The following is a 54584-nucleotide window of genomic DNA, read 5'->3' as shown; positions in this document are numbered from 1 at the left end:
GCCCATTTCCTCGACGTAGCGGCGTTCACAGGCGTCCAGCCAGACCACCTGATCGCAGCCCTTGGCCGTCGCCTCGGCCTGCGCCAGCAGCGAGGCCGCGTAGTTCCCGGCGACCTTCGCCTCGCCGGTACCGCCGGGCGCCGCCCGCACGTAGTCGGTGGACAGCCACACCCGCACCGGCTTCACCCCGCGCGGGAAGTACGCCCCGGCCGGGGAACCCAGCAGCAGATACTTGTAGGAGGACGCGGGTTTCACGCCCAGGCCCGATTCGGTGGCGAACATGAAGGGCCGCAGGTACAGCGATTCCTCGCCACCGGCTTCGGGCACCCAGGCGCCGTCCACCTCGAGCAGCTGGCGCACCGATTCGATGAACAGTTCGTCGGGGAGCTCGGCCATCGCCATCCGCCGCGCCGACCGGCGGAACCGGGCGGCATTGGCGTCGATCCGGAAGCACGCGACCTGCCCGTCCGGCTGCCGGTAGGCCTTGAGTCCCTCGAAGATGGCCTGGCCGTAGTGGAACACCATGGTGGCGGGGTCCAGGGTGAGCGCGCCGTAGGGTTCCACGACCGCGTTCGTCCAGCCGTCGGCCTCGGTGTAGTCGATGGTGACCATATGGTCGGTGAAAAACCGGCCGAAGCCGGGGGCCGCCAGAATCTCCTGTACCCGCTGCGCCGGGGTCGGCGCAGGATGAGGGATACGGGCGAACTGTGCAGCAGCGGTCATGACCAGCAGTCTAGGTCCTGCGTCCGGGCGCGACCGCTGGTGGTCCGGTGTGACGGCCGGTGACCTGGCGCGCGAGGTCAGGCGGTGCGCGTGGGAACGAACGGCGGCTTGACGACCGTGCACCGCAGCGACCGGCCGCGGACATCGACCACGACCTCGGTGCCGGGGGTCAGCGCGGGGTCCAGCAGGGCCAGCGCGATCCCGATCTGCCGGGTCGGCGAGAAGGTGCCCGAGGTGGTCACCCCGGCCTCGTTCCCGTCGTGGCGGACCACCTGGTTCTCCCGCGGGATCCCCCGGTCCAGCGCCTCCAGCCCCAGCAGGACGCGTTTCGCGCCGGCCGCCCGCTCCGCCTCCAGTGCCGCCTTGCCCCAGAAATTGTCCTTGGCCCAGCCCACGGCCCAGGAGGCCCGTGCCTGCACCGGCGTGATCTCGGCGGACAGTTCGTGGCCGTGCAGCGGATAGCCCATCTCGGTACGCAGGGTGTCGCGGGCGCCCAGCCCGGCCACCGTGCCCCCGGCCGCGCGCACCTGGGCCACCAGCGCCCGGAACAACACTTCGGAGTCCTCCCAGCGCGGCAGCAGCTCGTAGCCGTGCTCACCGGTGTACCCGGTACGGCACACCCGCACCGGGTGGCCCGCCCACACGGTGTCGGCGAACGCCATGTACGACAGGTCGGCGGGCAGGCCCATCGCGGCCAGCACCTGCGCCGACTGCGGTCCCTGCACGGCGAACACCCCGTAGTTGCGATGCTCGTCGGTCACCGTGATCGCCGGCGGGGCGGCCGCGGCGAGCCGCTCGACCACCGCGGCCGTATTGGCGGCGTTGGGCACCAGGAAGAGTTCGTCGTCGCCGACGTAGTAGGCGATCAGATCGTCGACGACACCGCCGTCGGATGCGCAGCACAGGGTGTACTGGGCCTTGCCCGGACCGATCCGGCCCAGATCGTTGGTCAGCGTGGCGTTCACGAACTCCGCCGCACCCGCGCCGCGCACGGTCGCCTTGCCGAGATGACTCACATCGAACAGGCCCACCGATTCCCGGACCGCGGTGTGCTCGGCCACGGTGCCCGCGTACGAGACGGGCATCTGCCAGCCGCCGAACGGCGCGAACTTCGCACCGAGTTCGACATGCACGTCATGGACAGGGCCCTGCTGCAGTTCGGCGTCGCTCACCCGGCGAGCTTATCCCGGCCCGAGTGGACGCCGGGGCGCCCGCGCCGGACGCGTACGGCGGCCGCGAGGCTCAGGCCTCGAACCACATCGGTATCAGGGTGGGCCCGTCCTCGGGCAGCGTCAGGGTGTGCCCGATCCGCACGAAACCCTGCCGGGCGTACAGGCGCGACGACCGTTCGGTACTGGCCTCCAGATAGGCCGGCATCCCCGCGGCCGCCAGCGCCCGGGTCCGGTCGCCGAGGATCGCCGCACCGGCGCCCTGCCCTCGATACCGGGGAACGGTGGCGATCATCTCCAGATAGCGATGCGGAAAGCGCCGGGGGTGTTCCCGGGCCAGCAATTCGGTGGCCTGGGCCGAACGCTGCAGCGGGCGGATATCGGGCGCCTGTCCGGCCCGCTCCCGGGCGGTTGCCGCATCGTCGTGCAGCCGGTCGGCAGAGGTGACGGCCTGCCAGACCGATACCGCCCAGATCTCGTCCGCGGCGCCCGCGATCCAGATCTCGTCCGTGCCGAGTCCGCGTTCGACGAGCTCGGGCAGATAGACGTCGAGGAACTCGCCCACCGGATATCCGCGCATCATCCATTCCGTCACCGCCTCGTCCGGGGCCGCCTCCCGCAGCGCCGCCACCAGAGGATCGAAATCGTCTCGTTCCGCCCGCCGCACACTCAGTTCCGCACCCACCGCGCCGCCTCTCTGTGAACAGTGTTCCCACCAGCGAACCTATGCCTGTCACCATGGCTTGCCCACCATTTCGTCACGGCATTTCGTGTGATGAAATCAAGGTCGTGACACCCTGCTCGGTCTGCGGCGACACCCTGCGCCAACCGGCGCGCGGCCGCCGCCGGCATTACTGCTCCCGCTCTTGTCAGGCACGTGCCTACCGCGCCCGGCGCACGACCGTCCCCGGTCGCGTCCGGCCCGTCCCCCGCCGCCTCTCCACGGTCGTGATCACCCGTACCGCGGTGACCCTCGCCGATCATGCGGGCCTCGAGGGCCTGACCATGCGGCGACTCGCCGCGGAACTGGGCGTGACCACCGCCGCGCTCTACCGGCACATCGGCGACCGCGACCGGCTGCTCGCGTCGATGACCGATCTGGTGCTCACCGAAACCCCACCGTCACCGCCGGATCAGGCCGGCTGGCGGGCCCGGATGCGATACGAGGCGCAGCAGGAATGGCAGCTCTACCGCAGGCATCCCTGGCTGCTGGCGGTACTCGCGCGAATCCGGCCGCCGTTGGGCCAGGGGCTGTTCGACGCCCTGGAACGCGCCTTCGCCGCCCTCGACGAGCTGGAATTACCCCGTACCCGGCTGATGTCGGCGTACCTCGGTTACTCGGCCCTCGTCCAGGGACTCGCGCTGCTGTGGAGTTCGGAGCGCCTCGATCGGATCGGTGGTGCGGAGGCCGCGGCCGGAATACCCGCCGAACTGGCCGAACTCCTCGATCCCCGGATCCGCCCCAGCCTGCACAAGGTGTTCGATCCGGCCGCGCCGCCGCCGGAACTCGATTTCGACGAACTACTGGCCGACGCGGTGGACATGCTGCTGGACGGCCTCGCGGTGCGCCGGACCGCGGCCGGCGAATAGCCTGTGGCCATGACCGCAGTCGCAGATCGTCCCCTCGGACCGGAATTGGCACGTACCCAGACCATCGAGCCGGGCACCGACGTCCTCGTCGTCGGTGTGGCCACCACCGATACGGGACCCGTCCTCGTCCCCGAGGACCTGTTCGGCGATGTTCTCGATGCCGACCTGCGCACCCGGCTCCTCGACCAGGTGACCGCCGTCGGCGGTACGGGCAAGGCCGAACAGCTGATCCGGGTCCCCGCGCCCACCGGTCTCGACGGTGTCACCAGTGTGCTCGCCGTTGGCCTGGGCAGCGCCGCCGAGTTCGACGCCGAGCAGATCCGCCGCAGCGCGGGAGTCGCCGCCCGCTCGCTCACCGGGGTGGCGCGCGCCGTGACCACACTGTCGGGTCTGGATATCGGTGCCGCCGCGGAGGGTTTCTACCTCGGCGCGTACTCGTTCACGCCGTTCCGATCGGCGAAATCCGCACCGAAACCCGAGGCCGCGCCGCTGGCCCGGGTCGAACTGCTGGTACCCGAACCGGAATTCGGCGGTGACGCGCTGCTGCGCGCCCAGCTCACCGCCGAAGCGGTGGCCACCGCCCGCGATTTCGTGAACACCCCGCCCAGTCACCTCTTCCCGGCCGAGTTCGCGCGCCGCGCCGAACTACTCGCCGAGGGTGCCGGATTGGAGGTCGAGGTCCTCGACGAGTTGGCGCTCGAGGCCGGGGGTTACGGCGGGGTGCTCGGGGTGGGCAAGGGTTCCTCGCGACCGCCGCGGCTGGTCCGGATCACCTATCGCGGCGGTGACAAGAGGGTGGCGCTGGTGGGCAAGGGGATCACCTTCGACACCGGCGGTATCTCCATCAAACCCGCCGCGAACATGGAGAACATGACCTCGGATATGGCCGGGGCGGCGGCGGTCGTGGCGACCACGCTGCTCGCGGCCCGGCTCAGCCTGCCGATCACCGTGAGCGCGACCGTCCCGATGGCCGAGAACATGCCGTCGAGCACGGCGCAACGTCCCGGCGATGTGCTCACCCAGTACGGCGGTACCACCATCGAGGTCACCAATACCGATGCCGAGGGCCGTCTCGTCCTGGCCGATGCGATGGTCCGCGCCTGTGAGGACGACCCGGCCTACCTGATCGATGTGGCGACGCTGACCGGCGCGCAGATGGTCGCGCTCGGCACCCGCACCCCGGGCGTGATGGGCACCGAGGAGTTCCGCGACCGGGTCGCCCGGATCTCCCGCGAGGTGGGCGAGCACGGCTGGCCGATGCCGCTGCCCAAGGAATTGCGCGCCGACCTGGATTCGAAGGTCGCCGATATGGTCAACGCGACCTCCCATCGCTGGGGCGGCATGCTCGTCGCCGGGACGTATCTGCGGGAGTTCGTCGCCGACGGTGTGCAGTGGGCGCATATCGATATCGCCGGGCCGGCGTACAACACCGGCGGGCCGTTCGGCTATATCGGCAAGGGCGGGACCGGGGTACCGGTACGCACCCTCATCGCGGTGCTCGAGGATATCGCCGCCGAATAACTCACCATCCGACGATCGGGTCGCCCGCCGGCGTGCGGGCGGCCCGGGCCGTCCGTGCCGAGGACTCAGTCCTCGTTCAGCTCGCGGTCGAGGTCGCGCCGGCGCTCCACGCGGCGGCGCGCATCGTGATCGCGCATCCGCTGCGGGTATCCCGTGCGCTCGACGTCGTATACCGGGATCCCCAGATCATGGGCCAGGCGCCGGGCCCCACGTTCGCCGACCACCCGCCGGGTCCATTCGCCGTCGGAGGCCACCAGCACAACGGTGACATCGGTCACAGTGGTCTTCGGTTCGACGAAACCCTCGACTCCGGTGTGCGTTCGCACCCACTCCGCCAGATACCGGGTCTCGGCGGCGCGGCCACGCGAAACGCCGCTGCGCCCGACCCTGGCGCGACGGAATCGGTCCAGCAAACCCACCGTCGCCGACCTCCTGCTCGACCTCCGAATACCACCGAATCCGGCGGTGATTCCATGGTGCCAGGCGACGGAATGGGAAGCCCTCCGGAAACCGCGCGCGGCGGCGAATGCAAGGATGGTTACCGGAACAACAACCACACGGATCTCCGGCGCCGCGCAGAATGAAGCCGGCTGGAACACCGTCGCGACCCGCGGCAGGATCCTCCGGAACGAACTGTTGTAGACCCGTCGAGCAGTTAGAGGAGTCAACGGACATGGCCTTCTCCGTCCAGATGCCCGCTCTTGGTGAGAGCGTCACCGAGGGAACGGTGACACGGTGGCTGAAGCAGGAAGGAGACACGGTCGAGGTCGACGAGCCGCTGCTCGAGGTCTCCACCGACAAGGTCGACACCGAGATCCCGTCCCCCGCGGCGGGTGTGTTGACGAAGATCGTCGCCCAGGAAGACGACGTCGTCGAGGTCGGCGGCGAACTGGGTGTCATCGGTGACGCGGGTGAATCCCCCGCGCCCGCCCCGGCCCCCGAACCGGCCGCCGCCGAACCGGAAGCAGCTCCCGCGCCCGCGCAGGAGAGCGCTCCGGCTCCCGAGCCCGCCCCGGCGCCCGCAGCCTCCGCCGCCCCCTCCGACGCCTCCGGCACTTCGGTGAAGATGCCGGAACTGGGCGAATCCGTCACCGAGGGCACCGTGACCCGGTGGCTCAAGGCGATCGGCGACGAGGTCGCGGTCGACGAACCGCTGCTCGAGGTCTCCACCGACAAGGTCGACACCGAGATCCCGTCCCCCGTCGCGGGGACCCTGCTGGAGATCACCGCGAACGAAGACGACGTGGTCGAGGTCGGCGGACAGCTCGGCGTGATCGGTTCCGGTAGTCCCGCGCAGAGTTCCGCGCCCGCACCGGCCCCGGCACCCGAGCCGGCCGCCGCCGCGCCCGCTCCCGAACCGGCGCCGAAACCGGCTCCCGCCCCGGCCCCGCAGCCCGCGCCCGCTCCGCAGCCGGCTCCGGCCCCTGCGCCCGCCGCGGCCGCACCGGCACCCGCCGCCCAGGCTCCCGCGCCCGCCGCTTCCACCAACGGCGCCACCCCCTACGTCACTCCGCTGGTCCGGAAGCTGGCCGAGGAGAACGGCGTCGACCTGACCTCGGTCACCGGGTCCGGTGTCGGTGGACGCATCCGCAAACAGGATGTGCTGGCCGCCGCGGAAGCCAAGAAGGCGCCCGCTGCCCCGGCCGCGGCGCCCGCCCGGTCCACCGGCGCTCCCGCCGCCGCGGCTCCGGCCGCTCCCGCGCCCAGCCCCGCACTCGCGGCGCTGCGTGGAACCACCCAGAAGGCCAGCCGGATCCGGCAGATCACCGCCACCAAGACCCTGGAATCGCTGCAGACCACCGCGCAGCTCACCCAGGTGCACGAGGCCGATGTCACCAAGATCGCCGCGCTGCGCAAGAAGGCCAAGGCCGACTTCGCCAAACGCGAAGGCGTGAACCTGACCTTCCTGCCGTTCTTCGCCAAGGCCGTGGTGGAGGCGCTCGGGGTGCACCCGAACGTCAACGCCAGCTACGACGCGAACAGCAAGGAGATCACCTACCACGCGTCGGTGCATCTGGGTATCGCGGTCGATACCGAGCAGGGCCTGCTCTCGCCGGTGATCCACAACGCCAGCGACCTGTCGCTGGCGGGTCTGGCCCGGGCCATCGCCGATATCGCCAACCGGGCCCGCACCGGTGGGCTCAAACCCGACGAATTGGCCGGTGGCACCTTCACCATCACCAATATCGGCAGCCAGGGCGCGCTGTTCGACACTCCGATCCTGCTGCCGCAGCAGGCGGGGATGCTCGGCACGGGTGCGATCGTCAAACGCCCGACCGTGGTCACCGACGAGTCGGGCAGCGAATTCATCGGCGTCCGGTCGATGTGCTTCCTGCCACTGACCTACGATCACCGCCTCATCGACGGCGCGGATGCCGGCCGGTTCCTCACCACCATCCGGCACCGCCTGGAAGAGGCGGCGTTCGAGGCCGACCTGGGCCTGTAAATGGTTGTCGTGGTCGCCGGCTCGTCCGGACTGATCGGAACCGCTCTCGTCGCGGCGTTGCGCCGCGACGGGACCCAGGTGGTCCGCTTGGTCCGGCGGCCGGCCGCCGCCCCCGACGAACGCCGCTGGGATCCGGCCCGGGCCGACCTCGACCCGGGGATCTTCGACGGCGTGGACGCGGTGGTGAACCTGTGCGGCGCCGGTATCGGTGACAAACGCTGGACCGGCGCCTACAAACAGGAACTCCGGGACAGCCGGATCACCCCCACCGACGTCCTGTCGGCCGCGGTCGCCCGGGCCGGTGTGCCGACGCTGGTGAACGCCAGCGGTGTGCACTATTACGGCGATACCGGATCCCGGGCGGTCGACGAATCCGGCCCGCCGGGAACCGGTTTCCTGCCCACGCTGTGCGACGACTGGGAGAAGGCGACCCATACCGCCCGGGACGCGGGCGCCCGGGTGGTGCTGCTGCGCAGCGCGGTGGTGCTCGCCGGGGCCGGCGGAATGCTGCCGCAGCTGAAAGCCCTGTTCCTGCTGGGCCTGGGTGGCCGGCTCGGCAACGGCCGGCAGTATCAGCCGTGGATCTCGCTCGACGACGAGGTCGGCGCGATCCGGCACGCACTCACCCACCCCGACGTCCGGGGCCCGCTCAACGCGGTGGGTCCGGCGCCGGTCACCAACGCCGAATTCACCCGCGCGCTGGGCCGGGCGCTGCGCCGGCCGACGCCGCTGTTCGTCCCGGGTATCGCGCTGCGCCTGGCGATCGGCGAGTTCGCCGAGGAGGCGATCCTGCACAGCCCGCGGGCGCTGCCGGGTGTGCTCGAGGAGACCGGGTACGAATTCCGCCACCCCACCGTCGGCGCGGCGCTGACCGCCGCGGTGGGCCGATGACCGGCACCGCCGCCGCCCTGATCCGTGACGCGCGGACCGGGGACCTGCCCGCGATCCTGGAGATCCACAACCGGGCGATCGCCGAGACCACCGCCATCTGGGACGACGAACCCGTCGGCCTCGACGAGCGGGTGGCCTGGTTCTCGAACCGCACCGATCACGGCCGTCCCGTCCTGGTGGCCGAGATGGACGGCGAAGTAGCGGGATACGCCAGCTACGGTCCGTGGCGACCGAAATCGGGCTACCGGCACACCGTCGAGAACTCCGTCTATATCGCCGACCGTTTCCAGCGCCGCGGCATCGGCGCCGCCCTGCTCGCCGAACTGATCGCGCGCGCCGGACGCGCGGGCGATATCCACGCGATGATCGCGGCCGTCGAATCGCGCAATACCGGGTCCATCGCCCTGCACGAGCGGTTCGGCTTCCGGACCGTCGGCGTACTGCCCGAAGTCGGGCACAAATTCGGCGGCTGGATGGATCTGACACTGATGCAGCTCACACTGGAGATGAGCGTAACGTCGTGATCGTGAACAACACCCGCACCGCGACCCGGTCCGCGCGTTACGACACCACCCCCGTCGACGTGCGTGAGCTGGGCCTGATCGACTACCAGCAGGCCTGGGATCTGCAACGCGAACTCGCCGCCACCCGCGCCGGCGGCGCCGGTCACGACACCCTGCTGCTGCTGGAGCATCCGCCCGTCTACACCGCCGGCCGCCGCACCGAGCAGGCCGACCGGCCCACCGACGGCAGCCCGGTCATCGATGTGGACCGCGGCGGCAAGATCACCTGGCACGGGCCCGGCCAGCTGGTCGGGTATCCGATCATCCGGCTCGCCGAACCGCTCGATGTGGTGGATTATGTGCGCCGGCTGGAACAGGCGCTCATCCAGGCCGTCACCGATCTCGGCGTGCCCTGCGGGCGCGTGCCCGGACGGTCGGGCGTCTGGCTGGCGGCCAGCGGCCTGCTGCCGGAACGCAAGATCGCCTCGATCGGTATCCGGGTGCAGCGCGGGGTCACCCTGCACGGTATCTCGCTGAACTGCAATCCCGACCTGGGCGCGTTCGGCGCCATCATCCCGTGCGGTATCCGCGATGTCGGTTCCACCAGCCTGAGCCAGGAACTCGGCCGCGAGGTCACCGTCGCGCAGGCCCGGCCGCGGATCGCCGAACTCGTCCCGGCCGCGCTCAACGGGGAGCTCCCGGTCACCGAACACGATATTCCGCAGGCCGGCACCCCGGCTGTCGCGGATCACGCCGCCGCCACCCCGGCACGCGACCCGAAAGGTCCCCACTCATGACCTCCGCCCAGGCCCCCGCCGGCCGTAAACTCCTGCGCATCGAGGCCCGTAACGCCGAGACCCCGATCGAACGCAAACCCGGCTGGATCCGTACCCGCGCCACCATGGGTCCCGAGTACACCGAGCTCAAGGGCCTGGTGAAACGCGAAGGGCTGCATACGGTCTGCGAAGAGGCGGGCTGCCCCAACATCTTCGAATGCTGGGAGGACCGCGAGGCCACCTTCCTCATCGGCGGCGAACAGTGCACCCGCCGCTGCGATTTCTGCCAGATCGATACCGGCAAACCATCCCCGCTGGACCGCGACGAACCGCGCCGGGTGGCCGAAAGCGTGCAGGCGATGGGTCTGCGCTACTCGACCATCACCGGTGTCGCCCGTGACGATCTTGAGGACGGCGGCGCCTGGCTGTACGCCGAAACCGTGCGCGCCATCAAGAAACTCAACCCGAACACCGGCGTCGAACTGCTCATCCCCGATTTCAACGCCAAACCCGATCAGCTCGCCGAGGTCTTCTCTTCCCGCCCCGAGGTGCTGGCCCACAACCTGGAGACGGTCCCCCGGGTGTTCAAGCGGATCCGCCCCGCGTTCCGCTACGAACGTTCCCTCGAGGTGCTCACCGCGGCCCGCGCCGACGGCCTGGTCACCAAATCGAACCTGATCCTCGGGATGGGCGAAACCCCCGACGAGGTCACCCAGGCCATGCGCGACCTGCACGAAGCCGGTTGCGATATCCTCACCATCACCCAGTACCTGCGGCCCTCGCCGCGCCACCATCCGGTGGATCGCTGGGTGAAACCCGAAGAGTTCGTCGAGCATTCGAAGGCCGCCGAGGAGATCGGTTTCGCCGGAGTGATGGCCGGGCCGCTGGTCCGCTCCTCCTACCGCGCCGGCCGCCTCTACGCCCAGGCCATGGCCCATCACGGGCGGGCGATCCCGGAAACCATGTCCCATCTGGCCGAGGGGGGCACCGCCAGCCAGGAGGCCAGTGCCGTGCTGGAACGGTTCGGGTCGCGGGCCTGAGTCCCACACCCCTCGAAACCTCGGTGGACCGAGCGAGGCGGGTACGGCGGCAGACCCACAATCACGACTACGGCAGATCCACAACGACCGGTAGATGAGTTCGAGAATGCCGCTACCTCGACGACGCGCAGACCCGCTGATACCCGCATGGTCGGCGAATGCGACCTATCGTGCCGTTTCCACTCCCAAACTGGTTTTCACCGCCTCCGGACTCGCGACGTACCTGCTGACCGGAGTCGGCAACGATGTCACCACCGGCGGTCTGATCGAGACTTTCGTTCTCGGCGACCGTGACGGCCACGAAGTCGACGCGGTTCTGGAGAACAATGCGGGCCGGGTGATCGGCATCGAGGTCAAGGCAGCGGAAACCGTCCGTGCCGAAGACTTTCGGGGGCTGCGCCACCTCGAAAGCCGTCTGGGCGACCGATTCGCCGCAGGCTACGTTCTCTATTGCGGTGACCAGCAGCTACCGTTCGGCGAGAAATTCTCCTGCCTCCCGATCAGTGCACTGTGGACGACGCCGCCCGGCTGATCCCGGCTCTGCGGATAGCACGATGACCGTCCGGGCCGGGCGTGGGCGAATGCTACGGTGTCCGGGCGCTCGGTTACCGCCTGTCCTGGACAGATGGTTCGTAAGAGGGAATCCGGTGTGAATCCGGAGCTGCCCCGCAGCGGTATGTGGAAACGACCGCGGTCATCAGCACTGGGCCCGCGCCCGGGAAGCGACCGCCAGTAGGTGGCGCCGGAGTCTCCGGCGCCGGGTCCGCGAGTCCGAAGACCTGCCGGCGTGACCACGCCGACGGTGTGGTCTTCGGTCGACTCCGAGGGAACGGTTGACGAGGTCATGGGTCGCGGTACTCGCATGTCTGCACAGCACGACGTCCGGACGGAGCGGGTGGATACGGCCCGATGAGGGCGCTCGAATCGCACCGGCCGCCCCCGGCCGCGCTGATCGCCGGGCTGGCCCTCGCCTTCGCGGTGGTCTCGGTGCTCGCGCTGGCGCTGGCGCTGGGGACCGCGCATATCCCGTGGCGTGCCACAGTCGGCTTCCTGTGGGCCGAACTCACCGGCGGAACGGTCGCCGCCGCCGATACCGCGAACTACCGGATCGTGATCGAGTCGCGGCTGCCCCGGGTGCTGCTGGCGGCACTCGTCGGCGCCGGGCTCAGCGGCGTGGGCCTGCTCGTACAGGCCATGGTCCGCAACGCCCTCGCCGACCCGTACGTGCTGGGGATCTCCTCGGGCGCCTCGGTCGGCGCCACTGCCGTGGTTCTCTTCGGTGTCTTCGGGGCGCTGGGCATCTACGCCCTGTCCACCGCCGCGTTCGCCGGGGCGCTCGGCGCCACGGTACTCGTCTATCTGATGGCCCGATCGGCGGCCGGGCTGGTGCCGCTGCGACTGGTGCTCACCGGTACAGCCGTCGGCTACGGTTTCTCCGCCGCGACCACCGTGCTGGTTTTCCTGGCACCGCACGGCGACGCCGCACGGTCGGTGATGTTCTGGCTGCTGGGCAGCCTGGCGGGCGCCACCTGGCAGATGGTGCCCCTGGTCGCCGTGGTGGCGGTGCTCGGTCTGGCGGTGCTCGCGGTATGCGCCCGGCAATTGAATGCCCTCGCGATGGGTGACGAGGTCAGTGCCGCGCTGGGTCTTTCCGCCTCCCGGTTCCGGCTGCTGCTCTTCGTGGTCTCCGCCGCGATGACGGGGTGTTTCGTCGCGGTCTGCGGAGCGGTCGGATTCGTCGGGCTGGTGGTGCCCCATGTGGCGCGGCTGCTGGTGGGCGCCGATCACCGGCGGCTCATCGCCGTCACCCCGCTGCTGGGCGCCGTGTTCCTGGTATCCGCAGATCTGCTGGCGCGCACGCTGATCCCGCCGCAGGAGCTACCGCTGGGCGCGATCACGGCCGCGGTCGGAGTGCCGGTGTTCGTACTGCTGATGCGCCGGCGCGGCGCGCTGATGGGACAGGACTGATGCGAGTCGTCTACGAGGACGTCACGGTCGAGATCGACGGCACGCCGATCGTCGAGGCGGTCACGCTGGCCGCCGGATCCGGGCAGTTCGTGGGGATCGTGGGCCCCAACGGCAGCGGTAAGTCCACGCTGCTGCGCTGCCTGTACCGTGCGCTGTCACCGGCCGCCGGGCGGGTCCTGGTGGACGGGACCGATATCGCCGCGGTCGGTATGCGCGAGAACGCCCGGCAGGTGGCGGCACTGACCCAGGATGCGACCACACCCTTCGATTTCACCGCCGCCGAGATCGTCGCGACCGGCCGCCTGCCGCATACCGCCCTGCTGCGCGGTACGCGCCGGCGGGACCGCGAGATCTGCGCGGCGGCGATGGCGACCGCGGATATCGCCCATCTCGCCGACCGCGGTTTTTTGTCCCTGTCCGGCGGCGAGCGTCAGCGGGTGCTGATCGCGCGGGCACTGGCGCAGCAGCCGCGAGTGCTGGTCCTCGACGAACCGACCAATCACCTGGATGTCCAGCACCAGTACAGTGTCCTGTCCGCGGCCCGGAGCCTGGGTATCACCGTGATCGCGGCTCTGCACGATCTCAATCTGGCCGCGCAGCACTGTGATCGGCTCTTCGTCCTGCACCGAGGCCGGCTCGTCTGCTCCGGTACTCCGCACGAGGTGATCACCGCGGAGGTGATCGGCCGCTGGTTCTCGATCGGCGGCCATATCGTCACCCATCCCCGGCTGGGTGTCCCGCAGGTCATCTTCGACGAAAAGGACTGCTAGATGCGTATTTCCCGGCCGATCGGCACCATGGTTCTGGCGGCCGCCGCCTTCTTCTCGGCGGCATGCGGCGCCGAACTCCAGGAACCGGCCGCCGCGGCGTCCGGCGATCCGGTGACGGTGACCAACTGCGGCGCCCCGCTCACCGTCGACGGTGTTCCCGAGCGGGTGGTCACCAACGACACCGGTATCACCGAGATGATGTTCGCCCTCGGTCTCGCCGACCGGCTGGTGGGCTACGGCAGTTATCCCGGCAAGGACCGCGATATCGCCACCTCCCCATGGAAGGACGAATTCGAACGCACGCCGTCGCTGGGTGACGCGTTCACCCGCGAGGTGGTCCAGGCAGCCGAACCCGATTTCGTCTTCGCCGGGTGGAACTACGGTTTCAAGGAGTCGACCGGCCTCACTCCCGACTGGGTGCGCTCGATCGGTGCGGTCCCCTATCAGCTGACCGAAGCCTGCCGGCAACCCGGAACAGACCGCCGCGGTGTGATGGAACCGCTCGACGCGCTGTACACCGACCTCACCAACCTCGGCGAGATCTTCGGTGTCCGGGCGAGAGCCGACGAACTCGTCGCCGGGTACCGGGATCAGGTTGCGCAGGCGGCGGCGGGCGCCTCCGCAGGGCGGGATCCGGCGCGGGTCTTCCTGTTCGACAGCGCCACTCCCGAACCGTTCACCTCGGGCCGCACCGCCGCCCCCTCCCAGATCATCCGGGAAGCGGGCGGCAGCAATATCTTCGACGATCTGAACAACTCCTGGACCACCACATCCTGGGAGGCGGCCGCGCAGCGGGATCCGCAGGTGATCGTGATCGTCGATTACGGCGCGGGTCCGCAGAATTCGGTGCGCGGCAAGATCGACCAGCTACGCCGGCAGCCGCTGATGGCCGGGACCACCGCGGTCCGCGAGGACAACATCATCGCGCTGCCCTACGCCGCGCTGGTGGAGAGCCCCCGCAATCCGCAGGCAGTGGTCACCGTGGCGGAATTCTTACGATCCAAGGGGTACTAGCCGTGGTCGCCCACCGCGGCCGTGGCGCCGGACGCCGGAGCGGCGACACCGGCCAGGTGCCGTAGCGAGTTGGGGAGGTGTTCGGGGCCGAAGGGCGGGAAGTGCAGGTACTCCCGGATGTGGGCCGGCACCGCCGTCCAGTCGTAGGTCAGCGTGACCTCGCTCGTGGACGGCCCGACGGGCACCAGGTCGTAACGCCAGAACCAGCCGCCGAACTCCAGGCTGCCGTCGGCCTGGATCTCCCCGGTGAACCAGCCGATGGCATGCGGCGGGTCGAAGACGTGGACCTTGTTGCCCACCCGGTACATACCGTCGGGATGGTTGGGGTGGTACATGTCCATATGGAAGATCTGCCCCACTCCGGCCAGCGGTGCCCGGTCGGCGGCGTCCTGGACCCAGCCGGTGCCGTCGATCGCGGCGTGGGTCGCGGGGTCCGCGAGGACCGCGAATACGTCGGCGGTGGACGCAGCGACGGTCAGGACGGCTTTCACATTCTCCTCGGTCACGGGTGTCCTCGCTCCTCGTCGTCTCGCCCCGGAGGCTTTCCGTAGGGAAAGGGGCTTCGACCGTGCAGACGAAGTGACCGGCCCGAACTCATCGGACGGGCGCCCGAACTCATCGGAGGGGCGTGCGAGCGGGATCGCCCCGGCCCGTAAGAGACCGCACCGCGAATCGCCACGATTGCGGATGTGACCGGTGCCCCGGACCCGTCCGGCTCCTCCCGGACGGTCCACGCCGGCTCGGTCCGGCAACCCCGGCCCGGCCGCGGGTAGAGGTCACCGATGAATCCCACGCCGCGGACGGGTCTCCACAGATGTACGGTCCCCGGAGTCAGGAGCACAGATGGTCATCGTCGCCGGATATATCCTCGTCGACCCGGAAACCCGCGACGCCTACCTCACTGGATGCGCCGACGTGGTGGACCAGGCCCGCTCGGCGCCCGGCTGCCTCGACTTCGCCCTGAGCGCCGACCTCACCGATCCCGCCCGGGTCAATATCTTCGAACGCTGGGAGAGCCGGGAAGCGGTCGAGACATTCCGGGGCGCGGGCACGGGTGACGAGCAGAACGCCGTGATCCGTGCGGCGTCGGTGGCCGAATACGATATCGCCGCGGTCCGTTCACTGACCTGAGCCGGACGTCCCGCGCCGCCGGTCAGAGCTTGAAGCGCTGCAGCAGCGCCGGGATCTTGGACGCCGACATCAGCGCCTTGAACTGCCAGCTGTCGTCGCGCGGGAGGATGCCTCCGCGCTGGGTGACGTCGAAGGCGTCGTAGAGGGTTTCGCCTTCCTCCATCAGCCCGTCGGCGTTGAAGTGGTAGCGGTCGACCGCGGGGCACTGGATGAAACGGCCGGTGCCGTAGAGGACCGGAGCGCTCTCGTCGTAGGGATACAGGCGTAGCGGCCCGTCCCAGTGCCCGCTGCCGATGTAGCGGATGACGACCCGCACCCTCTCGTCGGGCATCACGTCCAGATACACCTGGTCGGGCAGCGGATCGTAGCGCCAGTCCGGGATGGCGTCGAAGAAGGCGAAGTTGTATTTCACGAATTCGTCGACACCGACGATGGTGCGGCCGAATGTGGTGACATCGGTGTAGCGGATATCCGGTGCGTACAACTCGTGGTTGAGGCTCATATCCCGGGCCAGGAAACTCCACCAGTACTTCTTCGCCCACTCCATCAGCCAGGACAGATCGAGGCCGAGTTTGCCGTAGTACTCGAGTTTCCGGTCGAACTGGACGAACCACTCCTCGGTGGTCGCCTGCAGTTCCCGTTCCGGGACCACCCGGATCGGCACGGCCCGGTTGCCGTCGAGGAATTCCGGGGCGGGGCGGGTGAGCCGGGGGCGGCGCAGGGCCTGCTGGAACTGTTCGTCACTGAACACGGCACGAGCCTTTCGACGAATGCGGCCGGACCGCAATCGAGCTTCAACGTGAATCAAATGATTCATATTGAATCACCCGATGTCAATACCTGATCGCGGATGCCATGATGGATCGGTGGACACACCCAAGCTGTGGCGCGGCCGAACCCTGGACGACCGCTCGGCGGACCGTCGCGCACAGATCGTGGACGCCGGTGCCGACCTGCTGGGCACCAGCGGTTCGGCGGCGGTCACCATGCGGGAGGTGATCCGCCGGACCAACCTGAGCCCGCGCTACTTCTACGAGAGCTTCGACAATCGGGACGCGCTGATCATCGCGATCTACGACCGTTCCGAAGGCGAGCTACTCGCCCGGCTGGCCGCAGCCCCTGCCACGGCCGATCTCACCGCCACGATCCGCGCGGCGCTCCTGATCTGCGCGACCTACTTCGAGGAAGACCCGCGACGGGCCCGGATCCTGCTCCGCGAACCGATGACCGATGACACCCTGCGAAGGCACAGCACCCACCGTCTGCCGCTGTTCCTGCGCACCCTCGTCCCGGCCCTGGGCGAGGACGCCGCGGCGCTGATACCGGACAGCGAGGAAACCCTCGCGGTGATCGGCACGGCGCTCAGCGGCGCCCTGATCGCGCTCTATGTGGACTGGGCCGACGGCCGGCTGACCCTCCCACGCGAACATCTCGTCGATACGGCCACCACCATCGTCCTCGCACTCACCGAACGAGGCACTCACCGAACGAGCTACCCGTGCATCCGTGGCGGGTGAGGGCACCACGCTCCGGTAACAGTTCTCCGGGCTCCGGCCCCGGACTCAGCCGGGCAGGCCCACGAGCTCCGCGCTCTGCTGCCACAGCGTTCGGGCCGCGTTCGTATCGCAGGCGACATCGGAGGGTTCGGGCCAGGTGAGCTGCCCGCGACGCAGTGCCGCGTAGACGCGCCCCTCCGGTGTCCGGGCATCTCCGGACGCGAGATCGGCGAGGGTGTCCCCCGCGTCGGCCCTGGTGTTGAGGGTCGGGTCGAACCTCCGTGCCGGGCGGCTCAGCACCGGAGACCCCATCAGCGACCACACCACCCGCATATAGAACGGCAGATCCTGGGCCAATCCGGTACCGAACACCTGCCCGGGACAGTAGGCCACGGCGGTGATCCCCTTGTCCCGCATCTCTTTCTCCTCCGTCATCGCCCGCACCGTGAGTAGGGCACAGAGCTTCGACGCCGTATACGCGTGTTCCCCCGCCTTGCGCGGATGGTCGTGCAACCCGGGGTCGCGATCGGGGTACGCCAGCAGCGACGCGTCCGCGTGGCGGGGCGGGGTCAGCCCGGCACCCATGGCGGGGTCGTGGGTACCGCTCGTCGTCAGCACCACCCTGGCCCCCTCGCCGAGCGCCGGCATGAGCAGCCGGAGCAGCAGGTAGTGCGCGAGGTGGTTGACGGCGAAAGTCTTCTCGAACCCGTCGGGGGTCCGGCGGGCGACGTCGGCGAGGACCAGGCCGGCGTTCAGCACCAGCGCGTCCACCGGGGTATCGCCCAATTCCTCGCGCACCGCGTTCGCGAAGGCGCGCACCGAGCCGAGGTCGGCGAGATCCAACGGCAGGCATGACGAACCGGGTCGTGGATCGTTGCGCGCACCCAGCAGCAGTCGATTTTCCCCCGAACACCGGAGGCGGCCGGCCGCTATGGCCCCGAACCCCGATGTTCCGCCGGTCATCACCATGGTCGACATCGTGTGCCCCTCGGCATCCGTCGGATCCTCCCCTCACAGCATAGTCCGGGCCGGCCCCGGCCGAGGCCGACCGGACGAGCCCGTCTCAGGGCCTGCGAGGGCCGACCGGCCGGCGCACCGGCGCGCCACCGGCCCCACAGCGCGACCGGAAACCGGCCACCGATCACCCGCCTGACCAGCCTCCCTGGACATCACAGCTAGTAGCCGACGGTGATGTGCCGGTTTCCGCACGGCACCTCCAGTTCGTCGAGCACCGCCACGGCGAAATCCTCGGCCGAGACCCGGGAGGTGCCATCGGCACCCACGAGAAGAGTCGTGGTGCCGCGCCGATACTGTGCGGTGCGCACTCCCGGTTCGAGGACAGCGGGCGGACTGAGATAAACCCAGTCCGCCGGATGTTCCCGGCATGCCTCCAGCTGCGCCGCGCTGGCCCCGGCGATCGGGCGGAGCGCGGCCGGTACGTATTCCGGGCTGTCGAGGACGAGCCGGCCGGTGCCCGGCACCCGCAGCGGTGCGGCGCCGCCGACGACGAGGACGCGGGTCCCGGATTTCGCCGCGGCGTCGAGCAGAGCCGTCGTGGTCGCGCCGGTGGAGCTCTCGTCCCCGGGGCGCGGGCGGGTCGCGGCGACGACGGCGTCGGCTCCGGCGAACAGTGCGCTCATGAAGCCGGGGTCGTTCGCATCGCCCTGGACCACGGTTACGGCGGCGGGCAGGGCGGCGGCGGGCGCGGAGCGCTGGACCGCGAGCAGATCGTGCCCCCGGCCGGCGGCTTCGGAGACGACACGGGAACCGACCATGCCGGTGGCGCCGACGACGACGATCTTCATCGAGATGTTCCTTTCGAGGTGGATACGGAGATGGCCCGCGAGCTGCGGGCGGGCGCTGGTAGCTGGCCCGCGACGATCGCCGCGAGGCAGATCCCGAACCCGGCGATCTGGACCGGGCCCAGCGTCTGGCCGAGCAGGAGTGCGCCGAGCCCGGCGGCGACCAGCGGCGAGAACAGCGTGAGGATCGCGACGGAGTTCACCGGCAGTGTGGTCACCCCGCGGAACCACAGCACGTAGGCGATGAGTCCTCCGCACAGCCCGAGCCAGAGGTAACCGAGGGCCGCCGCCGGGCCGATGGCAGGCGGCGGCCCCTCGAGGACGGTCAACGGCAGCAGGAACACCCCGCCCGCCGTGAGCTGCCATCCCGCGAACGCGGTGGGTCCCACGCCCGCGGGCCGCCCCCAGCGCTTGGTGAGGGTCAGCCCGAGCGCCATCGACGCCGCCGCCGCGAGCCCGGCCGCGACGCCCACGGGATCGAAGGCCGCGGCCGGACCGATCACCACCAGCGCGACCCCGCCCAGCCCCGCCAGCCCCCAGCCGAGGCGCCAGGCCGACGGGCTCTCGTGCAGCACCGCCACCGCCAGGACCGCGACCACCAGCGGCTGCGCCGCCGCGAGGGTCCCCGCGACGCCGCCGGGCAGCCGTTCGGCGGCGAGGAACAGCAGCGGGAACAGCAGCCCGATATTGAGCACGCCGAGCACCGCGGCCTTACCCCACCACCGCCCCCGCGGCAGCGTCCGGGTGAACGCCAGCGCGATCAGGCCGGCCGGCAGTGCGCGTAGCAGACCGGCGAACAGCGGATGCCCGGGCGGGAGGAGTTCGGTGGTGACGATGTAGGTGGTGCCCCACGCCACGGGCGCGAACGCGGTCAGGGCCACCCGGGGCAGGTCCGCATAGCGCGCACCCGCTCCGGCGGCACCGGAAACCGGCTGGGCAAGGGAACTTTTCACTTCCGAAGTGTCGCCCCGGACAGATCAATGAGTCCAACACATGTTTGTCAACTCATCAATCGTGATTCACGATTGATCCATGGAACTCCAGCAGATGCGCTACGTGCTCGCCGTCGCGGAGACGAACAGCTTCACCCGCGCGGCCCAGCGCTGCCTGGTGGTCCAGTCCGCGCTCAGCCACCAGATCGCGCGACTCGAACGGGAACTCGGCGCGAAACTCTTCGAACGCACCAGCCGCCGGGTACGGCTGACCCCGGCCGGGGAGGCGTTCCTGCCCGCCGCCCGCCAGTGCCTGGACGCCGCCGACCGGGCGGCCGCCGAGGCCGCGGCGGCGGTCGGCGAGATCCGGGGCCGGCTCGCGGTGGGCCTGATCCCCTCGGTCACCGCGGTCGACCTGCCCGCCGCGCTCCGCGAATTCCGCGGGCGGTACCCGCACGTCCGCGTCAGCCTGCGGGTCGGTGCCAGCGACGAACTCGCGCATCAGGTGAAAGAGGGCACGCTGGATATCGCGTTCCTCGGCCTGCCCACCACCGCCCGGCCGCGCGGGGTCGCGGCCCGCGCACTCGCCCGCGACCGGCTGGTCGCCGTCCTCGCCCCGGAACATCCACTCGCCCGGGAACCGTCGGTCGACCTGCTCCGGCTCTCCACCGAAACCTTCGTGGACCTCCCCGCCGGCACCGCCGGGCGCGCCCAATCGGATGTGGCCTTCGACGCCGCGGGGCTCGACCGCGATGTCGCGTTCGAGGTGTCGTCCGCCGAGTACATCGCCCGGCTGGTCGAACAGGACCTCGGGGTCGCGCTGCTGCCCTCGGCCTATGTACCGCAGCTGAAAGGGGTGGTCACCGTAGAGATCTCCGACGCCCCCGCCCGCGTCGAGTACATCGTCTGGAGCAGTGCCACCCGCACTCCGGCCGCATCCGCCCTGCTGGGAATCCTGGAGATCCCGCCCGACCCGGACACACCGTGAACCCGGCGCCCCGGGGTATAGGCCCGCGGTGTGTCCGGTCTGCTCACCGGCGGTGCGCTCGCCGCCGATGGCGCGCCGAATGGCCGCTTCAGAAGAGCCGCAGGTTCCCGACGTAGATCTTCCCGGCGATCGCCACCGGTTCGAACTCGCTGCTGATCTCCCAGACTTCGCCGTCGGCGTTCCAGATCTCTAGGGTGCTGCCGGTACCGGCCCCGTCGACGGCCACCGCGATCCGGGTGCCGTCGGTGCCGAGTTCGACACCGTCCGGCAGATAACCCGGAATCACGTACTCGCCGGTGTAGGCGTCGACCACCCGGCCCGTATCCGCGGTGGCGATCAGCGTCCCGATACCGCGCAACAGCAGTCGTTCCGGGTAGTCGTCGGCGCTGTAGGACTGCTGCTCCCACAGGACGGTTCCGGTGCGCGGACCGATTCCCGCGTAGGTCGTCTCGCTGCCGTCGGTCCGGATGGCCGTGGGCACCGATGTCTCCGTCGGTCCTTTCTCGGTGCTCATCGAATGCTCGCTGGGACGCCACCCCTCCGGCAACTCCGCGGTCTTGGCGCCGTCGCGGTCGTAGATCCCGGCCGGTGCCGCGCCGTCGGCGACGACGAATCCGTCGAGGAAAACGTTCCAGTCGTCCGGGCCGATCTGCTCGACGGTATCGCGGCGGAAGATCTCCTTGCCGTCCTCGAGCCGGATTACGCGGAATTCCCATTTCGACAGTGGTTGTGACGGGTCCGGCGCCGAGGTCAGCACCGCCAGCCGGACCAGCCCGAAGACCTCGATCGAATGGCGCGGATCCCCCGACGAAAGAACCGGGGACTCGCCGGATCCTTGGATCGGCGCAAGCTCCCGGCCGTCCGACCCGAGCGTGCGCACTACGGGTGATTGCGGCCGATCCGGCCGGTCCACGAAGACGAAGCGCTCACCCACGGCGACCAGCGTGTCGATCCGGCCCACCGCGGTGACGGTGCCGGCGATCCGGTTCGCGCCGAGGTCCACCACCACCACCTGTTCGGTGTCTTCCGACGAGTGTGTGAGCCGGCATGCCGCCGCCGAACGCTGTGCGCTGACGACGCACTTGTCGAGTCTGCGCTGAGTCGTATCCACCACGACGGGTTGCGCTCCGTCCCGGAGCCTTCCGGTGCCCGTATCGATCGCGTCCAGGTAGTCGACGGTGCCGCCGTCTGCGAGGTAGTGCTCGCGGCCGCGCAGGACGAGATCGGAATCTCCACCGACCACCGCGGGTGTGCTCGGATAGGAGCCCGGCGGGCCCGGAATATCCTGCATCGTCCAGACCGGAGTATCCGGCCGCCGCTCCAGGGACGGCAGAATCGGCGTCACCGGGTGCCGGGGCAGCTGTGCGGCTTCCTCCGCACCCGCCTGGTTCCCGGCCGCCCGGAAGCTCAGCGCACCGACGACGACCAGCACCACCACGGCCAGCAATGTCCCGACGACGATCGGCACGGACCGGTTGCGCGACGACCCATTCCCCGGCGTCGGCGGCGGGACGGGATGCGGTGGGTAGTGGGCGAAATGGTCCGGGCGGACGACCGTGGGCGCGTACCGGTCGGCCGATACCGAGGTGGGGGCGTTCGGGCCGCCCTGCGGCCACGGGGTCGCGGCGAGTGCGGCGCCGAGAGCGTTCGCGAAATCCTTACTGGTGGGAAACCGATCTTCGGGGCTTTTCGCCATCGCTCGCCCGATCGCCGAATCGACCTCCGGCGAAAGATCCGGGCGCCGCTCACGCACACTCGGAACCGGCTGCTGGGCGTGCGCCATGATCACCGCGACGGGGTTGGTGCCGGGGAACGGTTTCGCGCCGGTGAGGAGATTGAAGGCGGTGGCGGCCAGCGAATACTGATCGGATCGCGGATCGACCGGGAGCCCCTGCATCTGTTCCGGCGAGGCGTAGGCGACGGTGCCCACGGTGAGGCCGGTCCCGGTGAGGTCGGAGGTTTCCGGGCCCATCCGCGCGATCCCGAAATCGGTCAGCAGGTAGTGCCCGGTGCGGCCCAGCAGGATATTGGCGGGTTTCACATCGCGATGGACCAATCCGCGCGCCCCCGCGTAGTCGAGCGCGTCGGCGACCTCGGTGACCGCCCGGGCCACATCGGCACCGGGCAGCCCGCCCGGCGCGGCGGTGAGCGACCCCGACAGATCGATCCCGTCGATCAGTTCCAGGGCGATCCACAGCCGCCCGTCGAACTCGCCACGGTCGTGCACGCTGACGATGCCGGGATGCGACAGCGAGGCGGCGAGATCGGCCTCGCGTTCGAAGCGGCGCCGGTAGGAGTCGTCGCGGGTGAACTCCGCGGCCAGCACCTTCACCGCGTCGGAACGTGGCAGCCGGGGGTGGCGGGCGACGTAGACCTCGCCCATTCCCCCGGCGCCGAGAAGACGCTCGATGGTGTATCCGGCGAACACCGCCCCCGACGCCAATGCGGCCACTGCCCGACCCCTCCGATACGTGATGCTCAGCCGATCACACCGCATCGGGACGGCATCGGCAACTCCGTGGCAGTGCCCGGCCGCACCCGTCGTCCGGGTGCGGCCGGTGGAAGTCCCGCGAATCGCCTACGGCAGGGGCAGGCACGAACTGCCGGTGTTCAGCCCCCGGCCCGGTACATCGACTTCGATGTACTTCGACGAGGTGTACTGCCCCGGCGTGAACTGCTGTGCGGTGATGTTCTGGCGCCCGGTGTACTTCGGCGTCCATTCGAAGGTCGCCGTCCCGTTCTCCGGGTGGTAGACGGCCTGACCCAGCCGTTCTCCGTTGCCGGGAACCGAACCGCCGCTGTTGATGATGGTGACCTCGCCCGCCTCCGCCGGCGGCGCGTCGACCGTCGCCGTCACCGTGTAGGTGCATCCGGCCCGCAGCCCCTCCGGCCCGGCGGCCACCCCCACTCCGGTCACGGCCGCACCTGCCCCCGGTGCCGCGTACGCGGCCGCGACGCCGAGCGTGCTCAGCAATGCGGCGAAGCCGAAATGTCGGATACTGCTGTGCATATCGAACCTTTCGTGATCTCCGGTCGGAACCCTCCGACCCTCTCACACCCCGGAGACCGGGTGCTCGACGCGCGGCTCACGCTCCGAGATCGACGGTGGCACGAAAGTCGCTGGGACGGATACCCCGATGACGTTTGAACGCGGCACTGAAACCGAACGCGTCCGCGTAGCCCACCGCCTTCGCCACCTGCGCCACCGTGAGACTGCGGTCGGCCAGCAGTTCCGCCGCGTCATCCATCCGGCATTCCGTCAGATAGGCCAGCGGCGACTGCCCCATCACCTCGGTGAAACGCCGCGCGAACAGGGCCCGGGACACCCCCGCGGCGGAAGCCAGCGAGGCGACCGTCCAACCGGCGGAGGGTTTTCCGTGCATCGCCTCCAACGCCGGTCCGACCACGGGATCCGCCGGTCCCCGATACCACCCGGGCGCGTCGGCGTCCTGCTGCTCGAACCAGGTACGCAGTGTGCACACCAGCGCCCAATCGAGCAGCCGGTCCATCATGGCCTGGGCTCCGGCCGGCTGCCGGGAGGCATCCGCGGCAATGGTTTCCATCCACGCGCACACCTCGGGATCGTCGGTGATCGACAGAACCGGTGGGATCGCGCGCAGCAGGCGTTCGTGCCGTCGGCCCGATGTCCGATAGGCGCCGACGATCAGCGCGGTCTCACCGGCCGGATCGTTACCCCAGCGCCCGTCGTCCAGCGGGGCGTCACATTTCATATCCGGTGCGAAACAGGCGATCTCGAATTCCTCGTGCGGACGGCCGACGGTGTCCGCGCGGTCGGCGAACAGAAACGGCTCCGGCCCCCGCACGATCGCGGTATCCCCCCGCGTGAGCCGGTGCTCGGCACCCCCGGGCAGCAGCAGCGTTCCCCCACCGCGCAGCACCGTGACCATGGTCAGCGGTGCGCAGTCGGCGAACCGGATACTCCACGGCGCCTCCAGGACCGCGTTCGTGAGAACGGCCCCTTCGGCACGGATACCGCCCAGCAGCGTACTCAATGGATCCACCCCATCGAGAGTAGACGAACTCCTATCAGATGTAGATCTCTGCCCATAGATCGTCCATCGAACGGCGTGTGAAATGAGATCAGACCGCACCACCCGATCGTCCGGGAATCCCGGACCGCCATGGAGGACACCGTGCAGAACACCGCCCCCCAGGACATCGCGACCACCCCCACCGCCCTGATCGTCGTCGCGCACCCCCGGACCGATTCCCTGACCTCCCATATCGCCACCCTCACCGCCCGCCGCCTCACCGCCGCCGGTTACCGCATCGACCTGCTGGACCTGCACGCCGAGAACTTCGACCCCCGCATGACCGCCGCCGACCTGCCGGAATGGGGTAACCGCGAGAAGTCCTATTCCCCCGAGGTCGAGAACCATATGCGGCGCGTTCTCGCCGCCGACGTGATCGTCGCGGTGTTCCCGGTGTACTGGATGCAGGTACCGGCGATCCTGAAGGGCTGGATCGACCGGGTCTGGAACTACGGATTCGCCTACGGCCGCAGCAAACCCCGGCTCGCCGGTAAGCGGATGCTGTGGCTGGGCCTGGCGGGCGCGGCGGACGACGACGCGATTGTCGATCTCATGCAGGAAGCACTGAGTACGCAGCTCAACGACGGTATCGCCTACTACTGCGGTTTCACGCAGTCGGCGGTGGGGCTGCTGCCCGGGGCGGAGGAGAAACGGCAGCGCCTGGACGCCGCGGGCAATCTTCTGCTCGATGACGCGCTCACCGGCGCCGTCCGCGAAGCCCATTACGCGGGCCTGGAGGATCGGGCACTGGGGTTCGTCGAGGCTTTCCTTGCCGCCGAAAGGGTTCCGGCCTGATCACAGCACGAGCGGGTGCGGGCCGGGCGCCGCTGTGTTCGATCGCCGAAGAAGCGCGCCGGCCAACCGAAATTGCGCTCGAGGTGCGAAATATATTCCACTGTGCGTACTGTGATGCGAATTTATCTGCAGCACAGGGGAAGAAGGGGAATCCGATGTCGATCGAAGGAAATACCCGGCGTCTGCCGGTCGTGGGGGCACTGGTATCCGGTCTCGCGATCGTGGCGGTATCGACCACACTCGGCGCGGGAACCGCCCAGGCGGTACCGGCGGGCGACGCGTTCTGCACCGCGGTCCCGGTGGGAAGCCGGCTCGATATCCAATGCACGAATACCGATGTGGGCGCGGCCACCGGTGGGGTGATCGGATTGTGCACCAACCTGCGCATTCTGTACCGGGCGGCGGAACGTATCCGGCCGGAATCGACCACCGCGTGGAGCGAGGACTGCGGCCCCGGTGCCCACCCGATCCTGTGGCAGGCCAGCGCCGAAACCGACTACGAGCGCGGTATGCGGGACCAGTGACGCAGCCTCCGCGGTCCCACTGATCGGCCGGTGATTCCGCCACCCACGGCGCGATCACCGGCCTCAGCGGACCAGGGCCCAGACGCCCACCCCGGCGAGAACCGCGAGGTAGCCGAGCACCAGCCGGGTATCCCGTAACCAGCAGCGGCTGCGCCGCAGACCCCGCCGCCTGGCCCGCCAATACCCGGCGAATCCCAGCGCCGCGAACCCGGTCAGCGCGATCGGCCCGAGCAGCCAGGTCAGCAATGCCACCGTCGCGTAGATACACAGGTTGAGCGGGTCGGGTGCGGGCTGACGCGCCGTCGCCTCCGCGTAGTACACCCCGCCCGGCCCCTCTTCGGTACTCATTGCACCGTCACCGGCAGCAGCGACCGTCCCGCCGGGGCGGCCGCGGGTAACCGTTGCCGGGACAGCGCCGGCCAGGCCTGTACCGCGCAGAACGGCGCGCACTGGTCGGCGTCGGAGCGGGTGCCCACGTGCACACAGCATTGGGTGAGCCGTTCCTCGATCATCGTCGACATATCCATGAACGGCTTCACCGTGATCCGGACAACCCGCTCCCCCAGCAGTTTCCGCAGCCGCGACCGGCGGCCCGGTAGCGCCGAGGACGCCAGTGTCAGCAGCGTCGACATGCCCAGATCGCAGTTCTCGCAGATATTGCGCCACACCTCCCCGATATCGGGATGCGACAGCGACGACTGTTCCGACAGCAACCCCAGCAACGATTCACGCATCGCCAGCCGCAGTTCCGCGGGTAGTTCGCGGTCGGCGATCCGGTTCGACACCAGCCCGAGCCGCTCCTTGAGCCGGTCGTGCCCGATCAGTCCCACCAGCGACCGCCACTCGCCGCTGTCGTCGCGCAGCAGGTAACCGACCGAACAGCAGTGCGGATGCGAGCACGGCAGCGCGGTGAGGTCGCGCCAGGTCACCAGTCCACCGGTCTGCGGGCCGAGCCGCCGCAGTACTCCGGTGTGGGTGAGCCGCCGCATCGGGTCGATGACCCCCGACCGTCCCGACCCGAACTGCGGCTGGATCGACACCCCACCCACGAACGGCGTGTCCAGCGCCGTGCGCACCACCGCGCCGATCTCGTCGTCGTTGACGCCCAGCGCCGCGGTCATCACCAGCGTGGTGAAGATCCCTTCCTCCGAAAGCCTGCGCAGCGCTCCACTTTTCAGCGCCCGCAGGTCACCGCCCCGATGGTATTTCGACGCTTCCGCCGTCACCCCGTCGAACTGGAGATACACCTCGACCCGTTCCCGATACCGCGCCAGGAGCCGCACCAGCTCGTCGTCGCGGGCGATGCGCACCCCGTTGGTGTTGATCAGAACCCGGGTGACCGGTCGCGCGGTGAGCTCGGCCAGTAATCGCGGCAGCTCGGGATACAGCGTCGGTTCGCCGCCGCTGAGCATGAGCACATCCAGTCTGCCGTTCTCCCGGGCCAGCCGCTGATCCACATTCGCCAGCACGTCCTCGACCGCCACCACACCCCGCAGCTCGGGTGACGAGTCGGCGAAACAGGTGGGGCAGCGCAGATTGCAGCTGTCCAGGAGGTCTTCCAGCAGGATGCAGGTGTGCTGGGTCTGCATTTCGGGCAGTCCGCGCAGATACGCGCCCGGTACCGGATCAAAGTTCCCCGCGACGTCGGGCAGGTGCGCTTTCGTGGGCGCCGTCCACTCCTCGAGATACGACAGGATCTCCGGATCCTCGTCGTAGAGCGTGCGCACCATCCCGTGCGCGGCGCATCCGCGTTCGAGATACACCTGCCCGTCCCGCTCGGCCAGCCATCCCGACAACCGCGCCACCTCGCCGAGCGGACGCTCCGGCTCGTCTTGGTGACACAGCGGGCAGAAGGCGTTCACATACCGCAGGATCCGGTCACCCCGCAGCGGCATCCCCGCCGTCATCGGATCGCTCCAGCGGTCGCCGACGGCCCCATGAGTTCGTAGAGGGTCGGGTTCACACCAGTGCAGAACCCGACCGTGCAGACCGTCACCAGAGCCCACCCGATCATCAACCCCAACCCGGCCCCTTTGGCTTTCGGCGTACCGCGACGGATCAGCGCCGCGCCCCCGCCGAAGACCGCCAGCATCGTGATCCCCGTGTACATCCCGGCCGCGAAACGGAACTCCGAACCCCCGCCGCTGCCCGCGAAGACGAAGAATCCCAGCACCGCGTTGACCAGGACGAACAGTACCGCCCCGAGTACCGCGAACCCGACGGTTTCGCCCCCGGACCCCGGCGGCCTGCCACCGGGAGGTCCCGGTGGCGGCCCACCCGGGGGACCTTGCGGAGGCCCTGGTTGAAAGGGAGGTCCAGGATGGTTCACGACGCGACCTTTCGCCGGAGAACATTGTCGTAATTGCCGCGCCGATAACCGATGCGCAGCCGTACCGCCACCAGCACCAGCCCCGGAAGCAGAAACCACTGCGGACGCGTGAGGTCCAGCCACACCGTCTCGTTCGCCCGGGTGAACTCCACCAGGAACCGGAACACCGCGTAGGCACTCACATACAGCGTGAACAGCTCACCGGGCGCGGTGATCCGGTCCCGCGCCCACCGCAACCACAGGAAAGCGGCGAACTGGAAAACGATTTCGTAGATGAAACTGGGATGCATAGCCGACCCGCTCACACACCCGGGGCATTCCGGCACCGTTCCCGGCGCGTGCACACCCCACGGCAGCCCAGTCTCTCGCCCCGGCGCCTCGGTGAGATGACACCCGATCCGCCCGACCGCCATCCCCAGCGCCACCGCCGGGGCGAACAGATCCCCGGTCCGTTCCCGGTACCCGATGATCCGCTTCGCCACCAGCACACCGATATAGGCGCCCAGCAGCCCGCCGAGCACACTGCGCGCCCCGAACATCCAGGTCTCGAGCGGGTCGAGGGTTTCGGCGATACCCGACAACCGCATTCCGATCGCCCCGCCGACCAGCGCGCCGGTCACCGCGACCAGCGATTCCTCCCGCAAGGCGTTACGCCGCCGGCATTCCAGTACGAACACCACGGCGGCCACCGCCACACCCAGCGCGACGAAGAAGCCGTGGGTGGGGATTCCGGGGAACAGGCGGGGAACCATGGCGAGGAGCCTATCGACGCGACGCGCTCGCGGGATGAGTGAAACTACGCGCCGCGGGGCGGGGATCTACCGGGAGCGGCCGCGCAACCCCAGAACCCGGACCAATGAGTGATCCTGGGCCCGCGTCCGGTTTCCGACATCAAGCGCTCGAGAAGTTCGAGCCACCCCTGCGTGCGCTGGCCGTGCTGCCCGGCGGCAAGAAGTTGCCGCCGGATCCATCGGTAACCGCCGTTCGGGCATCATCGATGCTCCGGCGAGGAACGGTACCCGGTGACGCTCACGACGAATCTATTCCAGAACTACACCCACTTCGGTGGACGCGGTGTCGACGAGGGCGGTGATTCCGATGAGCAGTGGGTTGCTATCAAGCCCCGAATTCACCGGCGCGGCGCGCTCGTAGATGTCGTGGTCGATTGTCACAGCCCGCCGACGTACCGATCCGGCACCCTGGAGTTTGAAGGCTTGTTGCCATGCCTCGACGCGCTCCTCGTCGAGTCGGCGTTGCACCAGTTCGATCAGTCGCTTGGAGATTTCGCTGGCGAACTCGTCGAAGATCACTTGGCGTTCGTCGGAGAGGCCGTCTCCACGACACTGGATCCGAGAGACTCATAGTCGGAACGACGCCGTTAACAACGTCATGGCCAGCAACAACTAGCTTTCCGTCGCGGATTACAGCACAGTTTCCGGATCGGTCTCCGGGAAGGTGACCGGGAGGGATGCCAGTGCCCGGTGGAAGGGGCCCGGGCGCCAGCTCGGTTCACCACCGGGCAAGTCCGGACTCAAATCGGGCAGCACGTCCAGCAGTTGATCGATAGTCGCCTCGGCGATCAGATAGGCCGCGGACTGCGCGGGGCAGGCCCGCTGACCGGCACCCCACGCGAGATGGGAGCGGTTGCCGGTCAGGTTCTCCGACCGGATGGCGGGATCGTTGTTGCACGCGGCCATGCTGATGAGGACCGGTTGATGCGCGGGCAGCCAGACATCGTCGACCAGCGTCGGCTGGCGAGGATAGCTGATGAGATAGTTCGCCATGGGCGGGTCATTGAACAAGACCTCGTCGAGAGCATCGCGCGTCGACAGGCTCCCGGACAGGACTGTGCCCCCGAACCTGTCGTCGGTGAGGATCAGCAGCAGGGTATTGGCGACCAAGTTCAGCTGAAGTTCGATCCCCGCACCGTAGAAGGCCACCAACTGGTGGATCAGTTCCTCCTCGCCGAGCTGGACCGGGTGGCGCAGCAGCACCGTCGCGACATCGTTGCCAGGTTCGGCCCGTTTGAGGGCTACCAGATCCTGCAACGCCGAACTGATCATCGCGTTGCCTTCTTCGGCTTCGATGCCCTCGAAAATTGCCGCGAACCCGGTGGCGACCCGGCGCCCGATCTCGGGCGGGCAGCCGACCATGGCGCAGACGACCTCGAACGTCAGCGGGAAGATGTACTGACTCATCAAATCGGCCGAACCGTCGGCACAGAAGCCTCTGATCAACGGGAGGGCGAACTTATCGACGATGTTGTGCAGACCGTGCAGATCGACCTCGGCCATACTCGCCGAGGTCGCCTCGCGGTAGCGCATGAAATCCAGACCGGCGCTCTTGCTCCCGATAGGCCGCCACTCCATGAGCGGAAGTACCGGACAGTCGGCAGGAATGTCCTTCTGCCAGACACGTGGATCGGCCGGGAAACGATCGGGATCGTTGAGAACCCGCAGCGCGGTGTGGTAGCCGATCACCAGCGTGGCCGGCACACCCGGCGCCAGTTCCACCGATGCCATCGAGCCGTATTCCCGCCGCATTTCGCGATATGCGCGGTGCGGGTCGGCCACGAAGCCCGGCGCGTACATCGGCACCCGCTCCTCGTCGGAATCTAACGGCGAACCGTGGAAAACCGGACACGACGGGTCGTTCGTCGGTGCATTTGGGGTGCTCAAAACGGAGAAACTCCAACAGGATCGGGTGCAATGCCAGGCCGCTGCCGGTCGCACTACGGGGCTTTCACCCGTCGAGCATAACGACCGATACCGCGCATTGCCCGCCGAGTCCGGCAGCAGTACTGACGACCGCCTTCACCGCTCGGCGACCCTTGCCCGGCACAGAGGGGGTGGCATCCGCGCAGCGGGATCCGGTCCAGATATACGGTATCCGGTGGGGCCTGGTTCCCATACTGAGGAACCCGAGGCGGGAGCCGTATCACCACTGTTTTGGCGGAACCACGCCGGGACACCGACCGGAAGTATTCGTGCGGGAGGTGACCCCGGACGAGGGGCGCCGCTTGCAGAAGATCACCAAAGCGTATCTCCCACCTTCCGGGGTTTTCCCGAGGTGAGTGCCCTGCCCTGGTGAGGGTGAAGCCGTAGCTGCCACGTTCTCCTACCGGTCGTATCCGGCACCGGCAAGAATGTCCCGCAACTGCCCGGCCTCGTCGCGCGCCGAGGGCACGGGTTCAACAGTGTCGAGGTAGCCGATCGCGTCCAGGAGGATGGTTGCGGTTCGGGTAGAACGGATCTCATCTACCAGGGGCATCACGCGCCGGGCGGTATCGCTCGCGTCTCGCCACGCATGCGCGCGGACTTGCGCATTGAACAGTGCGGCAAGGTGATGGTAACGGGAGCGGACCTCGCGGTGGGGGGTGAATTCGACCGAGGCGGCGAAGGTATCGACCGCTGCGCTCCAGTCGGCACAATTGCTGTGGATAACGGCTTCGTGCCAGGCCATTTCCCGGTCGTCGATCCACCAGGCCCACGCCGGGTCGTCATCACGGGTGCCGTCGAGGTAGAGGAAGCGTGCTCGGCGAAACGAGCGTTTGGCCGAGGCCTCGTCGCCCGCCTGCGCCAAAGCACGGGCCAATGCTTCCAACCGGGGAGAGAGCGCCCGGGTTTCCAGCACCATTCTCGCGATACGCAGGGCTTCCGCCGGGCGTCCGAGGTCACCGGCGTGCATGGACATGTTCTGCAGGGTCAGCAGCTCGATGCTCCGATCGCCCGCCAAGCGGGTCAGGTGCAATGCTTCGTTGTTCACTTGGCGCACAAGTTCGTGTTTGCCTGCGTCGTAGAGCAGCCACCCCGTGACCTCACCGATCTCGCCGGCCGCCGCATACAGTTCGCGCTCGGTCCCCGGATCACAGCGCACGCTTCCCAGTTTCCGGTGCACCGATCGAAACAATTGGAGAGCGAATTCCGATGATTGGTCACCACCGAAGGTGGCATCGAGATCGACCAGCTGTGGGATGCGGCTGCGGAGTGTGTCGACGTAATCGTCGTCGATGTCCACCGATACCGCAGGGCAATCGATAGGTCCCACACCACCGGGCGAGTGTTGAGCAGACGGTAGGTCACCATCTACGCCCACCCCTGGCGACACGGCGCACCGGTTGGTACGGATAGGCGCATCCAGATCCTGTAACGCGGCATCGAAACGTGCCCGTTGCTCGTGGTCGAGTCTGCCGTGGGTGGTGTCCATGCACTCGGAGTACTTCGCCCCCAGCGTGATATCCGCGCCCCTGCGCTCCCATTTGCCGACCGACTCGATCGAACAACCGATCCGATCGGCGAACTGAACCTGCGTGTCCCGTAACGCCGTACGCAGCGCGGCGACCTCGAGCCCAGTCCACTTGATAATCGTCATCTTTCGGCGTTCTCCCCTCCGCTGCAATACCGCCAGGGTACGGGCTCGGTGCGGGTTCAGTGTGTCCTTCTACCGCAAGAACCCAGCAATGCTGAAAGCAATCATTACCGCAATCCACAGAGGCGCACGCTCGACTTTCGCCCCGACAGAAACCCGGAGCCGACCGTTATGCCCGTTCCTTCAACCGAAACCACCGTCCGCGAGTCGGCCTGCGTGGACCCGATCCTTTCCGGTACCGCCCCGACCGACGACCACCTGGTGGGTGATCACCCAAGCCGCCGACCTGATCACCGCAACACAGGAGTATCCCCTGGGGTCGGCAATCACCACACAGCACCGGACCGAACAGTGATCACGCTCGGATTGGCCATCGCGATCGGCCTGCCACTCGCCGTGCTGATCCTGGCGGTGACGCTGCCCGAACACCGGGACAAACGAGGAACCACCCGCGTGCCGAGAGGGCGGGCACGGCCACCGGACACACCCGATGACCGGCCGTCCCCGTGACCGGCCGGCGGTCAGATCAGCTGTCGGATGTCGCCGCGGACTCGGTAGAAGAAGCCGCGCTCGGGCTCGTCCACGTCATCGACCACATAGCGGGCACCGGAACGCCACAGGTCCTTGGGGAACTGGACCTCCAAGGACAACACGTGATCAGGGGAGACGGCGACTACGCACTGCTCGCCGTTCTGTAGCACGCATTCGACGACGACGCCGGTCCCGGCGTCGGAGGTGACCTCGACGGTGTTGCCGGGCACCACGGCGGAGATCTCCGGAGCCGTCACCGACACCGTCTCGGGCAGCACACCCTGCTCGGCGTCGCGGAAGGCGGCCTCGCCGACATCGAGACAGGCCAGGGTTCCGGTGGTGGTGACCAGGTACAGCTTGTCGTCGTGGTACTGCATGGAAGAGGCCGAGCCGCAGCCGGTGGCCCATTTCCACGCGCCGCATCGCGACATGTCCCAGCAGTACACCGAGGAGCAGTCGTCTCCGGCGAAGACGCGGCCGTCGGGGGAAGTGGCGCAGGACTGTACCGGCGCATCGCAGTTGTAGCCGATCCCCGCCCATTCGTTCTTGCCGACCACCTCGACGGAGTTGTCATCGGTGCCGGCGTAGAACGCGTTCTCGTCCTGGCAGCCGCACAGGACCGCGCCATCGGTGTCCTCGTGACACACGCGGTATCCGGCTTCCAAGTCATATCCGGTGACACCGTCGGAATGCCCGTGGTAGACGGCGTGCGAGTCGATCTGGATCACCCCGCCCTCGTCGCCGGGAGTACTCCACAGCAATTCCCCGTTCCAATCGATCGCGGTGATGACGCCTTGCCGGTCGATGACGCAGAGGCGGCCTTCATGGATGTCGAGCGAGCAGATGTCGATTTCGGCCGGTATTTCGTAGGCGACTCGCGGCACCGCGCCGGACAGGTCATAGATCTGGTGGTCGGCGCAGGCGGCGTAGATCCAGAAGCCATCGGCCACAACGCATTCGACCGCACTCGGCAGTCGAAATCGGCCGGTGACCACGCCCTCTGGGGTCAAGGTGAACACGTCACCGCTCTCGGTGCCCACCCAGCAGCCTCGTTCGTCCACGACGACACCGGAAGCGGCGGCGCCGGAATGAAAACTCCACAGCACCGGCGCGGACATCACATCCTCGGACTCTTCGAAACCGATGTTGTTGCCGATTGCCATAGTTCGCCTCGTCGCTTCGTCGGATCAGAACGCGACAAGTTAGCAAGGGACACCGACATTCGGAAGCCGGTGACCTGGACGGCTGCCCGTCAGAGGCCGGGGCGTGCAGCCGGCAAGATCCGGTGCTTCATCCGGGCTCCGAAGTCCGGCGCAGTAGAGGCAGTGTGGATGATGGTTCGATGACCGACATCCGTGACGACCATATGAAGGTCCACTTCCGAATGGACATCGACGACGCCTGTTGGCCGCCGGCGAGCGTCGAGAGCCTGTGGCGGTGAACCTCGTTGACGGTACGGCGCGGTTGGAGAATACGCCCTGGTTCGTCCGCGGAGTCGCCAACGGGGACATCGTCACCGTGCAGCCGGATGACGAGGGTGTTCTCTGGGCCGGGGAGACGGTCCAGCCGTCGCGGAACTGCACTATCCGACTGATCGTGCTGAAGGACGACGGCTCGGCCGCCGCCCGGCAGAGTGTGCTCGATATCTTCCACCGCCTCGGCGCGACAGGCGAAGGCCTCGAGCGGTACCGGATGGTCGCCTTGGACGTGCCGCCGGAAGCGAACATTTTCGACCACGAAGAGCCCGAGTGAGGACCTTCGCATGAGCAAAGTCATTCGAGAATACGAGGATCGATGGGTGCTGCCGTTGCGCGGGACTCATGTGACCGATATTGCGGTGAGAGGTGGCAACCTCACACTACGAGTGGATTCAGGCATCGAAATCCGCGTGGGGATGGACGCTGAACTGACCCCAGGATCGATCGCTCGCAAAGACGGACAGCTGCGGCCATTGGAAGAAATGGACTTCGAACTTGTCCAGCAAGCTCTCGCCAGTGAGATCCTGTCGTGCGTCGTCGGAAAGTCCGGTGCTTTGCGTATTGTCTTTCGCAGCGGATGGAAGCTGGTAGTCGCCTCCGACCGAGGGGGCGCCGGGACCTCCATCGTCGAGGGGACGATCCCGTTGTGGACCCGCGGTGGCGGTCTGTCGTCAGCACTCGGATACCCGGTGCGTGACATGAACGAAGGTCGGCCTGCGGGGGACGACTGAGGGTTTGCGGGGTAGAGCGGACGCCAGGGATATCCCCGGTCGTCGTAGAGCACTGGTGGAGAGAACACGGGCCCGGTTACCAGAGCTGCGCTGAAACCAGGACTGTCCACACCTGCCCCGGCGCAAACGGGATGGCTGTACCGGTGGGTGTTGTATAGGTTGTGCCTGCCTGTGGGGATTGCCGGGACCACACGGCCGGAAAAGCTTGACCGTCGCGAAGTACGAGTGCCTGACCGCTACCGGTCGTCTGGGCCAGGGGTGAGACGCTGCCCGCGATATCGCTGACGGCCGAGTCCTGCACCTGCACACTCTGCAGCACGACCGTGCCCGCCATGAGCTGCCCGATATCGGCAACGGTGTAGGCAGCACCGTCCATGGACACCAGCCACCGCTGGTCGCCGGGTGACCAGTCGAAACCGATCACCGTGCCCGGATACCGCGCTTCCTCGTATTGCGTGGGCTCACCACCGGCAGGCGCAGGACCGAAGTTCAGTTGCGAAGCCGCCGGCCAGCCGCCGCCTACGGGCAACTGATCCGAGCGGACGAACAGATTGTGCGGAGCGTCGCGACTGTAGTCGCGGAAGTACGCCGCGGGTTGCCTCTCGGCCGAGGCGTTCTGGAGCGAGGACTGGTCGACGGCGGCAATCAGCTCGGGTGCGGCACCAGAGGATGCCAACGTCGGGTCGCCGAACTGCGCCAACAACGTCAGATCCGTTTCCCGCACGCTTCGGACAGGTCCGATCACCGAGGGTTTGTCGATCGAGAACACCGCGGCCAAACGGCTCAAACCACCCTCGACCGGCTCCACGTAGATCACATCGGCGGCTGCGAGCCCTACCGGTGGCCGGGCCTGCGGACTGTTGTCTATCTTCGCGACCAGCACGGGCACCCCCACCCGCGAGGGCGTATCCGGACCGGGAGGAGCGCGCTCGAGTCGGGTGCCGCCACTGCACGCGAACACCGCGCACATCCCCAGTGTCGTCAGGAACGCCGCAATCCACACCCACCATCGCTGCTGCATAGAGGCAACCCATTGACGCACCCGAATTCTACGCCGCACTCGACCAGGGGATTCCCCGGCCCACGCGGCTACCCGAGCCCGACCGGATCGACCCTGTGTAGCCCGGCAGCCAACAGTCCTCAGCGGTGGTGACGCAGACCTTCTGCCACCTGGTCGCCCCACGCGATGATCGCTTTCCTCCGCCCGAGACGAGCCGTGAATTCGGGCGCCACACCCGCAAGCTTGGCCATGATGCGGGCGGGGAGCTCGGCGGCGTCGACTTCGCCCCGGTCGCGCTCGATCGCGGTGACCGTGCTGCGTGCGACAACGTCCGAGGAGACTCCTTTCGAGCCCGGCGCCAGCGGGAGATGCGCGTCGGCCACGAAGCCCACATCGCGGACAGATCCGGGAAAGACCACCGATGCGCTCACTCCAGATCCGTGCAGGTCCTGACGAAGCGACGCACAGAACCCGCGCAAACCGAACTTGGTGGCCGCGTAGAGGGGAGTGCGGGCCATCGTGAGCTTGCCGCCGATCGACGAAACATAGACGAAGTGCCCACGTCCGCGCCGCAGCATCCCCGGCAACAGAAGTTGCGTCATCAACATGGGTGCCCGCAAGTTCACGTCGAGAGCGCGGTCGAGTTGTTCGGAAGTGAAGTCCTCCAGCTTCCCGGTCGCCGGAAGGGCGGCGTTGGCGACCACGATATCGGCGTCGGCCAAGTGGGAAGCGAGATCGACGACCTGCCTTCGGTCCGCCAGATCACAGACGGCGATGTCGGCACCGTTCAACTCCGACGCCAAAGACTCGAGGGCTTCCCTCCGCCTACCGGTGAGAACGAGGCGAGCGCCACGCGCGTGCAGGGTCCGGGCGATCGCGCCACCCAGTCCGCCGGAAGCGCCCGTTACCACCGCCGAAGCGCCGTCGATCTCCATACCGTCCCCTTCCCGTGCCGGACTGCCCAACCCTCATCACGGAACATGCAGCGCTCGGGAGCCGCCATCCGGGTTCGCTCGGACCTCGTACGTCCCGCCGGCAATCGAACTATCCGCTCTGGGTTCCAGCCATCGAGATCACCTCGGCCATCTTGGCCGGGCAACCGAGCAGAAACCGGCGGTGAACCGCAAAAGCCCTGACCAAACATAGTACGACCGCCACTCCGCGGCGGCGATTACCAGTTGGTGTCGCGGCCATATCCGGTGGGCTTCCTCGAAGCAGGGGAGATCCCTTTTCGCCTGGTGGGAACCCATCGACGCGGCGAATTCGACGATCTTCGCACCTACTATCGCCGGCTCGAGGGACCGGTCGCGCCGCCGCCGCCGACCCCACCTCCGATGCAGCGGCCCCGGGCCGACCGCGACGAGGTTGTCGGCCCCAGCGATTGGCCCGATGACCTCGACGAATACCCAGAAGGCAAATCATGGTTGGTATGAGCAAGCGCCTTGCCGCACTTGCGATCAGCAGCGGAGTCCTGCTGGGGACGGGATGCGGAACCGGCGAAGACACCGGCACGGATCCGTGCGATATCCCGGCTGCCGAGCTGAGCGCGGTGGGACTGGACCCGGAATCTGCGCGTCCCGGTACGGACGGGGTCGATTTCCGGGACTGGACCAGCTGCGCATGGAAGGCCGCCGACGAGAGCTGGTTAACCTTCTGGCTCTACTACGGGTCCCCCAGCCTGGAAGAGTTCGCCTCCGACCCTCGATACCAGCATTACCGAGCGATCGGTCCCGCCACCATAGATTCGCGCACTGCCACCGAATTCACGGTGAACCTGGACCCCGAGCGGCGGCGGTTCTGCCATATCGGGATCGACCTGCCGGACGGGATGGCCTTCCTCTGGTCATCTCTGTCGGTGCGGCGGGATCCCGGCGAAGCCAAAGGCGATGGAGTCTGCGCCGCCAACCAGCGGATAGCTCAGCAGGTGAGCAAGTACCTGCCGGGATAGGCCACGCCTTCGCCGCCGGCGGATCGAAATGGGCCGCTGGATCTGGGCTCGTCCCATCGCCGGGCCCGTCGGCCTCGAATCACCAGAAGTCGTTCCAGACGGGACGTTTGGGTATATCTATCAGCACAGAGTTCTTCCGGATAATCAGCGGAACCGAGGTGCCGGGAGCGAATCGCTCGCTCAGTGCGCGTGCTCGCATCCCGAGGAATTGAGGATAGGAGTACTGCTTCCGCACGCGGCTGTCGATGCCGGTCTCCGGGTGCGGAAACCCGGCCTCGATCCGTACCCGCCACAGGTCGAAGTTGAGTGGGCTGTGACTGTGCTTGCGTCCCAGCTCGCACTCGACCACTGTCGCCACCGCAGCGGTGCCCGTGCGGCGCACATAAAGTCGGCGAATTCGCCAGGTCACGACCAGGACAAGCATCCATGCCGCCAAACCGAGCAAGCACTGACGGGGAGAAACAGCGCCAGTGCCACCGGCGAGCCCGACGATCGGGCGAGAACGGCACCCACGTTCAGCGCACCTATCATGAAAGCGACAGCCGCAACCGGAACTCCCAGTGTCCACATCAGTGACATCGAGCCGTTCAATCGCTTCGTACCGCTCACATCCACTCCTCGAACTGCCACGGCCGACGATCACCGACGGCGTATCCCACTGACTCAATGTAGTTTGTGGGGCGCGGCAGCCCGACCGAGGAACGCCACGACTCGCGGAGGCCCGACAGCCACGTCATCGTCGACCCCAGCACCGACGACCACGGCACCGTGTACCGGCCGGATAACCCGCTCGACGAGTTCATCCGCCTCACCAGGCAGGTCGAAGACCCCTCGCTCGGTCCCCCGACACCGCCGGGCGGGCGCGGCGGCACCTACCCCGGAAAACCGGCGCCGGACCGGGCCGCTGATACCGCGCACACGCAGAAAGGCACCTCTGGACTTCGACATGTCCACGCTGACTCCGCGGGAACACGAGTTTCTGGACGCGGCTCTGGCCAGTTACACCGGAGTCTCCAGTAACGCTCCGATCCCCGTCCGAGCGCTCGGATTAAACGATCGCACCCAGTTCAAGGCCGAGGTCGGCAGGCTGCGCCGGGCAGTCGCCGAACGAGCGACACTGAACCATATCGATGCCGCCAGAGTGCTGTTCCTCAGTGAACTTGCCTTCGGCAGTGATCTACTCGGCGCCGGGGTCGAGTTCCAACTCGTCAGCGCCATCCGCGACGACGAAGCAGTCGCTATCCTGCGCACATTACAACGCAAGCTCTACACCCGCGACGGCGCCAAGGCCCTTTCTGCCAGACCTCTATGCCCCCTGATTTTCCGCGCCCGAAACCGGGCCGATGTCGACGATACCCGAGGTTGCATACCGCTCCGGAAAGAAATTCATGACATCGGATAATTTGGATTTGTTCGACTTCCAACTCTACCTGTTGAAGACGATGCAACCACCCCGGCCCATCCTGGATTCCGCTCTGATTCGCTTGAAAAGTACGACGGAACAAATGCACGCCGGTGCCGATTCGATATCCAAGTCGATCATGCCCGGAAAGGGCGGTTCGGCGCACACCCTCAAACTGATTCTGCATGACGCCTTGATAAATGAGACCCGCGGGCCGGAGTCCGAAACTCTTCTGTATCGACTCCCTCTTTGGGAAGAATTCGCGTTCAGGTTGGAGTTGGACGATCTCCCCTTCATGAAGAGAGTCGAGTTCGTCGACCATACAGGTGCCGATGAGGAGCTGGTCCCATGGAAGTTTCTCGAAATACACCTGAGTGAGAAGTTCGATGATGTGCGAGAAGTCGATTCCTGGGGCACGTACAACAGCTACACCGTTCGAGATCACGAGACCGGTAGGCATCTCTTCCTGAGATTCTCATCGGGGCTGCTTCAGGAAGTGGACACGGCCGCCGACCAGCCGCAGTGAGGATAGCGGCCGGGTCCCAGAACCAAGGACCGCCAGGGGCGATGACCTGCATAAACAGTCCATATCAGCGGCGGGGCGTCGCTGCGGCACCAGCGGCGCCTTCCGAGATCTACCTCAACGACGACGTCTACACCGATATCAACCCCGGCAACGAGTTCTCGGCGATCCTCGCCTTCGACGTCCCCGCCGGCACCCGGGCAGCGGCCCTGGAGTTCCACGACTCGATGTTCTCCGGCGGCATCCGCGTCGCCGTGCGGTGACGCGCCGAGCCGTCCGAGCTCGATGACCGCACAGATCCCACGCGACACCTAGTACGGCAGCGGCACTTGCCTGGGACCTGAGCTCGGTAAGTCGACACCGCTGATTTCAGCGTGGAAGGTGTAGCGGAACTCCTCTTCGCCGGCGTATGTGAGTGCCAGGCGTCCGTCCCACACGATGTCGAAGCCGCCCGCGTCCATGGGCTGGAATTGGATCCGGTGATCAGCGGTGGAGTCGTGCCCCAGCAGGTAGACGTGAAACGCGGGGTCCGAGTCCGGGTCGGCCGGAGGAAGGGGATCGGCAGCCAACGTGAGTGGTTGGTCCAGTCGGACCGGCTCTCCGGGACCCGCTGCGAGGATGCCGGTCGCATCTTCCCATGCGGTCGAGGACAGGGTGCACCTGTGGTAATTGGTCCACGCGATGGGTGAGGCGAAATCGTCTACCTCGTCCTCGTCGGACTCGGGCGGGTAGCCCTCCTCGTCGTAATCAGCGGTGACCAAAGACAGATCGAACCATGTTCGATTCTCGTGGTCGGTGCGGCTGGTCCACTCGAACTCGGCGATACGGTGGCCGTTCGGCCATGGGTTGCCGGGGAACCAGATCCTGCCGTGCATCATTCGGACGTTACCATTCGGGATTTCCTGCCACGGGCGGCTGGTCGCTTGGGACTTGCGGGATCCATGGGAGTCGACACCTACGTGAGTGGGTGGCCTCGGCGGCGGTAGTGGCCGAGCTGCTATGACACTCACGCTGTGATAGCGTTTCGCCGCAGAAGGGGCCGGTCTTCTCGGGGGATCTGCTTGCATCGCAGGCAAATTCGTATGCGGCTGGCTGGACAGGGTCTAGTCATGGGGATGTTATGCGCTTGCGATCGCTGACCACGTCGGTTCTGGGTTTTCTCGCTGTTGCCGCGATGGGTGCCGTGAATACCGGCGCCGCCGCGGCGGAGCCGTTGGCAGACAAGTCGCGGGAGATCACGACCGACGACGGTTGGCTGATGCGGATCACGAAGACCGGTGAAAACCTGGACAGGTATCCGAATCTGGCGGCAACCCCGTTCACGCGGGAGGGTTTCGTCAGCCTCAAAGCTGCCGCCGATATCGACGGCACGGGGAACGCGCCGGTCAACACCGGCTCGGTGAGCCTCGGCTACCAGCTCGGCTGCCAGGTCGACGTGACCAGCGGCGCCGCAATCGGATTGGCGATCGGTCCCAGTATCTCCATCGGTGTGACCACGGGTGTCGGTGCCAGTGCGACGGTATCTCCGACCGTCTACCTGAAACCGGGCACGATCACCAGTATCCCGTTCGGGATCAAGCCGCTGGCCGGGCGCCACGCGTCGATCACTTCCGATCAGGTGCATATCAAGATCGATGGTTGCCTGGGTCCGGTCAGTTTGCGCTCATATGCGCAGGTCAATATTTCGACGCCGACCGCGGACAATTCGCTGGCCGTGTACGGCGACCCGATCTACCTGTGAGACAAGCCGATGTCTCCTTCGAGGAAGCCCGGTCCGGTGGGCCGGTTCGGCCGTTGGTGCGCAATAGCGGTGACCACTGTCGCGGCAGCGTCGGTGATCACCGTGGTGAATGTCGGGGTCGGTGCGGATCCGGCCGCCGAGGCGAGGCCGATCAACCCGTACGTGCCGTGCCCACAGTGGCAGGAAATGCATCCGGGCTGGCCGTGCTGGGGCAACTTCCCCGAGATCGAGGAACCCACCCTCCCGAGTGCCCCTCCCGTCACACCACCGGCGGTACCGCAATCGGTGCCGACGACCGGCGCTCCGCCCCCGGCGACAGCGCCACCACCGCCCGCGGCCGCGCTCACCCCGCCCCCACCGACCCCGCCACCGGATCCGTGCAAGGCCATCATTCCGGTGCCCGGTTACGTTCCCCCGGCATTGCCGGGGAACACCCCCAACGCGCCGTGCTCGTCGGGTTCGGGCCCGATACCGCCGAATCCGCGTGAGCTGATCGAGCCCTACATCAATCCGGCCTGCGCCGGCGGCGTCCGGGTACTCAGCAGCGAAGACGTTCACGATGTGGTTATCGAGATCATCGGCCCGCTGGAGATCGAGAACCCGAACGATCCGTTCGTCCGCCGGGTCATCGACCGCACGAACGGGTTGAACAAATGCGATTTCGGTTCCAAGAATCAGATCAAGCAGCAGGTGTGGAACGAGGTCCGCGACGAGTGGTACCGGCTGTATCGGAAACGCTTCCAGGAGCGCGACAATCGCGCGAACTGCCAGGGTGGCAAGAACCGGTCGAAGGACTGTGAGGGCCTGGTCGCGGTCTGCTACAAGCAAGGTGAGCCCGTCACCCCACCGCTGACCCAGCAACGCGACAAGTACATCGTCGGGGTCAACGACTACATCCGATCGCAGGGATACCCGGCGATCCGGATCCCCGTGGACAGGGCTCTTCGCAGCCGGGCCAGCCGCGAAGCGGAACGGGAGCGGACCAGCAACCCGGGAAAGTATCCGAGCGATCCGATCCAGTTCCCGAACGGTGCCGCCGCCGGGCACGTCCCCGACACCACCTGGAGTGGACCGCTTCCCGGTAGCCCCACGCCGTACCGGTGGGAGGCGCTGGATTACAAGCTCAATGCGTCGATCGGCGGTCAGGCCGGTGCCTACCCCCACGGGTACCGCGCGATCGCCTTCGTACCCGGCGAATGGGCCCCCACGGGAGGATGTATCCCGGCCGCCGCGCCCTATGGACTGTCCGCACCACCCGCCTACGGGGCCTAGCATGAACGACCGAAGCACCTCACATCCGCGCTGGAGGCACCTCATGAACGTCTTGCGAGTGTCCCTGCTGCTCATCGCGGCGATGGCGACGGCCTGCACCTCCACCGGCCCGCAAGGACCGGCCCCCGCCGACGATTGGTGCCGAACCGCGATCACCGAACTCACCGACGCGCAGCGGGCCTGGTACGAGAAGGAGAAAACCGGCGGCGTCGACGACACGTGGATGCTGACCAGCCCCGAGCCGCCCGCGACAGACGCCGCCATCCAGGCCGCGGAACAACGCCTCGGAGTCCACTTCGATCAGCAGTACACACAGTGGCTCCACCACGCCAACGGCTGGCGGAACTTCTCCGGCGCCAGCACCTTCTTCCCGCTCGACGAGATCGCACGGGACTCGATCCCCGCCGAAAGCCTCCGAGTGTTCCTCGAGGCCGCGGAACTCACCCCCGACAGGGTCGGTATCGACTCGTTCGACAAACTGCTCGTCATCGGCGGAACCCGGGATGGCAAGTACTTCCTCGCCATCGAAGCCGCCCCCTCCCCTGAGACGGCGAGCATGCCCGTATACGAGTTCGCCTACGGGGACGTCACCGAGCACGACGATTTCAAGACGTTCCTCCGAACCGAGATCGACACGTTGAAGCAGATGTAGACCTCGAGGTGCTTCCCGACGACCCGCCCGGAACCTCGAGGCTCATGGCGTCCGCGCGACTGTTCACGCGGACGCCCTCCGGCCGGTGATATATACTCGGTAGTAGATTTATATATCCGATTGGAGTGTCATGACCAAAACACTGATAGACATTCCGGACGAACTTATGGAGCAGGCCAGGCAGATCGCCGGCGGGGCGACCAAGACGGAGACCGTGCGCACCGCCCTGCGACTGCTCGTCCGCCAGCAACAGCAGCATGACGCCATCACGTGGCTCGCCGACCACGAACCATTCCTATCCGAGGAAGAAGTCGCCGAAGAGAGCAAACGGCAGCCACCACAGTGACCTCGACAGTTCGCGCCTTGTACCTGGCCGACCACAGCGCTGTGTCCCGAATCCAGCGCCACGTTCAGGTACGCCGGGCATTCGAACGGCTCAACGCCTCGGCCGGGGTCATCTGCTCCTGCGCCGTCACCACCGACGAAGCCGCGTTCAGTGCCCGCAACCCCGACGAACTCCACAAAATCCTGCGCATCTACACCGAGGCGTTCCGATACCTTCCGATGGACCCTGCCATCGACCCGATCGTCCGCTCTATCCGGCAGCAACTGTGTGCGGCGGGTCAAGGACGGTCCGCCCAGGCCACCGATATCCTCATCGCGGCCACCGCGGTGCACTACGGCGCCACAATCCTGCACTACGACAAACACTTCGAACTGATCTCCGCCGCGTATCCCGGTCTACGTCAGCATTGGATCGTGCCTCGCGGTTCGGTCTCCTGAACTCACCGCGCGACCGTCGATGACCATGTTGTCGATCATTCCGCTTTCGGCTCGCCCGACAGTCCGAGGTTTCGGTGCGAACCGCCACCGGCCGGGGATTCACTGCGGCGGGGGGTGCAGGTCGCGGCGGGAGCCGACCCCCAGCTTGGCGAAGATCTTGCGGAGGTGCCATTCGACCGTGCGGGGACTGATGAACAACCGGGACCCGATCTCCGGATCGGTGAGCCCTTCCCGCACCAGCCGGACCACCTGGGTTTCCTGCGCCGTCAGTTCGTTTCCGGTGTCCGCGGCCGGTTTCCGGATGTTCTCGCCGGTGGCGGCGAGTTCGCGGGCCGCTCGCTGGGCGAAACCCGCCATTCCCATGGTGGTGAAGAGTTCGTAGGCGGTGTGGAGATGTTCGCGGGCGATATGTCCGCGTCGTTCGCGGCGCAGCCATTCGCCGTAGACCAGGTGGGCGCGGGCCAGTTCGCCGCGCACCGTCGTGCGGGTGAGGTTGTCTATCGCGTGCAGGTAGTGGGTTTCGGCGGCGGATCCGGTGGCGAGCAGGGCATGGGAACGGGCTTCGATACCGGTGGCCCAGTCGGTACCGGCGGGGTCGGTGACCTCGGTGAGGCGGGTGAGGGCGGCGTAGGCCTCGTCGGTGGCGCCGGTGCGGGCGGCGGCTTCGATGTATTCCACCAGCGACCAGACGGGGATGCCCACCTCGAGCTGGACGTATTCCTTGTTGGCCTGCTGGGCGGCTTCGGCGGCTTCGTCGTAGCGACCGAAGCTGTTGTAGAGCAGGGCGCGCGCCCAGCTGCTGACCACCGGGCCGACACCTTCGCCACGGCGGAGGGCGCCTTCGTCGGCGCGGCGGCCGAGGTCGAGGCATTCGGTTTCGTGGCCGCGCCAGGCGGCGACCAGGAGGTCGGCGTAGAGGGGTGCGGCGGTACCGACGGCTTCGGAGACGGTCCGTACTTCCGCGGCCGCTGTTTCGGCGGCGGCGAGTTCACCCTCGATGACGTGGACGAGGCAGCGCACGGTGAGGGCCAGGGGTAACGCGGTGGCGAGGCCGGAGCTGCGGACCAGGTCGAGGTTGCGGATGCTCAGCACGGAGAGGGTGTCGTGGTCCCACAGACCGGCGGCGGTCGCGGCGGTGAGCCACAGTCGGCGCAGGGCTTCCTCGGGCTGTAGTTCGGGGCGGCGGTAGGCGCCGAGGGCGTGCCGGAGGGCGGGCACCGCGGCGCGGTGGCCGTCGAGGATGCGGGTGGCCCAGCCGTCGAGCAGCAGATCGGCCGGGCGCGGCGGGTGCGGGGCGGGAGTGGCGCGGGCCGCGCGGGCGGCGTCGTTCTGGCCGCGGTCGTAGGACTGGGGGCCGGCGAAGATCGCGGCGTCGATGACCTCCAGATAGGTTTCCCGGGCGTGGGCGGGATCGTGCGGCGCGAGCCGGCTCGCGGCGTCGAGCAGCAGAGTGGGGGCGGCGCTGCCGCGATTGGTGGTGAACGCGATCCGGGCGCGCACCAGGTCGGCTTCGGCGTGCAGGCGGTCGTCGTCGAGACCGGCTTCGGCGAGGGACAGCAGTTTCAGCGCGGTATCGGGGTCGCCCGCCTCATGGGTCGCCTGAGCGGCGGCCAGGGCGCGGGTGCGGCGGCGGTCCGGGTCGGGGGTCAGTTCGACCGCGCGGGCCAGGAAGGCCGCGGCCGCGGCGACGCCGCCTCTGATGCGGGCGCGCAGGGCGGAACGCTCCAGTTCGGCGGCTACCGCCTCCCCGGGGTTCGAGGCGCCGTAGGCGGCGTGCCAGGCGTGCCGGTCGGGGTCGGTGGCGGGGTCGGTGGCGGCGGCGAGCGCGCGGTGGGCGCTGCGCCGGTCGTCGGGTGAGGCGGCCCAGTAGACGGCGGATCGGGCGATCGGATGGGTGAAGCGGACGCGGTCGCCGATCTCCACCAGACCGGCCGCGACGGCGGGGGCGGCGGCGTCGATATCGATGCCGGACCGCTCGGCGGCGAGCCAGAGCAGCGCCGGTTCGCCGGTCGGGTCCGCGGCCGCGACCAGCAGGAAATGCTGGGTTTCCGGCGGCAGTCCGGCCGTCCGGCGCAGGTAGGCGTCGCGGAGGCGCGCCTTGATCGCGGGGGCGGCCGGGAGGCCGAACCCGCCCGCCAGCTCACCCAGGGTCGACGTTTTGGGCAGTTCCCGCAGCGCCAGCGGGTTGCCGCGGGTCTCGGCGACGATCCGGTCGAGGACGTGGTCGTCGACCGGTCCGGGGATGGTGGCGCGCAGCAGGGCGCGCGCGTCGTGGTCGGATAATCCCTGGAGCGGCAGTTCGGGCAGGCCCACCGGTTCCGCCGGTTCGGACACCGCGGGGTCCTGCGCCCGGACCGCGAAGACGAGGGCCACCGATTCGGCGCCCAGCCGCCGCGCGGTGAACGCCAGGGTTTGCAGGGAGGCGCGGTCGAGCCATTGGGCGTCGTCGACGACGCAGAGCAACGGTTGTTCCCGGGCCGCTTCCGACAGCAGGCCGAGCACCCCGAGAGCGACGAGGAAACCATCGGGGGCGTGGCCCGCACCCAGGCCGAGCGCGGCGCCGACGGCCGCACGCTGGGCGCCGGGTAGCTCATCGAGCCGATCCGTCATCGACAGGCACAACTGGTGCAGACCGGCGAAGGCCAGTTCCATCTCGGACTGGATGCTCGTGACCCGCGCCACCCGGAACCCGCGCGCGTGATCGACCAGGTACTCGAGCATCCGGGTCTTGCCCACTCCGGCCTCACCCCGGATCACGAGGGCCCGGCTCTCTCCACCTCGCACCGCGCGCAGCAACTCGTCGAGCTGTTCGCATTCGCGGTCTCGTCCCGGAACACGCGGCTGCATGGGTGCTCCCGTCGGTCTGTCGAACGGACTCGGACCGCCCCTGGCGAGCGCGCCTGAACTCATACCGGAAGAACATCTGCGAACCCGGCGCGACACCGGGCCGCTTACCCTCGACCACGCCTTACGCGGCCGACGGGCGTCGCTTACGGATCCGGTGACCGGCGATCCGCCACCGCCGACGACACCCGGCGCTGCGCCCGCCGCGACCCGCGCGGCATACCGGAACCCGGCGGAACCACTCCCCGATGGTGCCGGGCAACGATGACCAGCACTGTTGTCGGCATGGATTCAGGGTAACCGGCTCGGACGCCGTCGGCTCGCGATACTGCCGGTTGCCCGCGGCGGGACCTCATGATGGATAGGCGTGCGGATCGCGGTCTCAACGCGCGGGCAGATGGGCGAGTACCGCGAACATCGTCACGGAGAGGTGATGGTCACCGGACGCTATGCCCGCGTCGATGCGGGTGACCAGGTCTTCGAACTCCGCTTCGGTGATCACCCCGGTCGCCAGGGCGCTGCCGCCCAGCTGCCCGAACATCGGGCGCACGGCCACCGGATCCCAGATCACCGCCTCCGACCCCATATCGTCGAACTCGAACCCCGCCGCGAGCAGCTGTCCGCGCAGCAGGCGCCCGGCGCGCGCGTTGGGGGTGGCCGCGAGCATCGCCGCGGTCATCCGCGCGATGACCTCGGTATCGCCGGGGTGCAGAATCGCGGTCTGCCAGTCGCTGTCGATCAGCAGGGCCCGCCCGCCCGGCCGCAGTACCCGGGCGATTTCGGCGGTGGCGGCGGCCGGATCGTCGAGATGCTGGTAGACCCGCTCGCAGCGCACCGCGTCGAAGGTGTCGTCGTCGAAGGGCAGGCGGTAGGCGTCGCCCGCCACGAACCGGCAGCGGATCCCGGCCGCGGCGGCGCGTTCGCGGGCGACGGCGAGCATCGCCGGATTGGGTTCCACCCCCACCGCCTCCCCCTCCGTGCCGACCCGGGCCGCGAGGTCCACGACCTCTGAGCCGGTACCCGAGCCCACGTCCAGCGCCCGCTCCCCCGGACCGGCGGCCAGCACCTGATTCCCCCACTCCCGCATCCGCCGGATCCCGGGCAGTTCCGCCTGGAGATCCAGCATGGTGATGAGCAGCGCCATCGGATCGTCGCCGGGCGGGGCCGCACCCTCGTCGCGGTCGGCGGCGAGGGCGTCGAGGTGGAACGAAGGTGTCCGCTCAGGCGGCACGGTGTGCTCGCTCGGCATGACCCCGAGGGTAGCCCGCGGTGTGCGGGGTGGGTCAGCCCAGATGCTTACGCAGCACCTCGAGATGGGTCGGGCGGGCGTCGTTCAACCGGGCGCGGCCGTCGTCGGTGAGTGCGAGGAAGTTGGCGCGGCGGTCGAAGTCGCAGGCCGCGCGCTCCACCAGACCGGCCTTCTCCAGCCTGGTCACGGTGCGCGACAGCGCGCTCTGGCTCAGGTACATCTCCGCTTCGATATCTTTCATCTTGACCTTCGCGGATTCCGCCGCTCCGCAGCGCCCGCCGAGGACCTGCAGGAGTTCGAATTCACTGAGCCCGAGCTGATGGTCGGCCTGCAGCGCGTTCTCCAGTTCGCAAGAAGTGACGTGGTAGCGGCGCAGGGTTTCGGACCACTTCGCGCAGACATCGTTGTCGGAGTCGTGGTACATGAGCCGAGATTAGCATGTCAAGTCATTTAATGCACAGACATTTCATGCCATCGCATTACATGCGTTGACATTCAATGCTCGTGCATCTAAGTTTTCTCGGGTGACCCTCACCGCAACTACCCCGCAGAACCTCGCCGCCACGTCTGCCGGACCGCTCGCCGGTCGCTGGGGACCGAAGCTGTGGGCGATCCTCTTCGTCGCCGGACTGGCGATGTTCCTCGACGCCCTCGACGTCTCCATGGTCGGCGTGGCGCTCCCCTCCATCGGCCAGGACCTCGGCCTCGACACCTCCGCCCTGCAGTGGATCGTCAACGGCTACATCCTGGGCTATGGCGGCCTGCTGCTCCTCGGTGGCCGCGCCGCCGACCTGCTCGGCCGCCGCCAGGTGTTCCTGACCGCCCTCGTCGTCTTCGGTATCGCCTCACTGGTCGGCGGAATCGTCGACGAAGGCTGGCTGCTGATCGCCACCCGGATCGTGAAGGGCATCGCCGCCGCCTTCACCGCACCCGCCGCCCTGTCGATCGTCACCACGACCTTCAAGGAGGGCCCCGACCGCAACAAGGCCCTGTCCATCTTCACCATCTTCGGCGCCACCGGCTACGCCTCCGGCCTGATCGTGTCCGGGCTGCTCACCGGTATCGACTGGCGGCTCACTTTCTACATGCCCGTCGCCGTCGTCGCCCTGGTACTGGTCGCCGCCTACATCGTGGTTCCCCGCAATATCGAGAAAGAAGAGGGCCGTATCGATTTCACCGGAGCTGCACTGCTCACCGGCGGAATGCTCGCGGCGGTCTACACCATCGTCACCGCACCGGAGACCGGTTTCACGACCACGGTCATCGCCACCACCGTTCTCGCGGTCGGCCTGCTCGGCGCGTTCTTCGTCACCGAGAAACGAGTGAGCCACCCACTGGTGCGGCTCAGCATCTTCAAGGTGACATCGATCGTCCGGGCGAATCTGGCCGCCCTCGCCATCTTCGGCTCCTACCTCAGCTTCCAGACCATCGTGTCGCTGTACCTGCAGAACACCCTGCAGTGGGAGCCGCTCCAGATGGCGCTGGCGATGGCCCCGGCCGGCATCATCGTCGCCGTCCTCTCCCCCATGGCGGGTAAGCTGATCGACCGTTTCGGCACCGCCCCGATGATCATCGCCGCCCTCGGCTCGTTCGTCGCCGGCTACGTCTGGTTCCTGGTCCGCGGCGGCAGCCCCGACCCCGCCTACGCGGTCGACTACCTGCCCGCCTTCCTGCTCCTCGGACTCGGTTTCGCCCTCGGCTTCTCCGCGGTGATGTCGCAGGCCACCGAAGGGATCGCCGACCACGAACAGGGCCTGGCCTCCGGCCTCGTCCAGACCTCGTTCCAGATCGGCGGCGCGGTGGTCCTCGCCATCGCCACCGGCCTCATCGGCCACGCCGCCACCGACGGGATCGCGGGTTACCGGCCCGGGCTCTACCTGGTCACCGCGGTCGCCGCCATCGGCCTGGTGGCTTCGGCCACCGCGATACGGGGCCGCCGGCAGATCATCGCCGAAGTCGCGTAGGCGATTTCGGGTCGCGAGCGGATGGGGTCGCCGAATCGGCGGCCCCATTCGCGTCCCCACCATCGGATAGCGCCTACTGCATCGGCCGTCGTGCGAGTCGATTCGGGGATCGGGTCGCAACATCCGACCGCAAAAACACCAAACCGCACGGGGATGCGCTGCGAACTCCTTCGGATGCCGAACCAGGGCGCCGCGACGCTCATCCGGTTCGGCCGACGACGAGGACTACACGGGAGGTATCCCCCAGTGCGAACCCCGCGACCCATGCATACCGCGGCCCTGCGCCTGTTACTCGCCGGCGCGCTCAGCGCGGCCGGACTGTTCGCCACGACCGGTACCGCGGCCGCCGAACCCGGCGTGGTCTCGGTGCAGCAGGTGAGCGACACCCAGCAGGTGGTGAACGTGTTCTCCCCCGCGATGAACCGGGCCATCCCCATACAGGTGATCCGGGCGAAGAATCCGTCGCGGCCGACTCTCTACCTCCTGAACGGGTCCGGCGGCGGCCCCAACCAGAGCGGCTGGGATGTACAGACCGACGCCTTCGGCTATCTGAGTGGGAAGGACGTCAATGTCGTCACCCCCTACGGCGGCAGCAACTCCTACTACACCGACTGGATCCGCAACGACGCGAACCTGGGCTACAACAAGTGGCAGACCTTCCTCAACGAGGAGCTGCCACCGGTTATCGAGAGCCACCTGAATGCCGACGGCAACCGGATGCTGGCGGGAGTGTCGATGAGCGGCACCTCGGTGCTGAACCTGGCCATCGCCAAGCCCGGATTCTGGAAGAGCGTCGCCTCCTACAGCGGCTGCGCGCAGACCTCCGACCCCGTCGGGCACGAATTCGTCCGGCTCACGGTGGAGAACTGGGGCGGTGGGCAGAGCGTGGAGAACATGTGGGGCCCGAGCAACGGCCCGCTGTGGCGCGCCAACGATCCGCTGGTGAACGCGGAGGGGTTGCGCGGCACCGCCGTCTATCTCAGCACCGGCAGCGGTATTCCGGCCGCACCGCACGACACCCCGTTCGACAAGCGGGTCCAGGAGGGCCGCATACCGCTGCCGGTGCAGATCGCGTTCGGCGGGCCCATCGAAGCGGCCATCCGCGGCTGCACCCTGAACCTGACCAACCGCCTGCGGGAGCTGAATATCCCGGTGACCCTGAACGACCGGCCCGTCGGCACCCATTCGTGGGGCTACTGGGAAGACGATCTGCGCAGCTCCTGGCCGTTCCTCGCGCAGTCGGTGGGGCTGCCGCCGAACTGATGTCCGCCGTCGCACCGCGGTGGCGGTGCGACGGCGTTCGTTCTCTCGGCGCGAAAAGTGAAATTGGTCTGTAACACAATGCGCGTGGTGCTACATATGTGAGCGTAACCACTCACTATCCCATCCGGGATAACAACGAGAGGACTCGAATGAGAGCCCAGAGATTCCGTACGTTCGCCGGTGCCGTCTTCATCGCCGCCGCCGGTGTCGGTGCGGCGACAGGTGCCGCGAACGCCGCGCCTCTTCCTCTGACCGAGGCGGCGCCCGTCACCGGCGACGGCACCGAGGCTCCGGCCGGCACCGGTTCGGCGGAGACGCTGCTCCCGCTGCTGCTGTCGGGTTCCGCCCAGGGACCGGCCCAGTCGACGTCGGATCCGGCCCCCGAGACGCCGGGCGCCGCCACCGGATCCGCGGATGTTCTGCTCCCGCTGCTGCCACTGCTGCTGTCGGGTTCCGCCAACGGCGAGGCTCCGGCCGGCGGCGAATAACAGCCGCACCCGTTCCCTCTCGATGATCGCGGCCCCTGTTCGCCGGGCGCGGCCGCGCCGACGAGGAACGTAACTCTCCACCAAATCTGCGCAGGTCACGGATTCGCTCCGTGCCCCGGACCCCGGAAGCTGTTCCAGGCTTCCGGGGTTCGGTCATATCGGGCCGGCCGACTTCGACCTGAGGTCCGCCGGCGATCCGTCAGCGGTCGCCCGGGCCCGGCGGCCGCGGAATCGCCGTACCGACGATCCATTCGTGGCCGAACGGGTCCCGCACCCGCCCCTGCCGTGCACCATAGGGCTGATCCGCGACCTCGAACACCACCTCACCGCCCGCCACCACCATCCGCCGGGCGATCTCGTCGGGGTCCGCGGTCACCACGGTGAGCAGCACGCCACGCCCGCCGATCCGCATCGGATCGCGGTCGAACTCGTCGGCATCCTTCACCGTGAACGTCTCCCCACCGGGCAGGTCGAGTTCGGCGAATACGACGCGGCCGCCGGCTTCGTGCCGCTGCACAAGCGTGGCGCCGAAGGCCTCACCGTAATATCCGATGGCCGCGTCCGCGCCCTCGACGATCAATTTCGGAATGATCTGCTCGATGCTCATACGGCGAGTATGGGTAGCCACGAACCCCATCGACTTGGATATTTGTCTCCACCGGCGCGGCACTGCACCCCGGCGCCACTGAGGCGTGTGCCACTTCCGGCCCCGCCGGGTTGCAACTCTCCCCCGACGGGAGAGTAGGGTTCCGTTCGCTGAGTTACCGCCCGGCGGTGTGCCGCGCGTGCCTCCTCCACTCGGCTTCCCCGACAATCCCGCCGGCGACCGTCGCCGGCCACTCGTGCGCAGTGAACGGAGTCAGCGATCGTGTCGACGACACACCCCGCCGGGAACACCGGGTTCTCGGTGCGAGCGGCCCTGCGCAGCCCGCGACGGCTGCGCACCGAAGTACTGGCGGGGCTGGTGGTGGCGCTCGCGCTGATTCCGGAAGCGATCTCGTTCTCCATCATCGCCGGAGTGGACCCGCGGGTCGGGCTGTTCGCCTCGTTCACCATGGCCGTCACCATCGCGATCACCGGTGGCCGGCCCGCCATGATCTCGGCCGCCACCGGTGCGGTCGCACTCGTGATCGGTCCGGTGGTGCGCGATCACGGTCTCGACTATCTGATCGCGACGGTGATCCTGGGCGGGGCCATCCAGATCGCGCTCAGCGCGGCCGGGGTCGCGAAACTGATGCGGTTCATCCCGCGCAGCGTGATGGTCGGATTCGTCAACTCGCTCGCGATCCTGATCTTCGTGGCCCAGCTTCCGCACCTGTTCGGGGTGCCATGGCTGGTGTATCCGATGGTGGTGGCCGGTCTCGCCATCATCGTGGGCCTGCCGAAACTGACCACCGCGGTACCCGCTCCACTGGTCGCGATCGTGATACTCACCGCGATCACACTCGTTTTCGCACTCCAGGTGCCGAATGTGGGCGACGAGGGTGAGTTGCCGTCCAGTCTGCCGGTCCCACTGCTGCCCGATGTGCCGTTCACTCCGGACACCCTGCGGATCATCGCACCGTACGCCTTGGCCATGGCCTTGGTCGGCCTACTGGAATCGTTGATGACCGCGAAACTCGTGGACGACATCACCGACACACCCTCGGACAAGACCCGGGAGGGCTGGGGCCAGGGCGTCGCCAATATCGTCACCGGGTTCTTCGGCGGGATGGGCGGCTGCGCGATGATCGGGCAGACCATGATCAACGTCAAGGTTTCCGGAGCCCGCACCCGCATCTCCACCTTCCTGGCCGGTGTGTTCCTGCTGATCCTGGTGGTCGGTCTGGGCGGGGCGGTCGCGCAGATCCCGATGGCGGCACTGGTCGCGGTGATGATCATGGTGTC

The 54584-nt window shown here is 68.0% G+C and carries 60 protein-coding genes and 1 riboswitch (2 of these 61 cut by a window edge); of the genes, 31 read left to right on the top strand and 29 right to left on the bottom strand.

Going from position 1 to position 54584, the window contains the following annotated elements; genetic code table 11:
• The 3 genes from AB0F41_RS14925 to AB0F41_RS14915 all read right to left on the bottom strand — a co-directional run.
• Nucleotides 1-723: the 5' portion of a branched-chain amino acid aminotransferase gene (locus AB0F41_RS14925; RefSeq protein ID WP_357423917.1), read on the bottom strand. The gene continues 378 nt to the left of window position 1, outside the view; 723 of the gene's 1101 nt are visible here — the first part of the coding sequence; the start codon lies at nt 721-723; its stop codon lies off the left edge, out of view.
• Between the two features lie 77 nt (nt 724-800).
• On the bottom strand, nt 801-1895 hold the full coding sequence (gcvT, locus tag AB0F41_RS14920) for a glycine cleavage system aminomethyltransferase GcvT (protein WP_357423915.1): 1095 nt from the start codon (nt 1893-1895) through the stop codon (nt 801-803).
• Nucleotides 1896-1965: 70 nt separating this feature from the next.
• Nucleotides 1966-2577: a GNAT family N-acetyltransferase gene (locus AB0F41_RS14915; protein ID WP_357423913.1), complete on the bottom strand. Its 612-nt coding sequence runs from the start codon at nt 2575-2577 to the stop codon at nt 1966-1968.
• A 263-nt stretch (nt 2578-2840) separates the two neighbouring features.
• Here AB0F41_RS14915 and AB0F41_RS14910 point away from each other — a divergent pair, with 263 nt between their 5' ends.
• Both AB0F41_RS14910 and AB0F41_RS14905 read left to right on the top strand, forming a co-directional pair.
• Nucleotides 2841-3482 carry a TetR/AcrR family transcriptional regulator gene (locus tag AB0F41_RS14910; protein WP_357423911.1) on the top strand — a complete coding sequence of 214 codons (642 nt, stop codon included), beginning with the start codon at nt 2841-2843 and terminating at the stop codon, nt 3480-3482.
• A gap of 9 nt (nt 3483-3491) precedes the next feature.
• Nucleotides 3492-5003, top strand: coding sequence for a leucyl aminopeptidase (locus tag AB0F41_RS14905; RefSeq protein WP_357423909.1), 1512 nt, complete (start codon nt 3492-3494; stop codon nt 5001-5003).
• Nucleotides 5004-5068: 65 nt separating this feature from the next.
• On the opposite strand, the gene AB0F41_RS14900 is transcribed toward AB0F41_RS14905, so the two are convergent.
• On the bottom strand, nt 5069-5422 hold the full coding sequence (locus tag AB0F41_RS14900) for an oxidoreductase (protein ID WP_357423907.1): 354 nt from the start codon (nt 5420-5422) through the stop codon (nt 5069-5071).
• Nucleotides 5423-5676: 254 nt separating this feature from the next.
• Between AB0F41_RS14900 and sucB the strand changes: the two genes are divergently transcribed.
• The 9 genes from sucB to AB0F41_RS14855 all read left to right on the top strand — a co-directional run bounded on the left by sucB (nt 5677) and on the right by AB0F41_RS14855 (nt 14411).
• A complete protein-coding gene (gene sucB / locus AB0F41_RS14895; RefSeq protein WP_357423905.1) occupies nt 5677-7449 on the top strand; it encodes a 2-oxoglutarate dehydrogenase, E2 component, dihydrolipoamide succinyltransferase in 1773 nt (590 codons plus the stop codon).
• Complete coding sequence (locus tag AB0F41_RS14890) at nt 7450-8340, top strand: TIGR01777 family oxidoreductase (protein ID WP_357423903.1); 891 nt, start codon at nt 7450-7452, stop codon at nt 8338-8340.
• Nucleotides 8337-8864: an N-acetyltransferase family protein gene (locus tag AB0F41_RS14885; RefSeq protein WP_357423901.1), complete on the top strand. Its 528-nt coding sequence runs from the start codon at nt 8337-8339 to the stop codon at nt 8862-8864. The genes AB0F41_RS14890 and AB0F41_RS14885 overlap by 4 nt, the downstream gene beginning before the upstream one ends.
• 2 nt (nt 8865-8866) lie before the next feature.
• Nucleotides 8867-9640 (top strand): lipoyl(octanoyl) transferase LipB, encoded by a 774-nt coding sequence (gene lipB / locus AB0F41_RS14880; protein ID WP_357423899.1) that lies wholly within the window; start codon nt 8867-8869, stop codon nt 9638-9640.
• Nucleotides 9637-10659 carry a lipoyl synthase gene (lipA, locus tag AB0F41_RS14875; RefSeq protein ID WP_357423897.1) on the top strand — a complete coding sequence of 341 codons (1023 nt, stop codon included), beginning with the start codon at nt 9637-9639 and terminating at the stop codon, nt 10657-10659. Before lipB ends, lipA begins: the two co-directional genes overlap by 4 nt.
• Before the next feature lie 94 nt (nt 10660-10753).
• Nucleotides 10754-11191, top strand: a complete 438-nt coding sequence (locus AB0F41_RS14870) for a DUF4143 domain-containing protein (protein ID WP_357423895.1) — start codon at nt 10754-10756, stop codon at nt 11189-11191.
• Nucleotides 11192-11244: 53 nt separating this feature from the next.
• A riboswitch (cobalamin riboswitch) is annotated at nt 11245-11461 on the top strand.
• 107 nt (nt 11462-11568) lie between these two features.
• Nucleotides 11569-12627, top strand: coding sequence for an iron ABC transporter permease (locus AB0F41_RS14865; protein ID WP_357423893.1), 1059 nt, complete (start codon nt 11569-11571; stop codon nt 12625-12627).
• A complete protein-coding gene (locus AB0F41_RS14860) occupies nt 12627-13397 on the top strand; it encodes an ABC transporter ATP-binding protein (RefSeq protein ID WP_357423891.1) in 771 nt (256 codons plus the stop codon). The genes AB0F41_RS14865 and AB0F41_RS14860 overlap by 1 nt, the downstream gene beginning before the upstream one ends.
• Before the next feature lie 6 nt (nt 13398-13403).
• Complete coding sequence (locus tag AB0F41_RS14855; protein WP_357423943.1) at nt 13404-14411, top strand: ABC transporter substrate-binding protein; 1008 nt, start codon at nt 13404-13406, stop codon at nt 14409-14411.
• On the opposite strand, the gene AB0F41_RS14850 is transcribed toward AB0F41_RS14855, so the two are convergent.
• A complete protein-coding gene (locus AB0F41_RS14850) occupies nt 14408-14917 on the bottom strand; it encodes a polyketide cyclase (RefSeq protein ID WP_357423889.1) in 510 nt (169 codons plus the stop codon). The genes AB0F41_RS14855 and AB0F41_RS14850 overlap by 4 nt on opposite strands.
• A gap of 337 nt (nt 14918-15254) precedes the next feature.
• Between AB0F41_RS14850 and AB0F41_RS14845 the strand changes: the two genes are divergently transcribed.
• Nucleotides 15255-15542, top strand: coding sequence for an antibiotic biosynthesis monooxygenase family protein (locus tag AB0F41_RS14845; protein ID WP_357423887.1), 288 nt, complete (start codon nt 15255-15257; stop codon nt 15540-15542).
• Nucleotides 15543-15564: 22 nt separating this feature from the next.
• On the opposite strand, the gene AB0F41_RS14840 is transcribed toward AB0F41_RS14845, so the two are convergent.
• Nucleotides 15565-16293: a nuclear transport factor 2 family protein gene (locus tag AB0F41_RS14840; RefSeq protein ID WP_357423885.1), complete on the bottom strand. Its 729-nt coding sequence runs from the start codon at nt 16291-16293 to the stop codon at nt 15565-15567.
• 115 nt (nt 16294-16408) lie between these two features.
• Here AB0F41_RS14840 and AB0F41_RS14835 point away from each other — a divergent pair, with 115 nt between their 5' ends.
• Nucleotides 16409-17059, top strand: coding sequence for a helix-turn-helix domain-containing protein (locus AB0F41_RS14835; protein ID WP_357423883.1), 651 nt, complete (start codon nt 16409-16411; stop codon nt 17057-17059).
• Nucleotides 17060-17104: 45 nt separating this feature from the next.
• On the opposite strand, the gene AB0F41_RS14830 is transcribed toward AB0F41_RS14835, so the two are convergent.
• From AB0F41_RS14830 to AB0F41_RS14820, 3 genes are all read right to left on the bottom strand, one after another.
• Nucleotides 17105-18016, bottom strand: coding sequence for an SDR family NAD(P)-dependent oxidoreductase (locus AB0F41_RS14830; protein WP_357423881.1), 912 nt, complete (start codon nt 18014-18016; stop codon nt 17105-17107).
• A gap of 197 nt (nt 18017-18213) precedes the next feature.
• Nucleotides 18214-18843, bottom strand: coding sequence for an NAD(P)H-binding protein (locus AB0F41_RS14825; RefSeq protein ID WP_357423879.1), 630 nt, complete (start codon nt 18841-18843; stop codon nt 18214-18216).
• Complete coding sequence (locus AB0F41_RS14820) at nt 18840-19793, bottom strand: EamA family transporter (RefSeq protein ID WP_357423878.1); 954 nt, start codon at nt 19791-19793, stop codon at nt 18840-18842. Before AB0F41_RS14820 ends, AB0F41_RS14825 begins: the two co-directional genes overlap by 4 nt.
• A 79-nt stretch (nt 19794-19872) precedes the next feature.
• Between AB0F41_RS14820 and AB0F41_RS14815 the strand changes: the two genes are divergently transcribed.
• Nucleotides 19873-20760: a LysR family transcriptional regulator gene (locus AB0F41_RS14815; protein WP_357423876.1), complete on the top strand. Its 888-nt coding sequence runs from the start codon at nt 19873-19875 to the stop codon at nt 20758-20760.
• 88 nt (nt 20761-20848) lie between these two features.
• On the opposite strand, the gene AB0F41_RS14810 is transcribed toward AB0F41_RS14815, so the two are convergent.
• The 3 genes from AB0F41_RS14810 to AB0F41_RS14800 form a co-directional block, all read right to left on the bottom strand.
• A complete protein-coding gene (locus AB0F41_RS14810) occupies nt 20849-23212 on the bottom strand; it encodes a serine/threonine-protein kinase (protein ID WP_357423874.1) in 2364 nt (787 codons plus the stop codon).
• 126 nt (nt 23213-23338) lie between these two features.
• The gene (locus tag AB0F41_RS14805; protein WP_357423872.1) at nt 23339-23770 is read right to left on the bottom strand and encodes a hypothetical protein; all 432 of its coding nucleotides are present in this window, start codon (nt 23768-23770) and stop codon (nt 23339-23341) included.
• A 76-nt stretch (nt 23771-23846) separates the two neighbouring features.
• Nucleotides 23847-24782 (bottom strand): AraC family transcriptional regulator, encoded by a 936-nt coding sequence (locus tag AB0F41_RS14800; protein ID WP_357423870.1) that lies wholly within the window; start codon nt 24780-24782, stop codon nt 23847-23849.
• A gap of 132 nt (nt 24783-24914) precedes the next feature.
• Between AB0F41_RS14800 and AB0F41_RS14795 the strand changes: the two genes are divergently transcribed.
• The gene (locus AB0F41_RS14795) at nt 24915-25607 is read left to right on the top strand and encodes an NAD(P)H oxidoreductase (protein ID WP_357423868.1); all 693 of its coding nucleotides are present in this window, start codon (nt 24915-24917) and stop codon (nt 25605-25607) included.
• Between the two features lie 155 nt (nt 25608-25762).
• A complete protein-coding gene (locus AB0F41_RS14790; protein WP_357423866.1) occupies nt 25763-26131 on the top strand; it encodes a hypothetical protein in 369 nt (122 codons plus the stop codon).
• A 63-nt stretch (nt 26132-26194) separates the two neighbouring features.
• Here AB0F41_RS14790 and AB0F41_RS14785 read toward each other — a convergent pair whose 3' ends face one another.
• From AB0F41_RS14785 to AB0F41_RS14750, 8 genes are all read right to left on the bottom strand, one after another.
• Nucleotides 26195-26479 carry a hypothetical protein gene (locus AB0F41_RS14785; protein ID WP_357423864.1) on the bottom strand — a complete coding sequence of 95 codons (285 nt, stop codon included), beginning with the start codon at nt 26477-26479 and terminating at the stop codon, nt 26195-26197.
• Nucleotides 26476-28038 carry a radical SAM protein gene (locus AB0F41_RS14780; RefSeq protein WP_357423862.1) on the bottom strand — a complete coding sequence of 521 codons (1563 nt, stop codon included), beginning with the start codon at nt 28036-28038 and terminating at the stop codon, nt 26476-26478. The genes AB0F41_RS14785 and AB0F41_RS14780 overlap by 4 nt, the downstream gene beginning before the upstream one ends.
• Nucleotides 28035-28460 (bottom strand): hypothetical protein, encoded by a 426-nt coding sequence (locus tag AB0F41_RS14775; RefSeq protein ID WP_357423860.1) that lies wholly within the window; start codon nt 28458-28460, stop codon nt 28035-28037. The genes AB0F41_RS14780 and AB0F41_RS14775 overlap by 4 nt, the downstream gene beginning before the upstream one ends.
• A complete protein-coding gene (locus AB0F41_RS14770; protein ID WP_357423858.1) occupies nt 28457-29212 on the bottom strand; it encodes a prolipoprotein diacylglyceryl transferase family protein in 756 nt (251 codons plus the stop codon). The genes AB0F41_RS14775 and AB0F41_RS14770 overlap by 4 nt, the downstream gene beginning before the upstream one ends.
• A 288-nt stretch (nt 29213-29500) precedes the next feature.
• A complete protein-coding gene (locus AB0F41_RS14765) occupies nt 29501-29770 on the bottom strand; it encodes a hypothetical protein (protein ID WP_357423856.1) in 270 nt (89 codons plus the stop codon).
• A 111-nt stretch (nt 29771-29881) separates the two neighbouring features.
• Nucleotides 29882-31051, bottom strand: coding sequence for a cytochrome P450 (locus AB0F41_RS14760; protein WP_357423941.1), 1170 nt, complete (start codon nt 31049-31051; stop codon nt 29882-29884).
• 526 nt (nt 31052-31577) lie between these two features.
• The gene (locus tag AB0F41_RS14755) at nt 31578-32831 is read right to left on the bottom strand and encodes a hypothetical protein (protein WP_357423854.1); all 1254 of its coding nucleotides are present in this window, start codon (nt 32829-32831) and stop codon (nt 31578-31580) included.
• 518 nt (nt 32832-33349) lie between these two features.
• Nucleotides 33350-34522, bottom strand: a complete 1173-nt coding sequence (locus tag AB0F41_RS14750) for a molybdenum metabolism regulator (protein WP_357423852.1) — start codon at nt 34520-34522, stop codon at nt 33350-33352.
• Nucleotides 34523-34796: 274 nt separating this feature from the next.
• Between AB0F41_RS14750 and AB0F41_RS14745 the strand changes: the two genes are divergently transcribed.
• Nucleotides 34797-35111, top strand: a complete 315-nt coding sequence (locus AB0F41_RS14745) for a DUF4265 domain-containing protein (RefSeq protein ID WP_357423850.1) — start codon at nt 34797-34799, stop codon at nt 35109-35111.
• Between the two features lie 10 nt (nt 35112-35121).
• Nucleotides 35122-35568: a DUF6188 family protein gene (locus AB0F41_RS14740; protein WP_357423848.1), complete on the top strand. Its 447-nt coding sequence runs from the start codon at nt 35122-35124 to the stop codon at nt 35566-35568.
• Between the two features lie 76 nt (nt 35569-35644).
• Here the strand turns inward: AB0F41_RS14740 and AB0F41_RS14735 are convergent, their stop codons facing one another.
• Nucleotides 35645-36538: a DUF3048 domain-containing protein gene (locus AB0F41_RS14735; protein WP_357423939.1), complete on the bottom strand. Its 894-nt coding sequence runs from the start codon at nt 36536-36538 to the stop codon at nt 35645-35647.
• Between the two features lie 170 nt (nt 36539-36708).
• On the bottom strand, nt 36709-37503 hold the full coding sequence (locus AB0F41_RS14730) for an SDR family NAD(P)-dependent oxidoreductase (RefSeq protein WP_357423846.1): 795 nt from the start codon (nt 37501-37503) through the stop codon (nt 36709-36711).
• Nucleotides 37504-37997: 494 nt separating this feature from the next.
• Here AB0F41_RS14730 and AB0F41_RS14725 point away from each other — a divergent pair, with 494 nt between their 5' ends.
• A complete protein-coding gene (locus AB0F41_RS14725; RefSeq protein ID WP_357423844.1) occupies nt 37998-38516 on the top strand; it encodes a DUF3558 family protein in 519 nt (172 codons plus the stop codon).
• Between the two features lie 79 nt (nt 38517-38595).
• Here the strand turns inward: AB0F41_RS14725 and AB0F41_RS14720 are convergent, their stop codons facing one another.
• Nucleotides 38596-38940 (bottom strand): hypothetical protein, encoded by a 345-nt coding sequence (locus AB0F41_RS14720; RefSeq protein WP_357423842.1) that lies wholly within the window; start codon nt 38938-38940, stop codon nt 38596-38598.
• Nucleotides 38941-39462: 522 nt separating this feature from the next.
• Here AB0F41_RS14720 and AB0F41_RS14715 point away from each other — a divergent pair.
• Genes AB0F41_RS14715 through AB0F41_RS14705 form a run of 3 tightly spaced genes read left to right on the top strand, consistent with a single transcriptional unit; the run spans nt 39463 to nt 40704 of the window.
• Nucleotides 39463-39918 carry a hypothetical protein gene (locus AB0F41_RS14715; RefSeq protein ID WP_357423840.1) on the top strand — a complete coding sequence of 152 codons (456 nt, stop codon included), beginning with the start codon at nt 39463-39465 and terminating at the stop codon, nt 39916-39918.
• Complete coding sequence (locus AB0F41_RS14710; RefSeq protein ID WP_357423838.1) at nt 39905-40444, top strand: hypothetical protein; 540 nt, start codon at nt 39905-39907, stop codon at nt 40442-40444. Before AB0F41_RS14715 ends, AB0F41_RS14710 begins: the two co-directional genes overlap by 14 nt.
• Nucleotides 40445-40485: 41 nt before the next feature.
• Nucleotides 40486-40704, top strand: coding sequence for a DUF4352 domain-containing protein (locus AB0F41_RS14705; RefSeq protein WP_357423836.1), 219 nt, complete (start codon nt 40486-40488; stop codon nt 40702-40704).
• A gap of 48 nt (nt 40705-40752) precedes the next feature.
• On the opposite strand, the gene AB0F41_RS14700 is transcribed toward AB0F41_RS14705, so the two are convergent.
• The gene (locus AB0F41_RS14700) at nt 40753-41319 is read right to left on the bottom strand and encodes a hypothetical protein (RefSeq protein ID WP_357423834.1); all 567 of its coding nucleotides are present in this window, start codon (nt 41317-41319) and stop codon (nt 40753-40755) included.
• Between the two features lie 242 nt (nt 41320-41561).
• Between AB0F41_RS14700 and AB0F41_RS14695 the strand changes: the two genes are divergently transcribed.
• From AB0F41_RS14695 to AB0F41_RS14675, 5 genes are all read left to right on the top strand, one after another.
• Complete coding sequence (locus tag AB0F41_RS14695; RefSeq protein ID WP_357423832.1) at nt 41562-42182, top strand: MspA family porin; 621 nt, start codon at nt 41562-41564, stop codon at nt 42180-42182.
• 69 nt (nt 42183-42251) lie between these two features.
• Complete coding sequence (locus AB0F41_RS14690) at nt 42252-43454, top strand: hypothetical protein (protein WP_357423830.1); 1203 nt, start codon at nt 42252-42254, stop codon at nt 43452-43454.
• A 43-nt stretch (nt 43455-43497) separates the two neighbouring features.
• A complete protein-coding gene (locus AB0F41_RS14685) occupies nt 43498-44106 on the top strand; it encodes an SMI1/KNR4 family protein (RefSeq protein WP_357423828.1) in 609 nt (202 codons plus the stop codon).
• A 130-nt stretch (nt 44107-44236) separates the two neighbouring features.
• A complete protein-coding gene (locus AB0F41_RS14680; protein WP_357423826.1) occupies nt 44237-44452 on the top strand; it encodes a type II toxin-antitoxin system VapB family antitoxin in 216 nt (71 codons plus the stop codon).
• A complete protein-coding gene (locus AB0F41_RS14675) occupies nt 44449-44889 on the top strand; it encodes a PIN domain-containing protein (RefSeq protein ID WP_357423824.1) in 441 nt (146 codons plus the stop codon). Before AB0F41_RS14680 ends, AB0F41_RS14675 begins: the two co-directional genes overlap by 4 nt.
• Before the next feature lie 99 nt (nt 44890-44988).
• Here the strand turns inward: AB0F41_RS14675 and AB0F41_RS14670 are convergent, their stop codons facing one another.
• The 4 genes from AB0F41_RS14670 to AB0F41_RS14655 all read right to left on the bottom strand — a co-directional run bounded on the left by AB0F41_RS14670 (nt 44989) and on the right by AB0F41_RS14655 (nt 49406).
• Nucleotides 44989-47736: an AAA family ATPase gene (locus AB0F41_RS14670; protein WP_357423822.1), complete on the bottom strand. Its 2748-nt coding sequence runs from the start codon at nt 47734-47736 to the stop codon at nt 44989-44991.
• Nucleotides 47737-47879: 143 nt separating this feature from the next.
• Nucleotides 47880-48020: a hypothetical protein gene (locus AB0F41_RS14665; RefSeq protein ID WP_357423820.1), complete on the bottom strand. Its 141-nt coding sequence runs from the start codon at nt 48018-48020 to the stop codon at nt 47880-47882.
• A 95-nt stretch (nt 48021-48115) separates the two neighbouring features.
• Nucleotides 48116-48982, bottom strand: a complete 867-nt coding sequence (locus AB0F41_RS14660) for a methyltransferase domain-containing protein (protein ID WP_357423818.1) — start codon at nt 48980-48982, stop codon at nt 48116-48118.
• 34 nt (nt 48983-49016) lie between these two features.
• Nucleotides 49017-49406 (bottom strand): MarR family transcriptional regulator, encoded by a 390-nt coding sequence (locus AB0F41_RS14655; protein ID WP_357423816.1) that lies wholly within the window; start codon nt 49404-49406, stop codon nt 49017-49019.
• A gap of 100 nt (nt 49407-49506) precedes the next feature.
• Between AB0F41_RS14655 and AB0F41_RS14650 the strand changes: the two genes are divergently transcribed.
• The 3 genes from AB0F41_RS14650 (at nt 49507) to AB0F41_RS14640 (ending at nt 52697) form a co-directional block, all read left to right on the top strand.
• Nucleotides 49507-50946, top strand: coding sequence for an MFS transporter (locus tag AB0F41_RS14650; protein WP_357423814.1), 1440 nt, complete (start codon nt 49507-49509; stop codon nt 50944-50946).
• Between the two features lie 246 nt (nt 50947-51192).
• Nucleotides 51193-52209, top strand: coding sequence for an alpha/beta hydrolase family protein (locus AB0F41_RS14645; protein WP_357423812.1), 1017 nt, complete (start codon nt 51193-51195; stop codon nt 52207-52209).
• Nucleotides 52210-52358: 149 nt separating this feature from the next.
• The gene (locus AB0F41_RS14640; protein ID WP_357423810.1) at nt 52359-52697 is read left to right on the top strand and encodes a hypothetical protein; all 339 of its coding nucleotides are present in this window, start codon (nt 52359-52361) and stop codon (nt 52695-52697) included.
• A 199-nt stretch (nt 52698-52896) separates the two neighbouring features.
• On the opposite strand, the gene AB0F41_RS14635 is transcribed toward AB0F41_RS14640, so the two are convergent.
• Nucleotides 52897-53304: a VOC family protein gene (locus tag AB0F41_RS14635; protein WP_357423808.1), complete on the bottom strand. Its 408-nt coding sequence runs from the start codon at nt 53302-53304 to the stop codon at nt 52897-52899.
• A gap of 261 nt (nt 53305-53565) precedes the next feature.
• Between AB0F41_RS14635 and AB0F41_RS14630 the strand changes: the two genes are divergently transcribed.
• Nucleotides 53566-54584, top strand: the 5' portion of a protein-coding gene (locus AB0F41_RS14630; RefSeq protein ID WP_357423806.1) for a SulP family inorganic anion transporter. The gene runs 484 nt beyond the window's last position; 1019 of the gene's 1503 nt are visible here — the first part of the coding sequence; it begins with the start codon at nt 53566-53568; its stop codon lies off the right edge, out of view.

It is taken from the genome of Nocardia sp. NPDC024068, assembly GCF_040638875.1.
Lineage (GTDB): Bacteria > Actinomycetota > Actinomycetes > Mycobacteriales > Mycobacteriaceae > Nocardia.
Note: the sequence above shows the minus strand (reverse complement) of the source record. Positions and strands in the feature narration are given on the sequence as shown.

What these genes read in the sequence shown, in the direction of transcription:
- AB0F41_RS14905 (WP_357423909.1), top strand. Translation starts at nt 3,492, where the DNA reads ATGACCGCAGTCGCAGATCGTCCCCTCGGACCGGAATTGGCACGTACC.
- sucB (WP_357423905.1), top strand. Translation starts at nt 5,677, where the DNA reads ATGGCCTTCTCCGTCCAGATGCCCGCTCTTGGTGAGAGCGTCACCGAG.
- AB0F41_RS14890 (WP_357423903.1), top strand. Translation starts at nt 7,450, where the DNA reads ATGGTTGTCGTGGTCGCCGGCTCGTCCGGACTGATCGGAACCGCTCTC.
- AB0F41_RS14885 (WP_357423901.1), top strand. Translation starts at nt 8,337, where the DNA reads ATGACCGGCACCGCCGCCGCCCTGATCCGTGACGCGCGGACCGGGGAC.
- lipA (WP_357423897.1), top strand. Translation starts at nt 9,637, where the DNA reads ATGACCTCCGCCCAGGCCCCCGCCGGCCGTAAACTCCTGCGCATCGAG.
- AB0F41_RS14870 (WP_357423895.1), top strand. Translation starts at nt 10,754, where the DNA reads ATGAGTTCGAGAATGCCGCTACCTCGACGACGCGCAGACCCGCTGATA.
- AB0F41_RS14865 (WP_357423893.1), top strand. Translation starts at nt 11,569, where the DNA reads ATGAGGGCGCTCGAATCGCACCGGCCGCCCCCGGCCGCGCTGATCGCC.
- AB0F41_RS14860 (WP_357423891.1), top strand. Translation starts at nt 12,627, where the DNA reads ATGCGAGTCGTCTACGAGGACGTCACGGTCGAGATCGACGGCACGCCG.
- AB0F41_RS14845 (WP_357423887.1), top strand. Translation starts at nt 15,255, where the DNA reads ATGGTCATCGTCGCCGGATATATCCTCGTCGACCCGGAAACCCGCGAC.
- AB0F41_RS14830 (WP_357423881.1), bottom strand. Translation starts at nt 18,016, where the DNA reads ATGTCGACCATGGTGATGACCGGCGGAACATCGGGGTTCGGGGCCATA.
- AB0F41_RS14825 (WP_357423879.1), bottom strand. Translation starts at nt 18,843, where the DNA reads ATGAAGATCGTCGTCGTCGGCGCCACCGGCATGGTCGGTTCCCGTGTC.
- AB0F41_RS14815 (WP_357423876.1), top strand. Translation starts at nt 19,873, where the DNA reads ATGGAACTCCAGCAGATGCGCTACGTGCTCGCCGTCGCGGAGACGAAC.
- AB0F41_RS14805 (WP_357423872.1), bottom strand. Translation starts at nt 23,770, where the DNA reads ATGCACAGCAGTATCCGACATTTCGGCTTCGCCGCATTGCTGAGCACG.
- AB0F41_RS14790 (WP_357423866.1), top strand. Translation starts at nt 25,763, where the DNA reads ATGTCGATCGAAGGAAATACCCGGCGTCTGCCGGTCGTGGGGGCACTG.
- AB0F41_RS14785 (WP_357423864.1), bottom strand. Translation starts at nt 26,479, where the DNA reads ATGAGTACCGAAGAGGGGCCGGGCGGGGTGTACTACGCGGAGGCGACG.
- AB0F41_RS14780 (WP_357423862.1), bottom strand. Translation starts at nt 28,038, where the DNA reads ATGACGGCGGGGATGCCGCTGCGGGGTGACCGGATCCTGCGGTATGTG.
- AB0F41_RS14770 (WP_357423858.1), bottom strand. Translation starts at nt 29,212, where the DNA reads ATGGTTCCCCGCCTGTTCCCCGGAATCCCCACCCACGGCTTCTTCGTC.
- AB0F41_RS14760 (WP_357423941.1), bottom strand. Translation starts at nt 31,051, where the DNA reads ATGTACGCGCCGGGCTTCGTGGCCGACCCGCACCGCGCATATCGCGAA.
- AB0F41_RS14755 (WP_357423854.1), bottom strand. Translation starts at nt 32,831, where the DNA reads ATGACGATTATCAAGTGGACTGGGCTCGAGGTCGCCGCGCTGCGTACG.
- AB0F41_RS14750 (WP_357423852.1), bottom strand. Translation starts at nt 34,522, where the DNA reads ATGGCAATCGGCAACAACATCGGTTTCGAAGAGTCCGAGGATGTGATG.
- AB0F41_RS14740 (WP_357423848.1), top strand. Translation starts at nt 35,122, where the DNA reads ATGAGCAAAGTCATTCGAGAATACGAGGATCGATGGGTGCTGCCGTTG.
- AB0F41_RS14735 (WP_357423939.1), bottom strand. Translation starts at nt 36,538, where the DNA reads ATGTGCGCGGTGTTCGCGTGCAGTGGCGGCACCCGACTCGAGCGCGCT.
- AB0F41_RS14730 (WP_357423846.1), bottom strand. Translation starts at nt 37,503, where the DNA reads ATGGAGATCGACGGCGCTTCGGCGGTGGTAACGGGCGCTTCCGGCGGA.
- AB0F41_RS14725 (WP_357423844.1), top strand. Translation starts at nt 37,998, where the DNA reads ATGAGCAAGCGCCTTGCCGCACTTGCGATCAGCAGCGGAGTCCTGCTG.
- AB0F41_RS14720 (WP_357423842.1), bottom strand. Translation starts at nt 38,940, where the DNA reads ATGCTTGTCCTGGTCGTGACCTGGCGAATTCGCCGACTTTATGTGCGC.
- AB0F41_RS14715 (WP_357423840.1), top strand. Translation starts at nt 39,463, where the DNA reads ATGTCCACGCTGACTCCGCGGGAACACGAGTTTCTGGACGCGGCTCTG.
- AB0F41_RS14710 (WP_357423838.1), top strand. Translation starts at nt 39,905, where the DNA reads ATGACATCGGATAATTTGGATTTGTTCGACTTCCAACTCTACCTGTTG.
- AB0F41_RS14705 (WP_357423836.1), top strand. Translation starts at nt 40,486, where the DNA reads ATGACCTGCATAAACAGTCCATATCAGCGGCGGGGCGTCGCTGCGGCA.
- AB0F41_RS14700 (WP_357423834.1), bottom strand. Translation starts at nt 41,319, where the DNA reads ATGATGCACGGCAGGATCTGGTTCCCCGGCAACCCATGGCCGAACGGC.
- AB0F41_RS14695 (WP_357423832.1), top strand. Translation starts at nt 41,562, where the DNA reads ATGCGCTTGCGATCGCTGACCACGTCGGTTCTGGGTTTTCTCGCTGTT.
- AB0F41_RS14685 (WP_357423828.1), top strand. Translation starts at nt 43,498, where the DNA reads ATGAACGTCTTGCGAGTGTCCCTGCTGCTCATCGCGGCGATGGCGACG.
- AB0F41_RS14680 (WP_357423826.1), top strand. Translation starts at nt 44,237, where the DNA reads ATGACCAAAACACTGATAGACATTCCGGACGAACTTATGGAGCAGGCC.
- AB0F41_RS14670 (WP_357423822.1), bottom strand. Translation starts at nt 47,736, where the DNA reads ATGCAGCCGCGTGTTCCGGGACGAGACCGCGAATGCGAACAGCTCGAC.
- AB0F41_RS14665 (WP_357423820.1), bottom strand. Translation starts at nt 48,020, where the DNA reads ATGCCGACAACAGTGCTGGTCATCGTTGCCCGGCACCATCGGGGAGTG.
- AB0F41_RS14660 (WP_357423818.1), bottom strand. Translation starts at nt 48,982, where the DNA reads ATGCCGAGCGAGCACACCGTGCCGCCTGAGCGGACACCTTCGTTCCAC.
- AB0F41_RS14655 (WP_357423816.1), bottom strand. Translation starts at nt 49,406, where the DNA reads ATGTACCACGACTCCGACAACGATGTCTGCGCGAAGTGGTCCGAAACC.
- AB0F41_RS14640 (WP_357423810.1), top strand. Translation starts at nt 52,359, where the DNA reads ATGAGAGCCCAGAGATTCCGTACGTTCGCCGGTGCCGTCTTCATCGCC.
- AB0F41_RS14635 (WP_357423808.1), bottom strand. Translation starts at nt 53,304, where the DNA reads ATGAGCATCGAGCAGATCATTCCGAAATTGATCGTCGAGGGCGCGGAC.